Raw genomic sequence first — 56,545 nt, forward strand, 5'->3', positions numbered from 1 at the left:
CGAAGCCGACGCCAACCCGCCGGCGCAAAGCCCGGTCTTCGCCGGAGTCGCCGGCGAGGATCAGGATCGGATGATGCGCAGCAAGACCGACTATCGCGATTTCTACGCCAGGCTGAAGGACTTCGCCCTGCCGGTATCGCCCCAGGTAGGCGGCTTGCTCTACATGCTCGCGCGCGCCATCAACGCGCGCTCGATCGTCGAGTTCGGCACGTCGTTCGGCCTGTCGACGCTGCATCTGGCGGCCGCGCTGCGCGACAACGGCGGCGGCCGGCTTGTCACCAGTGAGTTCGAGCCGGCCAAGCTCGCCAGGGCAAGGGCCAATCTCGCCGAAGGCGGTCTCGCCGACCTCGTCGAGTTCCGCGAGGGCGATGCGCTCGAAACGCTGGCGGTGGACCTGCCGGAGACGATCGACCTGCTGCTCCTCGATGGCGCGAAGGCGCTCTACCCGGATATCCTTGACCGGGTGGAGGATCGCTTGCGGCCGGGCGCGATCCTGATCGCCGACAATGCCGATTATTGCCCGGAATATCTGGCGCGTGTCCGTAATGTTGCAGATGGCTATATGTCGATGCCCTTCACCGACGACGTGGAGCTGTCCATCCGCCTCGGCTGATCTTCCGGCTCGCACGAGGACGACCGGCCGCCCGGTTCCCCCATCGGGGGCCGGGCTTGCGGGCGGGGGATGCCGACGCGGACGGTGGCCGGACGGGTGTCCCAGACGCGGAAAAGGGCGAAAACCCGGTTGCCGATTCAACCGATTGGCGTATTATTGCGAATGACTTGCAAATAGTTGGGAGGTTGTATGAGTGCCGCCGATATTGCCGTTGGCGATCAAGCCGTTCTCATCGCGCTGAGATGCTGGTCGATGGCGCGATGCGGCGGCGAACCCGTACAGTCGGTCCTGTCCCGCGCGCTTGATCGCTTCGAGCTCGCGATCCTGTCGCCGGTGCTCGACAGCCTGCTCCGATTCTACGAGATCGCGCTCGGGCGACGGATCGTGGTGGGTCATGGGGCGGGGCCGAGCGACGACGAGCGCCTGCTTCAGGACCTGATCGCGGGACGCGCTCTCTCGAACGACTGTTTGAACTGCGAGAAGCGCGCGAGGAGCGATTTCCAATGCGCGCTCTGCTCGGCGCGCATCATGCTGCGGCTCGCCTGCGCGGATCGAACGGGGCTTGCGCGATGAGCGACGCCGCCATCACCACGCTTGAGGGTCTCGAGGCCGTGATCGGCAAGACGCCCGGCCCGGTCAACCTCAAGGTGATCGATCATCTCGACGATCACGCGTGCCGCTGGATCGCCAACTCGCCACTGTTGTTTGCCGGATTCGACAATGGATCGGGGCCTCGCCTGACGGTGGCGGGCGGCATCGCCGGTTTCGCGTCGGGCGATCGCGATCGCCTTGTCGTTCCGCTGTCCGGCCTGGATGATCCCGAACTCGCGGAGCCGGGAGCAGTTTTCGGCGGGCTTTTCCTCATCCCGACAATCGGCGAGACGTTGCGCGTGAACGGGCGCGTGGCGGCGATCGAGCGTGACGACGCGATCGTCCGTGTCGACGAATGCTATGGGCATTGTGCGAAGGCGCTCATCCGATCGAATTTCTGGTCGGCGGCGCGGCTTGAGCCATTTACCGTCGATCTCGCGGCCTGCGTCGCCGCCGCGCGGTTCGTGGCGCTGGCAACCTCGGATGGAAAGGGTCATGCCGATATCAGCCCCAAGGGCGATCCGGCGGGCGCCATGGCTATCCTTGAAGGCGACACGCTGCTGTTCGCCGACCGGCCGGGCAATCGCCGCACCGACAGTTTCCGCAACATCATCGACGCGCCCGATGTCGAACTCGCGCTCATCATGCCGGGCAGTCTTGATGTCGTGAACGTAAGGGGCCGCGCCGCGCTGTCGACCGCGCCGGTGTTGCGGGACCGGTTCGTCGTTCAGGACAAGATACCCGCGCTCGTCACGAGCGTCGCCATTTCATCGGCCGGCGTGAGATCGAGCCGGGCGCTGGCCGCCGCCGCCATTTGGCCGGCGCGCGAGCCAGCCACGAAGATCGACCCGGCACAGATGTTCGTCGATCACGTCAAATCCAATCGAGGCCGGAGCATCGAGGCCAGGCTGGTGAGCGCCGCGGTCTCGATCCCCGGTGCGCTTCGGCGTGGCCTCGAGAAGGATTACAAGACCAACCTCTACTAAATCGGTCGCGCGGGGGCTTCGGGGCGGAAGCGCCGGCGTCAAAACACCAATTGCACCTTCTTTCCATCTATCTCGGTGCGATATTCGCGGCGGCTGGGGAAAGCCGGGTCGATATTGGACCGGTTCCAGCGCTCGAAGAGATCCTGCAAGCGCGCAACGATTTCGGGATGTTGCGCGGCAACGTCATGATGCTCGCCGGGATCGCGATCGAGATTGAACAACATGTTCCATTGTCCCAGCGGCGAGACGCCACCCGGAAGGCCGGAAAGGATCGGCTTGCCGAGGACATCGGATAGACTCTCGGTCTTGTCGGTCTTGTTGACCGTCACCAGCTTCCACGGCCCTTCGCGCAGCCAGTGATTGGGGCCTTGGCGCCAGTAGAGCGGTCGCGCCGTCGCCGGCCGTGGCGCGAACAGGCTGTGCCCCTCGCTGCCGGCGGGGACGGGCTGGTGTGTCGCCGCCGCGATGGTCGGCATGAAGTCGAGCGTCGAAACCATCTCGTGACTGACCTGGCCGGCCTTGATGTGCCCCGGCCAGCTCATCATGAAGGGCACGCGGTCGCCACCTTCCAGCGGGAACGCCTTCCATCCGCTCAACGGCTTGTTCGAGCATGCGCCGCGATCGTAATTGGGGCATCCGTTGTCGCTGACGAACAGGATGAGCGTGTTCTTTTCCAGCCCCTGCCGGCGAACCTCGCTCACCACGCGCCCGACGCCCTTGTCGAGCGTCGTCACCATCGCCTTGTAGACCCGCGAATAGATCGACGGATCGGCGGCAAACGGCTTGACCTCCTCCGGCGTCGCTTCCAGCGGCATGTGCGGCGCATTATATGCTAGATAGAGGAAGAAGGGCCGGTCGCTTTTCTGGTCGATCACCTGGATCGCCTTGTCGGTGAAGACATCGGTGATATTGCCGGGCGGATCGACGATCGTGCGGCCGTCGAGAATCGGGAATTTCGTGCGTGTGACGAGCCGGTCAGGCCCGGTATCGGCGTAGATCAGGCCCTTGGTACTGTCGGGGAAATAATTGGTCGCCCCGCCCAGGAAACCGTAGAAACTGTCGAAACCCTGATCGAGCGGGGCCATGCCGGGCGCTTCGCCGACGTGCCATTTGCCGACCATCGCCGTGCGGTAATTGGCCTGTCTGGCGACCTTGGCGATCGTCGTCTCGTTCGCCGGCATCCCCGCCTGCCGGCCGACGAGCAGGTAATAGAAGCCGAACCGTCCCTGGAAACGTCCCGACAGCAGGCCGGCGCGCGAGGGCGAGCAGACCGGCGCGGTCGCATAGGCGGTATCGTAGCGGATGCCGGAGCGCGCCAGCGCGTCGATATTGGGGGTCGGAATCCTGCCGCCATAGGCGCTCAGGTCGCCGTAGCCGAGATCGTCGGCGACGATCACGATTATGTTGGGGCGATCAGCGGGCCGGCGCGGCGCATTCGCGGCCGATTGCGCCCCCGCCGCCGAACAGGAAGACAGCGCCGCAGCCGCGCCCATTACCGATACGCCCGTCAAGCATCGTCTGACAATTTTGCGAAATGTTCGGAAGCTTGGCGTCGGTGCGCCGTCGTTGCGCTCCGCAAAATCTCCCTGACCGTTCGGATTATGGATCGCAAGACTCACGTGCTTAACCTCCGCAGTCGATCGATCGAAAGCTAAGAGGGAAACAAAATATTGTCAAACGATTCTACAGTGGCCAGCGCGGTTCGATCGGATTCCGGTCCGGTTCGGGATGCAGCGCGTGGCGCGTGATGAGCATGATCGACCTCGCCGCATGGGCGGCAACGTCGCGCTGGCGGGATTTGATCGCCGCGGCCATCAGGCGATGCGCGAACAGCGATTCGGTTTCGGACTCGACCGTACCCGGCCGGTGAAGCCGCTGCTGCCACAGCGCGAGCCGGCCGACATGGTGCAGCATCCGCTGCACGATCGGGCTGCCCGAATGCTGACCGATGAACGCGCCGACGGTGAACGAGATGCGATACATCTGCCCCTTGTCGGCCGTGTCGGGAAGCAATGCCGCGTCCCTGGGGATCATGCTGTCGAGTTCGGCGAATGCTGTTTCGGGCATCCGCTCGGCCGCGAGCGCGGCGCAGCGCGCATAGATGTCCTCGAGCATCCCGAGAATGTCCAGGAACTGATCCATGTCGATATTGGCGACGCGCGCGCCGCGCCACGGCAGGATCTCGACGAAGCCGGCCTGCGCGGCAAGGCGCAGCGCCTCGCGCGCCGACGGACGGCTGACCTTGTAGCGGTCGGCGATCTCCTGCTCGCGCAGCGGCATCCCCGGTTGATGGCGCTGGACGATGATCTCGCGGATGATCGCCTCCGAAAGCCATGCATCGGTGGTCCGGTTGCCGGCGCTGCTTTTCGTCTTGCTGCTTTCCTTCGCCATTCTCGTCACCGTCGCGCCCGCCAGCGGGATGCGCGGACTCCGCCTGTTCGCGTTATCCGCCCTTCAATTCAACCCGATCGATTTCAGGAACGTATCGATCGTCACGGTATAGGCCCCGTCGGCGCCCGCCAGTTGGTTGATCTCGGCGTGCGTCATATCGACGGGCGCGACCGTCGCGCGGCCGTGGAGCGCCCGCACCCTGGCGGCGAACGCTTCGGCCGGCGGACACGAATCCGCGCGCCTGGTCGAGCACACCAGCAGCATCGGCGCGGGCGCGCTTTCGAGCCGCAGCATCGGCGATGCATCGTGCCACAATCGTGGGTCGCTGCCGAACGCGTCATCATAGAGCGAGAGATGCTGCCGTTGCATGATCGGGGGGATATCGTATGCCGCGCTGTCCAGCGCGATCGTGCCGATCCATGGCGCCGCGCCCTGGGCCTTGGCGATCCCCGGCGCCGCGGCGAGCAAGGCAACCAGATGCGCGCCTGCGGAATGCCCCATCAGGACAACGCGCCCGGCGTCTCCGCCCCATTCCCTGGCACGCGCCTGCACGAAGGCGAGGGCCTTCGCGACGTCGTTCGCCTGTTCGAGCGGGTTGGCCCCGGGAACCATCCGGTAGTTTATCGACACGAGGATGAAGCCCCTGGGAAGCCAGTGGTTCACCTTGTTGGCGACCACGCCGGGATTGGCCTTGTCGCCGCGCGACCAGCCGCCGCCGTGAACCATGACGAGGATCGGCGCGCCCTCGGCTTTCGCCGGCCGATAGAGATCGAGGCGTTGCGCCGGATCGGCGCCATAGGCGATGTCGCGTTCGATCCGCGCGCCGGGCGGCGGCACCGGCTTCATCGATGCCCGCCCCGCCCATTGCCCCCGGATGGCGCCAAACCCGCGCTGCTGCGCCGTCACGGTCGAGCCGGTCATGGCCAGAACGATGGCCGGGCCGGTGAGAAATGCCTTGATCGTTCCGGTCATTTGCCGATTCCCCCGACAGCCTCTAGCGAGTTGTTTCCTGATCCGCGGCGATGATCATGTCGCGCGCCGCGCGCAGATCCCCGACCACCTCGGGCAGGCGATATTTCAGGAAGAAGACGCCGTAGAGGCCGCTGCGCCGGTCGATCCACGGGAACGTTCCGAACGCGCCGGGGCTGGAGACCAGCCAGCAGCGGTCACTGCCGCTCTCCACCGCGTCGCACCAATTGCCCAGCGCGTATTTGTCGATATCGCCCGCGCCGGGTGGGAGATAGGCCATCCGCCGGCCCCGGGTCTGCCAGGTCTCCATCCGGTCTACCGCCTCGGCAGACAGGATGCGCTTGCCGCGATAGACGCCGCCCGCCGCCAGCATGGTGAGGAACTTCGCATAGTCTTCGGCGGTGGTATAGACGCCGGCCTGCAGATTGGGGTTGTGCACCGCCGCCGGCTTCAATTCCGGGTTCAGCGGATTGGCCCAATAAGTATGGGTCATGCCCAGCGGGCCAGCGATCCGTTCCTGGAACAATGTCGCCCAACTCTTGCCTGTCGCTTGCTCCACGAGGGCGCCGGCCACCTGCATCGAAGGCCCGCCATAGCGGAACGTCGTGCCCGGCTCATCGACCAGCGGCCGCGCCGCCACTTGCGCGGCGGCTTCGGCCAGGGAGATGCGCGGATCCTGGCGCAGGTCGAACATATCCGGCTTCAGCCCACCCTGACCGGCGGTGAACGACAACAATTCGCGCAGGGTGATCTGTCCCGCGCGGCCGGTGAATTGCGGCAGCAGCTTGCCGATCGGTTCGTCCAGCTTGAGCTTGCCCTCGTCGACCACGGTCATCACCAGGCTCGCGGTCATCCATTTGGAGGCGGATGCGACGGCCAACCGGGCGTCGGGTGCGATGGCGCCTTCGTCGAGACGGTAGAGCAGTCGCCCGTTCTTCAACACCAGGGCGGTGACGCCCGGCGCGCCGTCGCGGGACACGACCTGTCGCAGCTTGGCCGCCAGCCCCGGCGGCGGGCTTTCGGCCAGCGCGGCGGAGACCGTCAGGCCGGCCGCGATCGTCGCGGCGACAATCGATCTTGTCACGGATAACGCTCTGCGCATGATTTTCTCCGGCGCGGGCCGGCGCTGACGCCTCACCATTTGAAGGTCAATTGCAGGCCGTAGGTACGCGGCTGGCTCCAGCGTCGCACGCTGGTGGCCTCCATCGTGATGTAGGTGGTGTTGAACAGGTTGTTCGCCCAGGCGGACAGCTCCAGCGGCCCCTGCCGCGCGCCGAGCCGCGCATTGAAAATCTGGTAATCGTGGAGGTCTGGCGTCTGGGCGATCTCCTGCACCCCGCCGAAGCGGCCGCTATACACCAGATTGACGAACGCGGTCGTGTCCGGCGTCACGGGATGGCTGTAATTGAGGTTGGCCGAGGTCAGGTAGTGCGGCAATTGCGGAGGGGCGTCGCCGTCATATATCCCGGCGGTGATCTTGCCTTCCTGGAAAGAGCCTCCAAAAGTCCCGGCCAGCATCCCGCCGGCCAGCGCCAGCCTGACCGTCGCTTCCGCCTCCACGCCATAGAGTCGTGCCTTGCCGCCGTCGGTGGCAAAAGGGGTGGGCGCGCGCGGACAGACGGCGTTGGTGGGCCGGCAGCCGTTGTCCACCTGAATAATGAGGTTGGTCACGTCCGTGTAATAGGCCGCGAGCGTGACATAGAGCCCACGGCTCAGGTTGCCCTTGGCGCCCACTTCATAGGACAGCGTGTTCTCGTTGCCATAGCTTACCGGGATCGGGATCGGCTGCTGCGGCACGCCCAGATTGGAATTGAAGCCACCTGCGCGAAAGCCGGTGCCCGCCTTCAGATACCCCATCCATTCCGGGCTGAATTTATAGGATGCGGTTGCATCCCACGAGATGTTGGTCGGGTTGAAATGCGCGTCGATCAGCTTGCCCGGCACGGCGGTCGCGGTGGTCAGGTCGAACTGGTTCGTCTGGAAGGATTTGCTGTCGTTGGTGTAACGGACCTGTCCGGTGACGTCGAAGCCGTTCTGAAAGTCGTATTCAAGGCTGCCATAGGCCGCCCATGACCGCAGTTGCTGGGCGCTGATCGTGACGGTCCCGGCGCTTGGGCTGGCTTTGGTCGGCGTTCGCGTGGCGGTGATGTTGCTGTCGTCGTCGAGGTGCAGATATTCGGCACCCGCGAGCCACTTCCAATGTCCGCCGAAATCACCGGAGATGTAGAGTTCCTGATTGAAGCTCCTGGTGTGCCCGCGATTTTGCTGCGTGCCGTTGATCTCGCCCAGGCTCGCGCCCGGCGCCAGCAGGCCGGCGGCGGCGATCTCGGCCACGAAGGACGGAGTCAGCAGATCGCTATCGAATTGCTGCAGATCCCTCCGGTCACGCCACAGGCTGATCCACGTCAGCGTCCCGAAGCCGAATTTGTAGTGCGAGGTGAACTCGATGTCGTTCACCCTGTCGGTGTCGAGATTCTCGAAATTGGCGTGCCGTATGAACATCGGCTCGATATAGATGCCCTTCGGCGCCGAAGCGCTCGGGTCCACCCAATATTGCAGGTTCAGCGCCGGATATTTGTTGCTGGCGTGTTCCCCCATGAGGTTGGCGTCGAACGCGCCATTCTCGTATCGAAGCTGGGCGCGATAGGCATAGGTCGACTGGGAATCGACGTAATTGCCCAGTTCCGGATTGTAGAAGAAACCCTTCTGCTGATACATGATATTGGTGCTGAACCGCGCGGCCAGATGCTCGGTCAGCGGCTCGTTCACCACCCCTCCGAACTCGACGAACCCGTTGTTGCCGCCGGAGAAGGACATGTAGCCGGTCCGCTCCTGGGTGGGGCGCGCGGTGATGATGTTGATCGCGCCGCCCACCGCATCGCGGCCGTAAAGCGCGCCCTGCGTGCCGCGCAGCACCTCGATCTGGCTCACGTCGAACAGGTCGAAGCGGCTATAGGTGCGGCCGCCCTGCGCGCCGCCGCCGACGAACGCGCCGTCGCGATAGAGGCCGACGCCGCTGTCGGCGCTGGTCCCGCGACTGGTGCCCGAACCCCGGATCGAGATTTCGGAGGTGAGCGGCGTCGAGGTGTCGCCGAAGGCCACGCTGGGAACGGTGGTGACGAGATCCTTCACCCCCTGCAAGCCGCCGCGTCGCGCGATATCGCTCGCATCGACGACGCTGGCGGCGATCGGCACGTCGCGCAGGCGCTCGGCGCGCTTGCGCGCGGTGACGACGATGTCGCCGATCGCTCCTGCGCTGTCCGCTTGAGCCTGATCCGTCGCGCCGGCCGGCGCGGTATCCGCCTGCTGCTCGCCGGCGGAGGTCGTCTGGCCCCATGCCGGCATTGCGGCGATCAGCGCCAGGGTGGCGGTGGCGGCAAGATGCTCTCGCATACGGACATCCCTCCCAGGGCGCTCGTTTTGGTGTGGCCCGTCGCTGCATTCATCCGGCCACTACCACCCAATGTCAATAGGATTGTAAGACGATATAGGATGGTTCTGGCGATTTTCCTTGATAAATATCATCATCTGACCTAGATAATCGACATAATCGTTCGACAATTATCCGCTCCCGCCTTCCGCCATACGGGCGAGGAACGGACGTGGCACAACCGGCAATTCGAGGTGAGGATGGCTGCCCGATCGCCCGCCAGGATCCTGCTGTCGGCAATGCTCGCCATGCCGGGCATCACCGCCGTCGGCGCGGTGTCGCTCACGCCGGGTGCGATGGCCGCGACGCGGGTCAGTTCCGCCGCGATGACGCTGTTGATCGATTATGCGCGGAGCCAGAACACCACGGGATTTTTGGTCATCAAGGACGGAAAGGTCCTGATCGAGAAGAACTGGCCGGCGCCCGCTGGCGATCCGGCATTCGCCAGCTTCACTTATGGGCGCGCGGCTGACGGTGCGCTGCTGGAGGATGTGGCTTCCCAGCAGAAGAGCTTCGTCTCGATGCTCGTCGCCATCGCGATCGACAAGGGCCTGATCGACGTCGAAAAGCCGGTTTCGGATTATATCGGCGCGGGCTGGTCTCGCGCGACATCGGGGCAGGAAGCGAAGATCCGCGTCATCGACGTGCTGACGATGAGCTCGGGCCTCGACCGGAAATTCGGCTATGCGGCACCGCCCGGAACGCGCTTTCTCTACAACACGCCGGTATATGCGATCACCGGGCGGATCGTGACGGCGGCGGCGCGCGAGCCGCTCGACGCGATCACGCGTGATTGGCTGACCGGGCCGGTCGGCATGGCGGAGACGGCGTGGCGCAACCGGCCGATGGCGCTCGCAGACGTCGGCAACGACATCGGGCTGATCACCTCCCCGCGCGACATCGCGAAGTTCGGCCTCATGATCCTGCACGGCGGCGTGGCCGAAAACGGCAGGCGCGTCGTCTCGCGAAGAAGTCTCGCGGCGATGTTTGCGCGTTCGCCGACCAATCCGGCTTACGGCCGGCTGTGGTGGCTGAACGGGGGCGCCTATACGATCGGTGCGCACGCGGATCGCCGGGACGGTCCGTTGGTCGCAGCGGCGCCCGCCGACATGGTGGCCGCGCTCGGCGCCTTCGATCGCCAACTCTACATCGTTCCCAGCCGCCGGCTGGTGGTCGTCAGGACCGGCGCGGCGGCGCCGGACAGGGATTTCAGTCAGCAATTGTGGATACGGCTGATGAAGGTCGTCGACTGACCGATTGCCGGTGATGATCCTGAAGAAATCGATACGCTTGAAAGGCATAAGGCAATGGAGATGCTGGCATGATCGACCGGAGAGGGCTGATGACGGGCGGGGCGGCGATGATCGGCGGGTTGACGCTCGGCGGGCGCGCTTTCGCCGCGACGCCGTCGCTGCAAGGCGCCGCGCGCGAGGCGTGGCTTTATTCGGTCCCGCTCGTTGAAGTCGCCAACGTGCGGCGGCGCATCCTCGCCAGGGGGCAGGCCAACGTCTTCGTCCATAATCGCGATTTGACCAACGTCAGGACGCAGAAGGTGACCTCGCCGAACAACGATACGATGTATTCGCGCGCGATGCTCGACCTGCGCGCGGGGCCGGTCGAGGTGACGCTTCCCGCGACGGGGGAGCGCTACATCTCGCTGCAACTCGTCGACATGTACACCAACAACATTGCGGTGCTGGGCACGCGCACCACGGGCGGCAATGGCGGCCGCTTCCTTGTCGTCGGGCCGCGCGGCGACGCGCCGGCGGGTGCGATCCGGGCGCCGTCCGACTGGGTCTTCGCGCTCGTGCGGACGCTGGTCGATGGCCCGGTGGATGTCGCCGCGGTGCGCGCGGTGCAGGATGGACTCGCCATCCGGGGCGGTCTCGGCCCCGCGCTCGACATGCCGGTGCCAGCGCGCGATGCCACCTGGCAGGAATATTTCGGCGACGCGGGCGCGCTGATCGTCGAATCGCCCCCGCCGGTCACCGACGACGCGCTGTTCGAGCGGATCGCGCCGCTTGGCCTGTCGCGTGCGGGATTCCGGCCGCCCCGGTTTTCCGCCGCGGCTATCCGCGAGATCGAGGCCGGGATGGCCGAAGCGCGCGTCGTGGCGACCCAATCGCGGCTCGGCAAGCAAGTCGTCGGCGGCTGGGCCTATCCGTCGTGGGATCTGGGCCGGTTCGAGCAGGATTACGAGTTTCGCGCGCAGACGTCGGTCGCCGGCCTGTTCGCCCTGCCGCTCGACGAGGCGCTCTATACCCGCTCGGTCGGCGACGCGCCCGACGGGCTGTTCCACAAGGACAGATATCATCTGCGTTTCGCGGGCGATGCGCTGCCGCCGGTCGACGGATTCTGGTCGATCACGCTCTACGAGGCGACGCCCGACGGGCAATTCTTCTTCACCCCCAACGCGATCGATCGTTATTCGATCGGAAACCGGACGAAAGGGCTGACGCGCGGCGCGGACGGATCGCTCGACATCTGGATCGCGCGCGACGATCCGGGCGCGGCGCGGCGTGCCAACTGGCTGCCCGCGCCGAGGGACAAGCCGTTCGTCCTGAGCATGCGCGCGTTCATGCCGCGCGCGCCGTTGCTCAACGGCACTTATCGTTTCCCGCCGTTGCGCGCCTTCGCCTGAACCTCGATGGCGCGGGATGGCGGCGCTTGACGATGACGACGATGCGGCGCGAAATGCTCGCCGGTATCGGCCTGACCCTGGGGGTGGCGACGGCGGGGAGGGTAGGAGTCGCGATGCGCGATCATGACGACCAGGTCTCGGCCGATCTCGATCATTATCGCGGTCTGGGCAGCAAGGCATCGGGCGGCACGGGCGACATCGCCGTGGGCGATTGGCTCGCCACCGAGCTGGCGGCGCTCGGCTTCACGATCGAGCGACAGCCGATCTCCGTCCCGTTCTTCACGGTCGATAGGGCGGAGGTGGAGGCGAACGGCGCGCGCGCCGAGGTCGTTCCTCAGGCGATCGTGGTGCCGACCGCTCCGAACGGCGTCACCGGAACGCTCGTCCGGGTCGATCCCGCCACCGCGTCGGCAAACGCCGGCCGGCTCGACGGCGCGATAGCGCTGGTCGATCTGCCGTTCGCGCGCTGGTCTTCGGCCAGGCCGATCCGGGGCTTCGTCGACGGGCTGTTCGCCGCCGGCGCGAAGGCTGCGCTGCTCGTCACCAACGGCCCTGCCGGTGGCGCGATCGCGCTCAACGCCGATGGCGCGGGGCCGATGTTCGCCGGCCCGGTCGCGGTGCTCGCCCCCAGCGATGCCGCCCGTTTCCACGTCGCCGCCGCGCATGGCGGCACCGCGACTCTGCGGATCACCGGCGAGGGCGGACGCCGGCCCGCGTTCAACATCGCCGCGAGGCTCGATCGCGGGAGCGGCGCATGGCTCGCCGTCTCGACGCCCCGTTCCGGCTGGTTCACCTGTGCGGGGGAGCGCGGCCCCGGCGTCGCCGTCTGGCTCGGCCTTGCCCGCTGGGCGGTCGCCGCATTGCCGGCGCACGATCTCGCCTTCATCTGCACCAGCGGCCATGAATATGAAAACCTGGGCGCTGAGCAGGCGTTGGCGCAGGCGGCGCCCGCGCTGCGCGACACGGCGCTATGGCTTCATCTCGGCTCGAATGTCGCCGCGCGCGACTGGCATGATCTCACGCCGCGCCCGACGCCGCTGACGACCGCCGATCCGCAGCGTTATCTGGTCGTCAGCCCGGCGTTGATCGCATTGGCGCGCCGCGCCTTCGCTGGCCAGCCCGGACTGGCGGACCCGTATCCCTGCGACATCGCCGCCGAGGGCGAGCTGAGGAATGTGATCGCCGCCGGTTATCCCGTCGTCGCGGGCGTGTACGGCGCGCATCGCTTCCATCATGCGCGTGACGACACGGAGCAATGCCTGCTTCCCGAAGCGACCGTCGCGGCGCTCAAGGGCTTTCGCACCTTCGTGGCCGGGGCGCTCGGGCGATGATGATGGTTCACGATCGGGGCGGCTCGGCGGTCCAGGCCAGCACGCCGGCGCGATCGATCACCCCGATTCCAGCGCGAAATCCAGCGCGAACACCGCCCCGCCTTCCGCGCGGTCGCTCGCGCTGATCCGCACGTTCATCACCTCCGCGAAGCTGCGCGCGATGGCGAGGCCGAGGCCGCTGCCGCCACGGCTGTCGGAGCCGGTGCCGCGCGCGAACGCCTCGAACAGCGCCTCGGCGCCGCCCGGCGGCAGGCCCGGCCCCTGATCGGCGATCGACAGCCGCACGCCATGGGGCAGCCGCTCGCCGGCGATCGTCACGTTGCCCGCGCCGTGCGTCGCGGCATTGGTGAGCAGGTTGAGCAGGATGTGATGCAGCAATCGCGGATCGGCCGGCACCAGCGGCAGGTCCGGCGGCACGCGGAAATCGAGCCGCGCGTCGGGCAGCAGGTCGCGCACGTCATGCACCGCGCCGGCCACCGCGTCGGTCAGGTCGACCGGCTCGATCGCCGCCGCCAGCGTGCCGCTGTCGATCCGCACCATCTCGATCAGATTGGCGAGGAAGCGCCGCAGCCGCGCCAGCTCGCCGCGCGCGATCGGCAGCGCCGGCTCGCCCGGATGGTTGGCCGCGATCGCATCGAGCGCGCCGCCCACCGCCGTCAGCGGCGTGCGCAGGTCATGCCCGATCGAGGAGAGCAGCGCCGAGCGCAGCCGGTCGCGCTCCTCGATCACCCGCACCTCGCGAAGCTGGTCCTCCAGCCGCAGCCGCTCGTGCGCCAGCGCGGCTTGCCCCAGCAGGGTCGAGAGCAATGTCGCGCGCGTGGCGGGCACGGGTGTCCCGCCGTCGCCGCGCGCCAGCGCCACCACCGCGAGCGTGCCGAGCGTCGTGCGCAGCGGATGGAACTGCCAGTCCGCCGCGTTGAGCGTGCCGGTGTCGCGGCCGGTCACCTCGCCCCGGCTCCACGCCCATTCCGCCGCCGCGCGATCGACCGGGCTGAGGTCCGGCAGGTCGGGCGGGCAGGCGGCGACGATCGCCAGTTTGCCCTCCCGCTGGACGAGCAGCAGCACCGAGACGTCGAGCGTCCGCGCCAGCTCGTTGCACACCGTGTCGCTGGTCGATTGCCAGTCGGAGCAGCGCGCCAGCGCTTGGCCGAACGCCGCCACCGCCGCATTCTCCACCGCGCTGCGCGCGCCGATCGAGGCGCGGTTGCGCAGCCGGTCGGCGAGGCTGGCGACGAACACCGCGATGCCGAGCAGCACGATCACCGTCAGCACGCTCTGCGGATCGGCGATGGTGAAAGTGTAGAGCGGCGGCAGGAAGAAGAAATTGTACGCCAGCCCCGCCAGCGCCCCGGTCACGATCCCCGGCCAGCGGCCGAACATCAGCGAGATCAGGATGACGGGCAGCAGATAGACGAGGTCGATCGCTCCGGTGCCGATCACCGGCTCGATCAGGGTCGCGAGCGCGGTGGTGCCCGCGATCGCCAGCGTGCCGGCGCCGATGCCGCCCCAGTCGATCCGCCGCCGCACCCGCTCCGCGCGCGGGGCAGGGGGCGCGGTCTCGGAGGGGATGACGTGGACGGCCAGCCCCTCGCTCTCGCGCAGCAATTGCTCGACCACCGATCCGTGGCGCAGCTCGAACCACCAGCTTCGCCGCGAGCGGCCGAGCACGAGCTGGGTGGCGCGCATGCCGGCGATATGCGTGGTCAGCCCCTCGATCACCGTTTCCGCCGGCACGCTGGCGATCGTCGCGCCGAGGCTGGCGGCGAGTTGCAGCGTCTCGGCCACCCGCCGCCGCTCGTCCGGTCCGAAGCCGGCGGTGCGCGGCGTCTCGATATGCACCGCCTGCCACGGCGCGCGCAGGGCGTCCGACAGCCGCTTGCCGGCGCGGACCAGCGCGTCGCTGCCGGGCAATTCGCTCACCGCCACCAGCACGCGCTCGCCGCCCGCGAAGGTGCCGGAGACGGCATGGGCGTCGAGGAAATCGACCAGGCTGCGATCGACGCTCTGTGCGGCGCGGCGCAACGCCATCTCGCGCAGGGCGGAGAGGTTCTCCTTGGAGAAGAAATGGCCGAGCGCCCGCGTCGCCTCGGCGGGGACATAGACCTTGCCCGCCTTCAGCCGCTCGATCAGCTCGTCGGGCGGCAGGTCCACCACCTCGATCTCGGCGCCCTCCAGCACATGATCCGGCACCGTCTCGCGCACGCGGACGCGGGTGAAGCTCGCCACCACGTCGTTGAGGCTTTCGACATGCTGGATGTTGAGCGTGGTCAGCACGTCGATCCCGGCGTCGAGCAATTCCTCCACGTCCTGCCAGCGCTTCGCGTGGCGGCAGCCTTCGGCATTGCTGTGGGCAAGCTCGTCGACCAGCGCGAGTCGCGGGGCGCGGGCGAGCACCGCGTCGAGGTCCATCTCCTCCAGCGCATGGCCGCGATGCTCGATCCGGCGGCGCGGGATCGTCGGCAGCGGCGCGGCGAGGCGTTCGGTGTCCTGCCGTCCGTGCGTCTCGACCACCGCGATCACGACGTCCACCCCGGCGGCGAGCCGTTCCGCGCCCTCGCGCAGCATCTCGAAGGTCTTGCCGACGCCGGGCGCCGCGCCGAGGAAGATCTTCAGCCGCCCGCGCTTCTCCCGCGCGGCGGCGCGGAGCAGGGCTTCCGGCGATGGGCGGCGATCGGTCAAACGCTTCCTCCTTGCCGGGCCGTTCGACATAATGCCGACCGGCGCAAGCGTCAGCCCGCGATCTTTACGCGATCCTTATGCGAAACGCTTATGTTCGCCCGCGAAACCTTATGCCCATCCGGCCTAGCTGACCGTCGACAGCCGCATCCCGCGGCCCGCGAGGCATATCCATGTCCGATCTATTGTGGCTCGCCCTGCTCGGCGGCCTATTCGCGCTGACCCTGGCGTTCGTGCGCCTGTGTGACGGGGCCTGACGCCATGACGCTGCACCTCTGGCTCGCCGGGCTGACGGCGCTTGCCCTGCTCGCCTATCTCGTCGCCGTGCTCGTGCGGCCGGAGCGGTTCTGACATGACCGTGCAGGGCTGGGCGCTGATCGCCCTCTTCGTCGCCATCCTCGGCTTGGCCGCAAAGCCGGTCGGGCTGTGGCTGTTCGCGCTCTACGAGGGGCGCCGCACGCCGCTTCATGCCGTGCTCGGCCCGGTGGAGCGCGGTTTCTACCGCCTCTCCGGTGTCGATCCGGCGAAGGAGCAGGGCTGGCGCGCCTATGCGCTGCACATGCTGCTGTTCCAGCTCGCAACCGCGCTGCTCACCTATCTGCTGCTCCGCGCGCAGGGCTTGCTGCCGCTCAACCAGCGCGGCCTGCCCGGCATCGGGCCGGACGGGGCGATGAACGTCGCCATCTCGTTCGTCACCAACACCAACTGGCAATGGTACACCGGCGAGGCGAAGCTCTCGAACCTCAGCCAGATGCTCGCGCTGGCGATCCACAATTTCCTTTCCGCCGCGACCGGCATCGCCATCGCCTTCGCGCTGTTCCGCGGCTTCGCGCGGCGGGAGTGCGCGACGGTCGGCAATTTCTGGGCCGATATGACGCGGGTGACGCTCTACCTGCTGCTGCCGGTCTGCGTCGTCTATGCGCTTTATCTGGTGTGGGCGGGCGTGCCGCAGACCTTCGCCGCCTCCATCGACGCGCATACGCTGGAGGGCGCGAGGCAGACGATCGCGCTCGGCCCGGTCGCCAGCCAGGAGGCGATCAAGCTGCTCGGCACCAACGGCGGCGGCTTCTTCAACGCCAATTCGGCGCACCCGTTCGAGAATCCGACGGCGATGACCAACCTCGTCCAGATGCTGTCGATCTTCCTGATCGGCGTCGGCCTCACCTATACCTTCGGCAAGGCGGTGGGCGACACGCGGCAGGGCTGGGCGATCCTCGCCGCGATGACCATCCTGTTCCTCGCCGGCGTCGCGGTCGCTTATGGCATGGAGGCGCATTCCACGCCGCTGATGCACCGGCTCGGCCTCGCGGGAGGCAACATGGAGGGCAAGGAGGTGCGATTCGGCATCGTCGGCTCCGCCCTGTTCGCGGTGGTGACGACGGCGGCGTCGTGCGGCGCGGTCAATGCCATGCACGACAGCTTCACCGCGCTCGGCGGGCTGATCCCGCTGTTCAACATGGAACTGGGCGAGGTGGTGATCGGCGGCGTTGGCGCGGGCATCTACGGCTTCCTGCTGTTCGCGATCCTCGCCGTGTTCGTCGCCGGGCTGATGGTCGGCCGCACGCCGGAATATGTCGGCAAGAAGATCGAGGCGCGCGAGGTGAAGCTGGCGGTGCTGGCGATCGCCGTGCTGCCGCTGATGATCCTCGGCGGCAGCGCGATCGCCGCCGTCGCGCAAGCCGGGCTGGCCGGGCCGCTCAACAAGGGGCCGCACGGCTTCTCGGAGATCCTCTACGCCTTCTCCTCCGCCACCGCCAATAACGGCTCGGCCTTCGCCGGGCTGAGCGCGGGGACGCCGTTCTACAACGCGCTGCTCGGCATCGCGATGTGGATCGGGCGCTTCTTCATCATCGTGCCGGTGCTGGCGATCGCCGGCAGCCTCGCCGCGAAGAAGCACACGCCGGCCGGCGCCGGCTCCTTCCCCACCACCGGCGCGCTGTGGGTGGGGCTGCTCGTCGGGATCATCCTGATCGTCGGCGGCCTCACCTTCCTGCCGGGCCTCGCGCTCGGGCCGGTCGCCGATCACCTCACGGCCGCCGCCGGCCAGCTTTTCTGAAGGCTATTCGATCATGGACAAGGCAATTTCCATGTTTTCCCCGGCGCTCGTCGTGCCCGCCATCGGCGACGCCTTCCGCAAGCTCGATCCGCGCGCGCTGGTGAAGAACCCGGTGCTGTTCGTCACCGCCTGCGTCGCGCTGTTGCTCACATTGTTCCTCGCGATCGGCGGCGAGCAGGTGTCGGCCGGCTTCCTCGCGCAGCTCATCGCGTGGCTGTGGCTGACGGTGCTGTTCGGCACCTTCGCCGAGGCGCTGGCGGAGGGGCGCGGCCGCGCGCAGGCCGCCTCGCTGCGCGCCACCAAGTCTGAGCTGCGCGCGAAGCTGCTCACCGGCATCGGCGAGACATGGGAGATGGTCGCCGCCGCCCAGCTCGAAAAGGGCGAGCTGGTGCTGGTCGAGACCGGCGACCTGATCCCCGCCGACGGCGAGGTGGTGGAGGGTGTCGCCAGCGTCAACGAGGCGGCGATCACCGGCGAGAGCGCGCCGGTGATCCGCGAGGCGGGCGGCGACCGCTCCGCCGTCACCGCCGGCACGCGCGTCATCTCGGACCGGATCAAGGTGCGCGTCACCGCGGAGCCGGGGCACGGCTTCCTCGACCGCATGATCGCGCTGGTCGAGGGTGCGGAACGGCAGAAGACGCCGAACGAGGTGGCGCTCACCATCCTGCTCGTCGGTCTGACGATCATCTTCCTGATCGCGGTCGGCACGATCCCCAGCTTCGCGCATTATGCCGGCGGCGGCGTGCCGGTGGCGATCCTCGCGGCTCTGCTCATCACCCTGATCCCTACCACGATCGCCGCCCTGCTCTCCGCGATCGGCATCGCCGGGATGGACCGGCTGGTGCGCTTCAACGTGCTCGCCAAATCGGGCCGCGCGGTGGAGGCGGCGGGCGATTGCGACGTGTTGCTGCTCGACAAGACCGGCACGATCACGATCGGCGACCGTCAGGCGAGCGCCTTCCTGCCGCTCACCGGCATCGAGGAGCGCGCGCTGGCCGAGGCGGCGCTGCTCGCCAGCCTTGCCGACGAGACGCCGGAGGGGCGCTCGATCGTCGCCCTCGCGCGTGAGAAGCATGGCCTGTCGCAGACGCTGCCCGCCGATGCGGCGGCGATCCCCTTCACCGCGCAGACGCGGCTTTCCGGCCTCAGCTTCGGCGACAGCCTGATCCACAAGGGCGCGGTCGATTCGGTGCTGCGCGCGCATCCCGATCTCGACGCCACCGTGGCGGCGATCGAGCTGCGCCGCGCCACCGACGAGATCGCCCGCGCCGGGCAGACCCCGCTTGCGGTGGTGCGCGACGGGCGGCTGATGGGCGCGGTGGCGCTCAAGGACGTGGTGAAGGCCGGCGTGCGCGAGCGGTTCGCGGAGCTGCGCCGCATGGGCATCCGCACGGTGATGATTACCGGCGACAACCCGCTCACCGCCGCCGCCATCGCCGCCGAGGCCGGCGTGGACGATTTCCTCGCGGAGGCGACGCCGGAGGACAAGCTCGCGCTGATCCGCCGCGAGCAGCAGGGCGGCAAGCTCGTCGCGATGTGCGGCGACGGCACCAACGACGCCCCCGCGCTCGCCCAGGCCGATGTCGGCGTGGCGATGAACACCGGCACGCAGGCGGCGCGCGAGGCGGGCAACATGGTCGACCTCGACAGCGACCCGACGAAGCTGATCGAGATCGTCGGCCTCGGCAAGCAATTGCTGATGACGCGCGGCGCGCTCACCACCTTCTCGGTCGCCAACGATGTGGCCAAATATTTCGCGATCATCCCGGCGATGTTCGTCGTGCTTTATCCTGGCCTAGCCGCGCTCAACGTGATGCGCCTCGCCAGCCCGCAGAGCGCGATCCTGTCGGCGATCATCTTCAACGCGCTCATCATCCCGGCGCTGGTGCCGCTGGCGCTGCGCGGCGTGAGGTATCGGCCGATGGGCGCGGGGCCGCTGCTCGCGCGCAACCTCGCCGTCTACGGCGTCGGCGGGCTGGCCGCGCCGTTCGCCGGCATCAAGCTGATCGACCTCGCGGTCAGCGCGCTCCATCTCGCCTGAAAGGTTCGTCTCATGCTCAACGAGATCAGGTCCGGCCTCCGTCCGGCGCTCGTCCTCACCCTGCTGTTCGCGGCCTTGCTCGGCCTCGCCTATCCGGCGCTCATCACCGGGATCGGCCGGATCGCCTTTCCGTGGCAGGCCAGCGGCAGCCTCGTCCGGGATGCGCGTGGGGTCGCGATCGGCTCCGCGATCATCGGGCAGCAATTCGCGAGTCCTGGCTATTTCCACGGCCGCCCCTCCGCCGCCGGCAAGGGCTATGACGCGCTCGCCTCCTCCGGCTCGAACTACGGCCCGGCCGCGAAGCCGCTCGCCGACCGGATTTCCGCCACCCTCGCATCGCCAGACGCATTGGCTCCTCCTGCCGATCTGGTGACTGCCTCCGCCTCGGGGCTGGATCCCGATCTCAGCCCCGAGGCGGCCTTGTATCAGGCGCCGCGCGTCGCGGCCGCCCGGCATGTCGATCCGGCGAAGGTCCGCGCCCTGGTCGACCGGCACACCGCGCGCCCGCTGCTCGGCTTCATCGGCGAGCCGCGCGTCAACGTGCTGGCGCTGAACCGCGCGCTCGACGCCGCCGCGCCGCGCCCGTAACACGGTGCGGATGACGAATGCCGCCCGCGTCCTGCTGGTCGAGGATGACGCCGCGATCCGCCGCCTGCTCCACGCGGCGCTGACGCGGGCGGGCTATCGCGCCAGTCAGGCCGGGACGGCGCGCGAGGCGATGAGCCTCGTCGATATCGAGCGGCCCGACGCGGTGCTGCTCGATCTCGGCCTGCCGGACCGCGACGGGCTGGAACTGGTCCAGCTCATCAAGGCGCGGGGCGACGCGGTGCTGCTGGTCGTCTCCGCCCGCGACGAGACGGCGGACAAGGTCGCCGCGCTCGATCTCGGCGCCGACGATTATCTCACCAAGCCGTTCGACACCGAGGAGCTGCTGGCCCGCATCCGCACCGCGCTGCGCCACCGCCGCGCCGGCGCGGCGATCGACGAGGTGCTGGAGGCGGGGCCGGTCGCGATCGACCTCTCCCACCGCCGGGTCGTTCGCGACGGCGCGGACATCCACCTGACGCCGAAGGAATATGGCGTGCTGGCGGAGCTGGCGCGGCATCCCGACCGGGTGATCAGCCACGCGCAACTGCTGCGCGCGGCATGGGGGCCGGCGCAGGAGGATCACGTCGAATATCTCCGCATCGTGATCCGCGCGCTGCGGCACAAGCTGGAGGCCGATCCCGCGCAACCGCGCCTGATCGTCAACGAACTGGGGATCGGATATCGGTTGATCACGGCCGGCCCGGCGGCGAGGCGCGACCACCCCGGTCGATAGGAGAGCGATCGCGGGCGGCCGTGGCGGTTCTTACGTAGGGGTTATCTCGGCGCGATTGTGCGACGACGCAAAACAGGCCGCCGCGCGATCCGATATTCCTGTTGCCACCGCGATCGCGCGGACAACAGGAAAGGAATCTGGAAATGGGCAAATCGAAGCTCGTCGTTGGCGCGGCCGCGGCTGTCGCGCTCGGAGCGGCCATTCCCGCGCTCGCGCAAACCAGCTCGGGCGGTTCGACCTCCAGCGCCGGCGGTTCGAACGTGACCGGGGCAGCGGGCAATCACAGCGACACGTCGGTCAGCACCAGCAATTCGACCGACACCAACAGCACGACGCTCACCTTCTCCCCGAGCAAGACCAGCAACAACACCAAGAACCTGACGTGGAGCAGCAGCAGCAGCGACAGCTCGCAGCACACGAAGAATGTGACTGCGGACAGCAACAACAGCGACAGCTCCCAGAACACCAAGAACATCGGCAGCTACAACACCAAGAACGTGACGGCCGACAGCAACAACACCGATAATTCGCAGCGCACCAAGAATGTCGCGCTGGGCAGCTACAACACGAAGAACGTGACGGCTGACAGCAACAATACCGACAATTCCCAGCGCACCAAGACGGTGGCGGTCGGCAGCTACAACACCGATAACTCGCAACGCACCAAGACGCTGACGCTGGACAGCAACAATTCGGACAGCTCTCAGCACAACAAGGCGATCGCGATCGGCAGCTACAACACCGATAATTCCCAGCGGAACGGCAACATCCATCTCGTCGCCGATCAATCGCTGGACGCGTCGGTGAGCAGCCACGGCAAGCTGAACTTCAGCGGGCGCGGCGCGACCTACAACAGCGGCGCGAACACCATCGGCGGCAGCGCGTTCGCGGCCTATTCCGGCATCCTGAACCAAGGCTGGAACACCGGCAACAACAGCGCATCGCAGGCCGCGACCAATATCGCGGCGCAAGGCACCACCAGCTTCGCGACGCATTGATGCCCCGCCTGCCGGGCGGGATTTCCCGCCCGGCGGTTTTTTCGTCGCAAGCGCGGATGCAAGGAGACTCGTGATGTCGATCTCTTCCCTCCGGCGCGGTATCGCGACCGGCTCCGCCGTCGTTCTCGCGTCGCTAGTCGCCCATGCGGCAATCGCCCAGACGGCCGCGCCGCCGCCGGCCGCAAGACCGACGGTCGTCGCGCTCGACGATGCGCAACTCGGGCAGGAACGCGGCGGGCAGGCGATCGTCGTCGGCAACCAGACGCTCAACAGCAGCCTCACCGGCAACACGATCGCCGGCAACTACACCGCCGGGGCGATCACCCTGTCGGACAATGCCTTCGCCAATTTCAACGGCATGGGCAATGTCGTGATCAATTCCGGCGCGCAGGCCAATCTGCAGAGCGCGATGAACCTCACCGTCAACCTGGGGAATTGATCATGGGCAGCCGGGGTGCCGCCCCGCGTCACTGGCTCGCGGCGGCGATCGTGTTTTCGAGCATGGCCGCGATCGCCGCCGCGGCACAGACGCCGCCGCTCGCGCGGATGCCGGTCGACGCGCCGGGGCGCGCGCCGGGCTTCACCGTACGCGTGCGGAGCTGGGCCGAGATTCCGTTCCGCACGATCGTGCGCCAGCGTTACGATTACAGCTGCGGCTCGGCGGCGGTCGCCACGTTGCTCACCTATCAATATGGCACGCCGACCGACGAGACCCAGCCGTTCAGGGCGATGTACGACAAGGGCGATCAGCCGAAGATCCGCGAGAAGGGCTTCTCGCTGCTCGACATGAAGAATTACCTCGTCGCGCGCGGGTTCGGCGCGCAGGGCTACCGGCTCGGGATCGAGGACATGCGCGCGCTGGCCAGGCCGATGATCGCGCTGATAAACGTCCGCGGCTACACCCATTTCGTCGTCGTCAAGGGCGCGCGCGGCGGGCGCGTGCTGATCGGCGATCCGGCGCGCGGGCTGCTCAAGGTGCCCGATGCCGAATTCGCGAAGATGTGGAGCGGGATCGCGCTGATCGTCACCGATCCGCCGGCGGGGGTGAGCGGCGCGTTCAACCTCGCGCGGGACTGGGACCCGTGGTCGACCTCGCCGACGCGGATCTTCCAGGGCGAGCGCAGCATCACCGCCACCACCGACAACCTGCCGCCGATCTACCAGATCCAGCAGCAGGTCATGCCCAATATCCGCGTCGGAGGCGTGGGGGTGCCATGAGCCGTCCAGCCATATATCGCGCGCTGCGCATCGCGGCGCTCGCGCCGGCGGCGTGGATCGCCCCCGCCGCCGCCGACGAGCTTCCCGTCGCCGCGCAGGTCGCGCCGCACATGGTCGCCATGACCGACGCGGAAATGGCCGAAGCGCATGGCGGGTTCGACTGGGGCGGGATGAACATAACCTTCGGCGCCGACGTGCAGACCTATCTCAACGGCCAGCTCGCCTTGCAGACGGTGGTCAACTGGACCGCCAACGGCGCGACGACGCAGACGATCGTCGGCAGCCAGCTGATGCTCGCGGACGTCACGGCGGCGGGCGGGGCGGGGGGCGGCATCGCCGTTCCGGCGAACCTCTCGAACAGCGTCGTCTATCTCGCCAATGCCGGGCAGACCGCGCTGGTCCAGAATACCAGCGGCGCGTTGCAGAACGTGCTGGTCAACGCGATGGCCAATCTCAACGCGGTGCAGCAGACCAACGCCACCGTCACGCTCGGCAATTACGCCGCCTTCGCGGCGACGCTCTGCGCCGGGGCGCTCAACATGGGGCTGGGGCGCGAGATCGCGAGCTTCTCGCATTGACGGGATGCGCCGGTCAGAAGGTGAAGGGCAGGCGCAGCGTCATCGCCACGCCCGGCGCGTCCTGCGTCACCCCGAACTGGAACGCGAGCGTCACCGATTGCCGCTGGTTGACGCGATAGGACATGCCGAGATCGAGCGTGCCGGCCTGAAGCGTCGAGGAATCCTGGAAGCTGCCGTTCAGCTCGGTCCGCGTCGGCATGATATAGGTATGGCTGTAGCCGAGCGAGAAGGAGAAGCGCGGGTTGATCGCGAAGCCGAAGCCGATGTTCGCGGTGATCGCGCCGCCCGGCCGGACATGGCCGATCAGCGTGCCGTTGACGGTGCGGTCGATGTCGCGCGCGAACTGATAAAGATAGGATATTCCTCCATAGATCACCGCCGGATCCGACGGCAGCAGCACCGTCAGCCCCGGCTGCACGCCCCAGAATCCCGATCCGGTCGCCAGCCCGTGCGCGATACCGAATTCGTCATAGGCGATCGAGAACGGGCTGACCCCGGTATCGCTCTTCACGCGCAGCCCAGCGATGAAGATCGGCGCCTCGGGGTTGAGCGGGGCGTTGATCTGCCAGCGCAGCGCGCCTTCGATATCGCCGATCGCGCTTTCATGCAGGTCGAAGCCCTCGGTCACGGTGCCGTCGCGGACCTGCGACAGGTGGATGCTGTCGGTGCGGATCATCGCCGGGATCATCAATTCGCCTTCGAGCCGGCTGGTGAAGCCGTGCCAGATCGTCAGCGCGTCGATCGTCGTGTTGCGATCGGCGGTCGACGCCTGGATCGAGCCGATCTGCAATCCCGGCACCAGCTCTATCCCGGCGAACACCAGCCGGTCGTTGGCGGAGCGGATATAGGTCAGCGATGCCTGTACGGTGGTCTTGCCGGCGGGAGTCAGCACGCCTTGGCCCTGCGGCACCGCCTGCGTCTTGTCCGCGATATCGGGCTTGGCCGCCTGCGCGTCACCCACTGTTTCCTGCGGCGGGGCGGAACTGGTTTGCGTCGCCGGTACCGCGGCCTGCGTGCCGATGCCGGTGGCGCGCGCCGCGGCGAGATCCGTGGCGGTTTCGCGGCGCAGCACCGCGATCTCCTCGCGATCCGCCGTGATCTGCTTCTGCTGGGCGTCGATCTGCGCCTGTTGCGCCGCGACCCTGGCGGTGAGATCGGCGAGTTGCCGCTCGATCGAGGGGGCGGCTTGCGTCGCGGCGGCGGGGGGCGCCGAAGCGGGCGCCGCCTGCGTGGGCGCCGGATCGTCCGCCGCCCATGCCGCGCGGGGGAAAAGGATCAGGCAACCGGCGCAGAGCCAGCGGGTCGTTGCGTGGGACATCAGTGGGTTATCCCTGGAGAAAAAGACGGCAGGTGGTTTTCGGAAGCGAACAGCGGGCCTTCGTTGGCGATTTCGCGCAGCCGATCGGTCTGCGTGATCGTGAAGACCCGACCGCGCCCTTGCCGCAGCACGCCGCGCCGCCGGAATTCGGTGAGCGTGCGGCTGATGGTGTGGAGCGTCAGCCCGAGATGGTCCGCAAGGTCGGTGAGCGGCAGCGGCAGGCGAAACTCGGTGCCCAGCCGGCGCCCGGCGAGATCGAGCAGGAACGCCGCGACCCGTGCCCGCGCATGTCGCCGGGAGCGGATCGCGAGCACGAAATAGGTCTGGCGCAGCGCCAGCGAGAGCAGGCGGATCTTTCGCGGCGCGTCGTTCTCCTGCCCGTCCGACGACGATTCATGCACCATCACCGAAGTCGCGGCCTCCGCCGTCAGCATCTGGTGATCGTCGATCAGCCCGATGATGTCGCCGGGAAAGGCGAAGCCGACGATCACGCGCTGCCCGTCCGCGAGGTAGAGGCAGAGCCGCACGATGCCCTCCTCGATCCGGAGCAGGCCGTGAGCGAGATCGCCGGGGGCATAGACCACCGCATCCTTTGGAAGGATCCGGCGTCGGCCGGACGGATGCATCATCACCATATGCCGGTTCCACCAACAGGGTTCGCGCACGGTGGAACCCGGCCGTGGGAAAGGCCATTCGCGGAAACTCTTAGTAAAATTGCGCAGCGCGCGGGTCGAGTAATCTTGCTGTAAGCAAGTGGTGCTACTGTCCCTCGGTGAGTCGGGATACGGGATGAAGATTCGGGCGCGCGTATCTTGACCCGTTGCGGTTTGAATACCGAAACAGGAGGTGCCCGATGTCCCTGCTCAGCGATCAAGCGCTTGGCGTTTGCCTCACACCGCGCGAGCTTGAGGTGCTCGCGCTCGTCGCCGGGGGGCTTTCGGCGAAGGAGATCGCGTTGCGCATCGCGATCGCGCCACGCACGGTGGAGCGTCACATCGACAATGCCCGGCTGAAGATGCGCGCGCGCAACCGCACTCACCTTGTCACGCGCGCGATCGCCAGCGGCCTGCTCGATGCGCCGGCCCGCGACGATAAGGATGCCCCGCTGTCCGCGCCGTTCATCGGCCAGGCGCACGGCGGGGTGGAGTCGATCCTGCTGCTCTGATCGAACGGCGCGCCTAGCGGGCGACGAGCATGTAGCCGATCCCGCGCAACGTGCGGATCGACACGTCGCTCTGGGACTCTATCTTGCGCCGCAGGCGGTGCACATAGACTTCGAGCGCGTTCGAGGTGACGCCGTCCCCGGGGCCGAATAGCTGATCCTCCAGCAACCGGCGCGGGGTCGCCCGGTTGTTGCGGCGGATGAGGATTTCCGCGAGATCCGCCTCGCGCGAGGAAAGCTCGATCGCCGCGCCGTCGATCGACAATTGCCGCGACATGGTATCGAACGTGAGCGCGCCGGCGTGGATCGACGGGTCGGAAAAGCCGTCGCGCCGACGCACGATCGCATCGATGCGCGCGTGGAGCTCGTCGACGAAGAACGGCTTGAGCAGATAGTCGTCGGCGCCCGCGCGCAGCGCCGCGACACGCGCGACCACGCCGTCGCGCCCGCTCACCACCAGGATCGGCTCGCTATGCCCGCCCGCCCGCCAGCGCCGCACCAGCGCCGTGCCCTCGTCATCGGGCAGCCCCAGATCGAGGATGACGGCGGCGAACAGCGTGGTGGAGAGCAGCAGCTCCGCGTCAGCGGCGGTATGCGCAACATCGGCTGTTATGTCACGATGCGCCAAAGCCGCCCGCAACATGCCGGCGAAATCCGCGTCATCATCGACGAGTAGCAGCCGCATGATTCCCGCACGTTCATCAGGTTCGGCGTTCGCCCGGTTGCGGCCTTGTAATCCGGAAGATCGTCGGTCAATCGCGCGTGCCTCGTGCTGAGCTTTCCTGTGCAGAACGAAGTCGCCAGTTGTGTATAAGCTCAACTACAACCAAAGGAAAGCACGAAGCCAACCCCTCGTGCCTCGCTGCTGGAACCGGTCGCGCGGCGATTGATCGAGACCTAATCTCTCGGCTGGCGCGGAAGCATCGGCTCCAATTCGTCCTTGCCTTTTCGCGCGATCGCGCAATTCAAGGGCAATGAATCAGGAATCGGGACAGAAAAGTGAGGGGGAGAGCGGCACCGGGCAACTCGACCTGCGGATGTGGGTGCGCCTGCTCGGTTGCGCCAAGATCATCGAGAAGCAGCTTCGCCGCAATTTCCAGGATCAGTTCGACACCACCCTGCCGCGCTTCGACGTGATGGCGGCGCTGGATCGCGTGGCGGAGGGGTTGACGATGGGGGCGCTGTCACGCGCGCTGCTGGTGTCGAACGGCAACGTCACCGCGATCGTGCGGCAGTTGCAGGAACTGGGCATGGTCATATCCCGGCCCGATCCGGCGGACGGCCGCTCGGCGATCGTCGCGCTCACCCCGCGCGGCAAGGTGCATTTCGCCACGCTGGCGTCGGCGCATCACCAGTGGGTGCGAACGGCGCTGAAGGACTTTCCGCCCGACCGGCAGGAACAACTGCTGACGCTATTGACCGATCTGCGCCGTTCGCTGTCGAGAGGGGAGTGATCTGAGCTTTGAGGCGCGGGGTGAGCCGCGCGCATGACGATCCGGCAGGGCACGGTCGCCGGCCTCGGCCCGTGGCGATGGTTTTTAATTTTGTTTCTCAGTGGTTTATATTCTGCGACGCTGGTCCACGCGTAGAGATATTTTATGCTTGAAATAATTTTATGACTCCCTAAGCTGGATATGTTCCTGAAATGAGGATGCGCAGATGAAGGTGGCATGCGTCGGTGGCGGCCCGGCCGGGTTGTATTTCGCGATCTCGATGATGCTGCGCGATCCCTCGCACGACATCACCGTGTTCGAGCGCAACCGGCCCGGCGACACGTTCGGCTGGGGCGTGGTGTTCTCCGACCAGACAATGGAGCATCTTCAGGAGAACGATCCCGTCAGCGCGCAGGCGATGATCGATGAGTTGGCGCATTGGGACGACATCGAGGTCCATATCGAGGACGGCGAGCGCAACGTATCCAATCGATCGAGCGGCCACGGCTTCATCGGCATCGGGCGCAAGCGCCTGCTCAACATCCTTCAGGATCGCGCCCGCGAACTGGGCGTCAGGCTGGAGTTCGAGGCCGAGATCGAGCCGGACGACGCTTTCCTCGACCAATATGATCTGGTGATCGCCGCTGACGGCCTGAACAGCAAGCTGCGCAAAAGGTTCGAGACGGAATTCCAGCTCGATCTCGACGTGAAGCGCAACAAGTTCGTCTGGCTCGGCACGCACCAGAGGTTCGACGCGTTCAACTTCATCTTCAAGAACACGCGCTTCGGCTGGATCTGGGCGCACGCCTATCAGTTCGACAAGGACACCGCGACCTTCATCGTCGAATGCGAGCCGGAAACCTATGACCGAGCCGGCTTCGCGGAGATGACGCAGGAGGAATCCTGCCGTCTGTGCGAGGAGATATTCGCCGACCATCTCGGCGGGCACGAGCTGATGACCAACGCGAAGCATATTCGCGGCTCGGCGTGGATCAACTTCCCGCGCATCATCTGCCGCCAGTGGAGCCACCGCAACATCGTCCTGCTGGGCGACGCGGCGCATACCGCGCATTTCTCGATCGGCTCGGGCACCAAGCTCGCGCTGGAGGATGCGATCAAGCTGGCCGAGGTGATGAACCGGCCGGGGATCGGCAGCGGCGATGCCTTGCAGCAAGGCCTCGTCGAATATCAGGAGGAGCGGCAGCTCGAGGTCGTCAAGCTCCAGAACGCGGCACGCAACTCGACCGAATGGTTCGAGCATCTCGAGCGCTACCTGAAGATGGACCCGATGCAGTTCACCTATACGCTGCTGACGCGCAGCCAGCGGGTGAGCCACGAGAATCTTCGGCTGCGCGACCCGGCATGGCTGGCGGCGTTGGAGCGCAGCCTGACCGAAAGCGCGCTCGGCGAGACGGTGGAGCAGCCGCTGCCGCCGATGTTCCTGCCGTTCCGGCTGCGCGGGATGACGATGCGCAACCGCGTGGTCATGTCCCCGATGGCGATGTATTCGGCTGAGGATGGCATGCCCAACGATTTCCACCTCGTCCATTACGGCGCGCGCGCGCTGGGTGGGGCGGGGCTGATCGTCACCGAGATGACCTGCGTGTCGCCCGAAGGCCGCATCACCCCCGGCTGCACCGGCATGTGGAACGAGCAGCAGGCCGATGCTTGGCGGCGCATCACCGATTTCGTCCACACCCAGCCCGGCGCGCGCATCTGCATGCAGCTCGGCCACAGCGGCTCCAAGGGTTCGACCCGCGTGGCGTGGGAGGGGATGGACAGGCCGCTGGTGAGCGGCAACTGGCAGGTGGTGGCGCCGTCGGACGTGCCGTGGACGGCGGAAAACCAGGTGCCGGTGGCGCTCGACCGCGCGGGCATGGACCGCATCCGCGACGAGTTCGTCACCGCGACGCGGCTCGCGGACGCGGCCGGGTTCGACATGGTCGAGCTGCATTGCGGCCACGGCTATCTCCTGTCCGGCTTCATCAGCCCGACGCAGAACCGGCGCACCGACGAATATGGCGGCCCGCTCGCCAACCGGCTGCGTTATCCGCTGGAGGTTTTCCGGGCGATGCGCGCGGCGTGGCCCGAGGATAAGCCGATGTCGGTGCGCATTTCCGCGCACGATTGGGTGGGCGAGGATGGCGTGACCCCCGATGAGGCGGTCGAGATCGCGCGTGCCTTCAGCGCGGCGAGCGTCGACCTGATCGACGTGTCCTCGGGGCAGGTCACCAAGGCCGAGAAGCCGGTCTATGGCCGCATGTTCCAGACACCCTTCTCGGACCAGATCCGCAACGAGCTGGGCGTGGCGACGATGGCGGTCGGCAACATCTACGAGATCGATCACGTCAATTCGATCATCGCCGCCGGCCGCGCGGACCTCTGCGCGATGGGCCGCCCGCACCAGATGGACCCGAATTTCACCATCCACGCCTCGGCGACCTACCAGCTCGACGACACGCACATCCCGGTCCAGTATCGCAGCGGCTATTTCCAGCTCAAGCTCAACACCGCGCGCGCCAGCCAGTTGGTCACGATCAAGTGAGCGCGGCGACCCATGCCGTCGTGACCGGCGGGGGCAGCGGGATCGGGCTGGCGATCGCGCGCGCGCTGGCCGGGGCGGGGCATCGCGTCACCATCATGGGGCGCAACCCCGCGCGGCTCGATGGCGCGCTGGCGTCGCTGCCGGGCGCGGCGTCGATCCCGTGCGACGTGGCGGATGCGGCGTCGGTGGAGGCGGCATTCGGCGCGGCGGCGGAGCGGCAGGGCGCGGTCGGCATCCTCGTCAACGCCGCCGGCGTCGCGCGCACCGCGCCGTTCGAATCGTCGTCCGATGACCTGTGGAACGAATTGTGGCGCATCAACGTGATGGGCGCGGTCCACACCAGCCGCGCGGTGCTGCCGGCGATGCGCGGGCTGGAGAGCGGGCGCATCGTCAACGTCGCCAGCACAGCCTCGCTCAAGGGCTATGCCTATGTCAGCGCCTATAGCGCGACCAAGCACGCGCTGCTGGGCATGACGCGCGCGCTGGCGCTGGAGCTGGCCAGGACCGCGATCACCGTCAACGCGCTGTGCCCCGGCTATACCGATACCGATCTGATCCGCGATGCGGTCGCCAATATCGTCGCCAAAACCGGCCGCACGGAGGCGCAGGCGCTCGCCAGCTTCACCGCCACCAATCCGCAGGGCCGGCTGATCGAGCCGGAGGAAGTGGTCGGCGCGATCGCGTGGCTGATCTCGCCCGCCGCGCGATCGGTCACGGGGCAGGCAATCACCATCGCCGGCGGCGAGATCATGTAAGGAGAATGAGGATGGAGTTCGACGCCGCGGCCTATCGGCCAAGCCATTTCGCCTATGCGTTCGCCGATCGCGTCGCGACGATCACGCTCAACCGGCCGGAGCGCAAGAACCCGCTGACCTTCGAATCCTATGCCGAGCTGCGCGACCTGTTCCGCGCGCTCGTCTATGCGCCCGCCGTGAAGGCGGTGGTCGTCACCGGCGCGGGCGGCAATTTCTGCTCCGGCGGCGACGTGCACGAGATCATCGGGCCGCTGACCAGGATGGACATGCCCGAACTTCTCGCCTTCACGCGGATGACGGGCGATCTGGTCAAGGCGATGCGCAAATGCCCGCAGCCGATCGTCGCGGCGATCGACGGCGTGTGCGCGGGCGCGGGCGCGATCATGGCGATGGCGTCCGACATCCGCTTCGCCACCCCCGCCGCCAGGACGGCTTTCCTGTTCACCCGCGTCGGGCTGGCGGGCGCGGACATGGGGGCCTGCGCGATCCTGCCGCGCATCATCGGGCAGGGGAGGGCGGCGGACCTCCTGTTCAGCGGCCGCTCCTTCTCCGCCGAGGAGGGCGAGCGCTGGGGCTTCTTCAACCGCGTCGTCGCGGCGGATGCGCTCCAGGGCGAGGCCGCCGCTTATGCCGCGATGCTCGCGCAGGGGCCGACCTTCGCGCACGGCATGACCAAGAACCAGCTCGAGATGGAATGGGCGCTGCCGGTCGAAACCGCGATCGAGGCGGAGGCGCAGGCGCAGGCGATCTGCATGCAGACCAGGGATTTCGAGCGCGCCTATCACGCCTTCGTCGCGAAGCAGAAGCCGGTGTTCGAGGGGAACTGACATGGCCGACGACAGCTTCATCCACTGGCCGTTCTTCGACGACAGCCACCGCGCGCATCTCGCCGAACTGAACGCATGGTGCGCCGCCAACGCGCACGCGCTGCATGTCGAGACGGACGACGTGAACGCCGATTGCCGCAAGCTGGTGGCGCTGCTTGGCGCGGCGGGGGTGTTCCGCAACGCCGTGCCGGCCGCGCATGGCGGCACGCGCGATCGGGTCGACGTGCGTATGCTCTGCCTGACGCGGCAGACGCTCGCCTGGCATTCGGGGCTGGCCGATTTCGCCTTCGCGATGCAGGCGCTCGGCACCGGCGCGCTGGCGCTGGCCGGCGCGGAGACCGCCAAGGCACGCTATTTGCCGGGCGTCGCGGCGGGCGAACTGATCGCCGGTTTCGCGCTGTCCGAGAAGGAAGCCGGATCCGATGTCGCCGCGATGACGACGCGCGCCGAGAAGGTGCCGGGCGGTTGGCGGATCGATGGCGAGAAGACGTGGATATCGAACGGCCCGATCGCCGATGTGCTCACCGTCTTCGCCCGCACCGGGGGGGCAGGCGCGAAGGGCATCTCCGCCTTCTTCGTGCCGACCGCGACGCCGGGCTTCTCGGTGGTCGAGGAGATCGACGTGATCGCGCCGCATCCGCTGGCGACGATCCGCTTCGACGGCTGCATCGTCCCCGACGATCACCTGATCGGCGCGGAGGGCGAGGGCTTCAAGGTGGCGATGGCGACGCTCGACATGCTGCGCTCCACCGTCGGCGCGGCCGCGCTCGGCTTCGCGCGGCGGGCGACCGACGAGGCGCTGGCTCGCGTCACCACGCGCAAATTGTTCGGCGGCGTGCTCGCCGATCTGCAACTGACGCAGGCGTCGCTGGCGGACATGGCGCTGGGCAATGATGCGAGCGCGCTGCTGATTTATCGCGCGGCATGGGCCAAGGATCAGGGCCAGCCGCGCATCACGCGCGAGGCGGCGATGGCCAAGCTCTACGCCACCGACACCGCGCAGGCGACGATCGACAAGGCGGTGCAATTGTTCGGCGGCGCCGGCGTCGCGCGTGGCAACATGGTCGAGCGGCTCTATCGCGAGGTGCGCGCGCTGCGCATCTACGAGGGCGCGAGCGAGGTGCAGAAGGTAGTGATCGCCCGCGCGGCGATCGCCGATTTCCAGAAGGGAGCGAAGGCATGAGGGTGCTGCAACCGGCCGGCTGGCCGCGTCCCAAAGGTTATTCCAACGGGATCGAGGTGCGCGGACGGCAGATCTTCGTCGCCGGCCTGATCGGCTGGAACGCCGAGGAGAAGTTCGAGGCGAAGGACCTGCCTGGCCAGTTCGAGCAACTGCTGCACAACCTGATCGCCGTGCTCGCCGAGGCGGATGCCGGGCCGGAGCATGTCGTGCGGATGACGTGGTACATCACCGACAAGCAGGCCTATCTGCGCGACGCGAAGCGGATCGGCGAAATCTACCGCGCGATCATGGGCCGCGTCTTTCCGGTGATGGCGGTGGTGCAGGTCGTCGCGCTGATGGAAGACGAGGCGAAGATCGAGATCGAGGTGACGGCGGTCGTTCCCGACTGACCGGATTTTTTTGAGGATTTCAGGCATGACTCCTTTCGACTGGGCGGACCCTTTCTTTCTCGACGATCAGCTCTCCGATGACGAGCGGATGGTGCGGGACACGGCGCGCGCCTATGCGCGGGAGAGGCTGGCGCCGCGCGTGATCGACGCCTTCGCCAACGAGGTGACCGACCCGGCGATCTTCCGCGAGATGGGGGCGCTCGGCCTGCTCGGCCCGACGGTGCCGGAGGAATATGGCGGGGTCGGCGCGTCTTACGTCGCCTATGGCCTCGTCGCGCGCGAGGTGGAGCGGATCGACTCGGGCTATCGCTCGATGATGAGCGTGCAGTCGAGCCTCGTCATGTATCCGATCTACGCCTATGGCTCGGAGGAGCAGAAGCGCAAGTATCTGCCGAAGCTGGCGTCGGGCGAGTGGATCGGCTGCTTCGGCCTGACCGAGCCGGATGCGGGCTCCGACCCCGGCGGCATGAAGACCCGCGCGGTCAAGACCGACGGCGGCTATCGCATCTCGGGCAGCAAGACGTGGATATCGAACGCGCCGATCGCGGATGTGTTCGTGATCTGGGCGAAGTCCGACGCGCATGGCGGCGGCATCCGCGGCTTCGTGCTGGAGAAGGGCATGAAGGGCCTCTCCGCGCCGAAGATCGAGGGCAAGCTCAGCTTGCGTGCCTCGATCACCGGGATGGTGATGATGGACGAGGTGGAGGTCGGCGAGGACGCGCTGCTTCCCGAGGTGCAGGGGCTGAAGGGGCCGTTCGGCTGCCTCAACCGCGCGCGCTACGGCATCTCGTGGGGGGCGCTGGGCGCGGCGGAATTCTGCTTCCATGCCGCGCGGCAATATGGGCTGGACCGGCACCAGTTCGGCAGGCCGCTCGCCGCCAACCAGCTCTACCAGAAGAAGCTCGCCGACATGGAGACCGAGATCGCGCTCGGCTTGCAGGCGAGCCTGCGCGTCGGGCGGCTGATGGACGAGGGGAAGTTCGCGCCGGAGATGATCTCGATCGTCAAGCGCAACAATGTCGGCAAGGCGCTCGATATCGCGCGGATGAGCCGCGACATGCACGGCGGCAACGGTATCTCCGGCGAATATCAGGTGATGCGCCACCTCATCAACCTCGAGACCGTCAACACCTATGAGGGCGCCCATGACGTCCACGCCCTCATCCTCGGACGCGCCATCACCGGTATCGCCGCTTTCTGACGAACAGCGGCGATCAGCCCGCCGAACCGCGCGCGAATTGTCGTGTTGGCGCGAGCGGCTTGTGCGCGGAACAGCCTTGAGCGCGCTTCCGGATTGAACGATCAGGCGGCGCGGTCGGACGCGACAGCGCAGGCCAGCGCCTTGCCGTTCTCATCGGCGAGCGCCGCCTCGCGCAGCGTCCGGATACGTTCCGCCGCATCGGGGTGGCCCGCGAATGGCCGCGCCGCGTCCATGACCGTCCCGAAATTGGCGAGGCCGCGCTCGAACGTGTCGGAATAGCCTTTGATGAGCTGCTGGCAGGCGAGCAATTCGGTCGCCGCCGCGCGATCGCTCCGGGCGGTGTCACGGACGAAGGCCAGCCACTCCTCGATCCGCGCCTGCTCCTCGCGATAGCGCAAGGTCGAGCGGCGGATCGCGCGGAGCGATGCCAGCAGGCGCAATGTCAGGAACCAGCGCAGCCCCGTCGTCTCGACATGCCGGCCGCGTCGGAACAGCGGCTCCAGCCAGCGCGACAGGCGCGGGCTGCGCAGGATGAACGCGCCGATCCCGGCGGGCATCGTCTCGCACACCTCGCGCAGGCGCGGGTGCATATATTCGGTGACGGTCATCACCTGATCCGGCGCGAGCCGCACCTCCGCCGCGACGCGCGCGCTGCGGGTGGCGCGGACCTTGAGGTCGGCGACGCGGATCGTGTCCTCATAGGCCATCCAAAGCGCGAGGTAACGCGCCGCCTCGCCGGTCATGCGTCCATCGTCGTCCAGCGCCGCGATCGGCGCGAGGCGCGACAGATAAAGATCGGCATAGGCGCGGTCCTGATAATCCATCAGTCGCCGCACGCCCTCGATCGCGATCGGGCGCGCCGCCTCGGGCAGTTCCGCCTCGATCCGGGCGAGCAGGGCGCGGCCCGCCTCGGTGGTCGGCGCGGGCGGACTGGCCGGGACCGCCGCCGCCGGATCGCCGTCACGCGCGCGATCGAACCCCAGCCCGAAGCCCTTGAGGTTGCTTTCGATCGCCTTGCCGCCGTGGCGGATCGCTTCCTCGAACGCGTCGCGCGGGAAGGGGAGGCTTTCGCTCGCCGCCAGCGCGCCGAACATCACCGAACTGATGACGCTCCCTGAGGCCGAGGCGGCGGCCGCCATGTCGAAGCCGATGAAGCGATGTGACCGCCGCTCGGCCGCGTCGAGAATGCGGGCGCCCGCGCCGATGCCGTCGCCCAGCGCCGCTTTCTCGGAAATGGCATAGACGCGGTGGGTCGATCCGATCAGCGTCGTGCGGTCCTCGCTGACGAAGCCGCGCAGGATCGCGCGGCCCGCCTCCATCAATTCGGAGGCGATCACGATATCCACGTCGCCCGGCACCGGCATCATCGCCAGCACCGGATCGGGGCGGTTAGCGCCGCCCGCGCCGCGCCGGATCATCTCGATATAATAGACGGTCGATCCGGTGCGCTGCGCCACGCCGGGGACGGAGGTGCCCTGCGTGATATAGCCGTTGCGGCTGGCGACCTCCTGAATCCATTCGGCCAGCACGCCGCCGCCCTCGCCGCCGAGCGCGAGGATGGCGATGGTGATGCGATCGCGGTCGAGCGAAAAGGGAAGGTCCATCAGAAAGCCCTCGCGGCGATGCTGCGCGCCTGCCGCCGTTGCAGCCAGCCGATCACCGCCCCGCGCAGCCGCGCCTTGAAACGGTCCCGGCCGGTCGGGTTGGTGACGATGCTCGCCTTGTAGAAGGAGGGGCAGAGGATTGCGGCATGCGCGACCTCGCCGCAATTGCCGCAGCCCACGCAGCTATTGTCGATATGCGTCACCGGGTGCTGCCGCAGCGGATCGGGATTGGGCTGGATGCTCAGCGACGGGCAGCCGGAAAGGCGGATGCAGGCATGGTCCCCGGTGCAGGTGTCGGGATCGACGCCGAACCGCTCGCGCACCACGCGCTTGCCCTCCTTCGCCGCTTTGGCGAGCAGCGGCTTGATCCGGCGCTGCTTGTTCAGCATGCACTCGGATTGCGCGACGATCAGCTTCGGGCCTTTGTCCTTCGTGGTCAGCGCCTCGCGCAACGTGTCGCGCATCCGCGCCACGTCATAGGTGCGCGGCAGCGTGCGCGCCCATTTCACGCCGATACCGCGCGCCGCCTGCTCGATCGGATGGTTGGTCGCGCGCGTATCGTTCCGCGCGCGGGAGGAGAGGATGTCCTGCCCCCCGGTCGCGGCCGAATAGCCGTTGTCGACGACGATCGTCACCGTCTCGTCCTGGTTGAACACCGCGTTGCCGAGGCCGGAGGTGAGGCCGTTGTGCCAGAAGCCGCCGTCGCCCATCATCGCCACCGCGCGCTTGCCCTCCGGCTTGAACGCGGAGGCCGCCGCCGTGCCGAGGCCATAGCCCATCGTGGTGTTGCCGATGTGAAACGGCGGCAGGATCGAGAACAGGTGGCAGCCGATATCGGCCGAGACATGCAGCTCGCCCAGCTCGCGCTGCACCAGCTTCATCGCGGAGAAGATCGGCCGCTCCGGGCAGCCGGTGCAGAACCCCGCCGGGCGTGGGGGGACGTTGCCGGCAAGCTCCGGCTCGGGCGGGGCGGGGGGGAGCGGCGCCGTCGGAGCGCGATCGGGAGCCCAGGCTTGCAGGAAGGCGATCACGCCATCGCGGATCACCTGCCCTGAATATTCGCCCGCGCGCGGCATGACATCCTTGCCGACGATGCGCGTCTGGAGATCGGCCTTGCGGATCAGCGTGTTCAGTTCGTGCTCGATGAACTCGGGCTGCCCTTCCTCCAGCACCAGCACCGCCTTCTTGCCGGCGCAGAAGGCGCGCACCTCATCCGGGATCAGCGGATAGACGACGTTGAGGCAATAGATCGGCAGCTTCGAGGCGGCATAGGCGTCGGACAGGCCCGCCAGCTCCAGCGCGCGGTTGAGCGTGTTGAACAGCCCGCCCTGCACGATGATGCCGATCTCGTCGCGCTCGGGGCCGAACCATTCGTTGAGGCGGCGTTCGGCGATGAACTTCAGCGCGGCGGGCCAGCGCCGCTCGATCTTCTCGATCTCGTGGAGGAAGTTCGCGGGCGGCAGCACGATGCGCTCCAGGTCGCGGCGCGGATTGGCGGCGGCCTGCCCCACCGTCAGCGGCGGACGCCTGTTGTCCTTCGCAACGAAGCTGCCGGTCATGTGGCAGCTCCGCACGCGCATCTCGATCATGACCGGCGTGTTCGACGCTTCGGACAGCTCGAAACCGGTTTCCACCATTTCGACGATCGTCGGCAGGTTGGGGCGCGGATCGAGCAGCCACATCTGCGACTTCATCGCGAAGGCGTGGGTGCGCTCCTGCATGATCGAGGAGCCTTCGCCATAATCCTCGCCGATGATGACGAGCGCGCCGCCGGTCACGCCGCCCGAGGCGAGATTCGACAATGCGTCCGAGGCGACGTTGGTGCCGACCACCGATTTCCACGCCACCGCGCCGCGCAGCGGATAATTGACCGATGCGGCGAGCATCGCGCCCGCCGCCGCCTCGTTGGCATTGGATTCGAAATGGACGTCAAGCTCACGCAGCAAAGGATCGGCGTCCGAGAACACGTCCATCAGGTGGCTGATCGGCGATCCCTGATAGCCGCCGACATAGGCCACCCCCGCTTGCAACAACGCCTTGGTGACGGCGAGGATGCCCTCGCCCTCGAACGTCTCGCCCGCGCCGAGACGGAGCTTTTCGACCTCTTTCTTGAACGAGCGTTCGGCCATTTCCGTTACTCCGCGACCAGCGCGAGCACGCGCAAGGGACTACCCGAGCCGCCCGCGATTTTGAGCGGGGCTGAGACGATCACCGCGCCGGTCGGCGGAAGCTGGTCGAGGTTCTGGAGGCACTGCAGGCCATAGCGGCCCGCGCCGTGGAACAGGGTGTGCGCGGGATAGGGCGGGTCCATCAGATGTGCCTGACCGGCATCGGTGCCGATCGTCTCCACGCCGAAGCCGTGCGCGTCACGTTCCTCGATCAGGAAGCGGCACGCCTCCGGGTCCGGCCCCGGCGTGTGTGCGCCGTCCTCACGGCGGTTGGTGTAGGCGTCCACGTCGCGCTTCGACCAGTCGGTGCGGAACAGCACCCAGCTACGCGGCGGGATGCGGCCATGCTTCGCCTCCCACGCCTCGATCACTTCGCGGGTCAGGACGAAATCGGCGTCCGCCGCGCATTCGGCCGAACAGTCGATCACCACGGCGGGCGCGATGAAATTCTCCGGCGCGATCGCATCGACGGTGTTGGCCGGCAGGTCCTTGCCCGTCACCCAATGGATCGGCGCGTCGAAATGCGTGCCGGTATGCTCGCCGACAGTGAAGTTGTTCCAATACCAGGCGACGCCGCGCTCGTCATAGCGCGAAATCTCCTCGCGGCTGAACGCGGCGGTCTGGCCGAACGGCTCTGGCAGGACGAGGAGCGGCGTGTCCTCCGACAGCATCTGCGTCAGGTCGACGGTGCGGATCGAGCCGTTGGCGACGGCCTGCGCGAACTGGGTGAGCGTGGCGAGCGACATGGTTCCTCTCCTGTCGGCTGTTTCGAGTCGAACATTGCCCGAAAAAACGTGCATGTGCAACTAAATTGACAGCGTTGCGGCGGGTGGGTCACGGCGATATGCGCAGCGCATGAAAAAGCAGCCTGCCGACAGCCGGGGTCTGGGCGATCCGGGCACCACCGCATTCCGCGTCGGCAAATATCCTTTCTTCCTGCTCAACCGGCTGGTGAGCCGCTATAACGGCGTGATCGAGCCGCGATTGCGCGCGATCGGGCTGGATATCCCTTACTGGCGCGTGCTGATGATCCTCGGCGAGGCTTCCCCGCGCGGCGTGCGCGATCTCGCCGATGCGGCGGTGATCCCGCTCTCCACCATGACCCGCATCGTCCAGCGCATGGCGACCGCCGGGCTGGTCGAGGCCGGCCCCAGCGCGGAGGATGCACGGGTGACGATGGTGAAGCTCACCGCGACGGGCGAGGAGAAGCTGGCCGAGGCGCGTTCCGCGACTTCGCCGGTCTATGCCCGGACGATCGACGGCCTGTCCGCGCGCGATTTCGACCGATTGGTCGACCTGCTGGAGCGGCTTCACGCCAATCTGGGGGATCAGGCGATGTCGTAGCAGATCAATTCCGTCGCCCGTGGCTTTTCACGTGAGAGGGCCATCGCCGCGCCGAGTTCGCCGGGCAGCACGGCTCCGGCTTCGGCGCGCGCTTCGGGCGAGGTCCATTTCTCGACGAAATAGCAGGCGTCGTGCTCGCGATCGACGAGGATCTGGACGCCGATCAGCCCTGGCCGTCCGATCATCTCCGCGCCCAGTGCGTGCAGCGCCTCGACCAGCGCGTCCATCTGTCCGGGCAGCGGCAGGAAGCGGTAATCGAAGGCGTGGAGCGGCCCCTTCATGCAACCCCCGATGATGCGTGGTCGATCGCGGAGAAGATATCATGGACCGGCAATCGCACCGCATCGGCGATGGTGTCGCGATAGGGCGACAGGTTGGTGCATTCGAGGATGATCGCCTCCATCGAAGGAGAGCGCGCGACGAAATCCGTAATCGCGCGGAGGATTTCCACCCGCGCGATATCGGGCGAGAAAGCGTCGCACGGGACCGCGCCGGTGAGTGCCCGATAGAGATAATGGTCGCCCCCCAGTCCGTGGAAGGCGACCCCCTCGATCCGCTCGCCGAACGTGCGCCGCCATAGGGGCAGGAAGCCCAGCTCGACGCTGACGACGCCCACGCCGCCGGGGTATTGCGCCCGCAGGTGGTCGAGCAGGCATAGGGCGGAACTGACGAACGGCACCGGGCTGTCGGCCTCCAGCCTTGCCTGCCACGGCCAGAGCATCCCGCAGGACGTGGCGATGCATCGCGCCCCACACGCCACCAAAATGTCGCGGGCGCGTAGCAACGCGTCGAGCGACGAGGGGAGGAGGCCCTCGCGCATCTCGCGCAGGAAATCCTGGAAGGCGATCGCCTCGTAGAGCGTGCCTTCGGGCATCGACGCCGCATCGCCGATTTCGCCCGGCACACGCGGGACGCTCGAATTGGCGACGATGACGCCGAGGTCAGCCATGATCGGGCCAATGCCGCGAGATATGATCGGCGACCCGCGCGCCGCTCAGCGCCGCCCCGCCGAGTAGGGGCTGGTAGAGATAGTCGCCGGCGTAGAACACCCGCCGCTTCGACGCCTCCTGCAACGCGCGGAACCGCAACGCTTCCTGCCCGTAGCCCGGCATGAACAGCGGCGTCTTGCTGGCGATCTTCTGCACGAACCAACGCTTAGGTGCGGCGTGCAGCGCGGGGAACAGGCCGCGCATGTCAGCGAGGCAATAGTCCAGCACTTCGTCGTCGGCGATATCCACGCCCGAACGCTGCACGATCTCCGGCGCGACCGTCAGGGTGACGTGCGTCGCTGGCTGGCCATCGTCCGTCACCGCCGACACCTTGGCGGCGGAAATCCAAGGGAAGCGCGGGCCGGACAGGAACCATTGCCCGCCGGGATGCGCGCCAGCGAACAGGCAATGGCAGTAGATGGTGGCGTTATAGGTCACCCTGTCGAGGAACGCCCGTTCCTGCGCCGGCAAGGTCGAGACAAGGCCGGCGGCGCGATTACCCTCCACCGCGACGATCGCGAGGTCGAACCCGCGCGACTCGCCATCAGCCAGCGTCACCGTGCAGCCGCCTGCCTGTTCGGCGACGTCGAGCACCCTTACGCCGATCGTGACGCCCGCGTCCTCGCCCAGCTTCGCGGTGATCGCGCCGATGCCGCCGTCGATCGCCATCACCGACCGGTCGAACGCGAGCGCGCGCATCATGCTGATGAAGGTGGAAGGGGAGATGTCGTCCAGCGCCATGCCGCGCGCCGAGCGATAGACGATCCCGACCATCTTCTCCGTCAGCACGCGCCCCATGCGCGGCTCGCAGAAGGCGCGTAACGTCTCGCCGTCATGGGCAAGCGTGGAGCAGGCGTCGTCGCCGTCCGATCCGCGCGCGCCGAGCACGATTCCCGCCATGAACCGGCCGAGCCGGAATTTGTCCGCGACCGAGAAGTCCCGGCTGGTCAGGAATTGCGGCGTCGGGGTCATGTCGACCGACCATTGCCCGCTTTCGGCGATGCAGCGCGCCTGCAATCGCGGCAGGCGGCGCGTGATGTGGCTCAGCCCGTTGTCGGCGAGCAGCGTCCGCATCGCCGGGCTGAAGCCGTAGAAGATGTTGGCGCCGCTGGTGAAGCGCATCCCCTCGCGTTCGCAATTCGCCGCGCGGCCGCCGACCGTCGCCTGCGCTTCGTACACGGTCACGTCATATCCGGCGCGCTTCAGGCGGGTCGCGGCCGACAGCCCGGCGATGCCCGCGCCGATCACGCAGACCGTGGTCATCGGGCGAAGCAGCGCCCGTCGTTGTCCACCGGCACCTCGATCACGAACGGCCCCGGCGTGGCGGCGGAATGGCGCAGCGTCTCCATGAAATCCTCCAGCGATTCCACCCGGCGCGCAGGCACGCTCATGCTGGCGGCGAACGCGGCGAAGTCGATCGGCGCGAGATCGGTGCCGACCGTCCGGCCGAAATGGCGCCGCTGGTTGGCGGCGATCGCGGTGAAGCGCGAATCGTTGAAGACGATGCAGGTGACGTTCGCGTCATAGAGCCGCGCGGTCGCCAGCTCGAACCCCGACATGGCGAAGCAGCCGTCGCCCGCGAAGCACAGGACGCGCGCGCTCCGGTCGGTCATCGCCGCGCCGATCGCGGCGGGGAGGCCATAGCCCATCGCCCCGCTCTTGGGACCGAAATAGCGTTGCGGCCGGGCGGTCGTGAGATAGCGTTGCGGCAGATGCGCATAACGCCCCGCGCCGACGGTGAACGCCGCAGCAGCGGGGACGAGGGCGTTCACCACCTCAGCGATCGCGCGGGGATCGCCCGGCTCCAGCGGGCCGGGGATGGCGGTATAATCCTTGCGCAATCGCCGTAGCCGGGCCTGCCATGCGCCCCATCCGGCGCGCGCTTCTACCCGGTTCAGCAGCGCGACCACCGATGCCGGTCGGCCGCCCGTCGCGCGGTCCACCGGATAGGCGCTGAACGCGTCCGCCGGATCGGTCGAGACGGCGGCGATGAAGCGCTCGCCCGCATTGAATAGCCGAAAACCCTGGAAGCTGCCGGGCGCGAAGGTATTGATCTCGGACAGCCGCGCGCCTGCAAGCAAGACGAAATCCGCCTCGTCGAGCGCGGCCATCAATTGCGGGTCCGCGCCGATGCCGATCTCGCCGGCAGATGCTGCGCTGTCGTCGGCGAGGATATCGTTGAAGCGATAGGCGGAAACCGCCGGCACGCCCAGCCGCTCCAGCGCGGCGCGCAGGCCCGACGCATCGGCATCGCTCCACGCGCCGCCGCCGACGATCAACACCGGCTTCGCCGCGCGTTGCATCCGCGCGATCAGCCGCTCGGCATCGGCGGCGGGTATCTCGGGCGCGGCGATCAGCGGCCAGCCTTCGGCGCGGGCAGGGCGCGGTGTGACGGCTTCGTGCCACGCATTGTCGGACACGACCATTACGCCGACGCCCATGCGCGGCAGCATCGCGGCGTTGAGCGCGGCGGCGAACGTCTCCTCGATCCGGTCGGCCGCGGGGCAATAAACCGCGTGGCCGGTGATCGCGCGCAGCGTGCCGGCCAATTCGTCGCCCAGCATCACGTCCCGCCCGGTGTCATGCGCGATGCAGTCGCCGACGACCAGCAGCACCGGCGTCTCGTCGGTGCGGCAGCTATGCAGCGCGAGCGCGGCGTTGAGCGCGCCCGGCGCGCGTCCGACGAGGCACACGCCCGGCGCGCCGCGCATCGCGCCCGACACGCCCGCCATCGTCACCGCCGCATTCTCGTGCCGGCAGGTGACGAGGCGGCTCGCCTCGCCATCGCCCTCTACCGCGTCGATCAGCTCCAGCACGCCCTCGCCCGGTACATGGAAGATCGGCCCGGCAGTCGCGCGGCGGATCAGGTCCGCGAGCAGCTTCGCGCCGGTCAATTCCTGTCCCTCATGCTGCATAAGCCACTCCCGCCACCGGATGCTCGCGCCGCAGGCAGGCGCGCCACACGAGCAAGGGGCCGAATATGCCGCACAGGCCGATCACGACCGCCTCGCCCCACAAGATTCCGCCATGATCGGCGAAGACATGCTGCGCAAGATAGCCGACCAGGAACGAGCTGATCGACAGGCCGATCACGTTGTTGACGAACAGCAGCCCGGCGGAGAACTGGCCGCGCAGCTCCGGCTCCACCGCCATTTGCAGCGAGCTGTTCTCCGACGGCATCGACATGGCGGCGAAGAAGGTGCCGAAGAACAGCAGCACCATCGACTGCCCATAGCTCGGCGCGAACAGCGACCCCAGCACCAGCCCCGCCGCCAGCAGCCCGGACACCGCACCGACGATATAAGGCGCGGCGGTGCGGAAGCGCGGATAGAGCCGGTTGGCGATCGCGCCGCTCAACAGCGCGCCGCACCCGCCGCCCAGCGCGAAGCAGATGCCGACGTCGCGGCCGACCACCTCCGCCGGCATCTGGAAGCGCGAGAAATAAAGCGCCGCGCTCCATCCGAGCAGGGTGTAGAGAACGCAGGCGAGCATCGTATAGCCGCCCATCATCATGCAGAAGAATTGCCAGCGATCGCGGAACACGCGGATCGCCGATACGCGCGGCGCCGCTATCTTGCGCGCGGCCGCCATCGCGCGCGTCTCGGCGCTGCGCTTGGGATCGCGCAGGAACAGGGCGATCAGCACCGCGATGACATAGCCGGGCAGCCCCGCCGCGATGAAGGCGACGCGCCACACCTCATATCCGTCAAGCGGCGATCCGCCCGGCAGGCTGAGGAGATAGCCGCCCAGCAGATAGGAGAAGCCCGCGCCGAGGAACGACCCGAAGGAAAATGCCCCGATCGCGCCCGCGAGGCGGCGTTCCTCGATATAGTCGGCGAGATAGGAGAGCATCGCCGGGGCCAGCGCCGCTTCGCCGGCGCCGACCAATGCGCGCATCACGAACAGCTCCGCGAAGGAATTGGCGAAGCCGCAGCCGACCGTCGCGCTGCTCCACACGATGATCGAGACCAGGATGATCGGCAGGCGATTGCGCTTGTCGGTCTGCGTCGCCATCGGGAAGGCGATCAGCCCGAAGATGCACGAGAAGGCGAAGCCGGTGAGCAGCGCGAACTGCGTCGTGTCGATGTTCAGGTCGTGCTTGATCGGGTTGATGAGGATCGACAGGATCTGCCGGTCGATGAACGACATCAGATAGGCGAACATGAACAGCACCGTCGCCACCAGCCAGTTCGGCCGCTTGCCGGCATAGTCCTGCGCGGTGCTGGAAACTGGAATCATGGCGCGGGCCGCTTTCCTGATGAGGTGACCGGAGCCGGCGCCGCGGCCAACCGCCGTGCCCGCCGGCCTGTCTGCGCCGATAGCGCGTTTGACGGGGAACAGGCGACGGCAAACGCCTCCCGCGTCATGCCCCGCGCCGGTCGGGCCGGGGCATATCGTGAGAGGCGCCGCCGCAATGCGTCAGAAGCTCGCGCCGAGCCGGATCCCGTAGCGGGCCGGGCTTGCCGGATAGATCTTCGGCCCGTCGAGGCTGTTGTAGACGCCCATGTACGCCACCTTGTTCGTGACGTTCTCGGCATAGACCGAAACGTCCAGCCGCCCGGCGCGCACGCCGGCCTTCAGGTCCACCAGGACATAGGACGGCAGTACCGTGTAGAAATTGTCGTGGCTGTTGAACGTGCTCTGCGTGCGGTCGCGATAGGTCAGCCCGCCCTGGAGATAGGGAACGAGCTCCTTGCCCTGGTCGAACTCATATCGCGCCGTGAGCGATCCGGTCCAGCGCGGGGTGAAGGGGATCGGATCGCCCTTGTATCCCGGATTGCCGGTGCGCGCGATGTCGTCGGGCAATTGCATGGCCAGACGCGCATTCACGTAATTCACCGCGCCGGTGAGGCTGAAGCCCTTGGCCGGGTCGATCTGCGCCGTCACCTCGACGCCGTCGGTCCGGGTCTTGCCCGCGTTGAGCGTGTAGGTGAACGCCGTAGCGGTCTGGGCCTGCAACTGCTGGTTGGTCCAGTCGATATGGTAATAAGAGGCGGTGAGATAGATCTTGCGATCGAGCAGATAGGCCTTCACGCCGCCTTCGTAGTTCCACAGCGAGTCCGGGTTGTAGAGCAGCGGGATGCTGTCGTCGCCATAGGCCAGCGCGGAGAAATGCGAGGTATTGACCCCACCGAGGCGGAAGCCGGACGCCGCGCGGGCATAGAGGCTGATGTCCGGCGTCGGCTTGTAGAGAACCGCGAAGTTATAGGTCTTCTGCGATTGCCTGCCGCCGCCGTTGAAGGTCTGGCGCGGCGTGGTGACGCAGCCCTGCACCCAGCCGCACGCGCCGGAGATGTCCTGCACGGCATAGGAAACGTCGTTCAGCTTCGCGCTCATGTAGCGCATGCCGGCGGTGAGGGTGAGGTTCGGCAGCAGCTTCAGATCGGCCTGGCCGTAGATGCCATATTGCTTCGTCCGGATATCGACGGTGTTCGAATAGAGGACGACGTTGTGGAGCGTGCCGGACAGGTTCGAGCCGGGATTGACGAGGCCCTTCGCCTTGCATTCGGTATCCGTGTAGCAAGGGGCGTTGCCGTCCGCCCCGGTCAGGATCGTATTGCCGTCGGCGAAATTGTCGTCGTTCTGGTAATAGCCGCCCGCCACCATCTGGAACGGCCCCGAGAAGTGGGAGACGTAGCGCAATTCCCCGGTGGTCGCGGTATAGTCGATATTGCCCACATAGGAGGCGGGATAATTGATGCCTTTTCCCCTGGCGGTCGGCGTCGTGTCGTGGGGGGAGACGGTGTGCTTGTCGGTGCGCGTGAACACGCCGATGAAATCGCCGATCGCGCTCTTGTACGTGCCCGTCACGTTATAGGTGTTGTAGAGATCCTCGTAGATCTCGTTGGTGGCGAAAGGCGCGTTATAGGCGCCGGCGCTTTCGAGGAAGCCCTGCGTCCCGTCGACTCTGGTCTTCTGATGATTGACCGAGGCGGTGATGTCGAAATCATCCGTCACCTTCAGCGTGGCGATGATGCGCCCGCCGAACATGTGGGTGTCGTTGACGTTCCGGTGATTGGCTTGCAGCCCCTGCCAGTCGATGAAGCCGCCGCCCTGCTCGGTCCAGCCGACCACGCGGATGCCCAGCCGGTCCTTGATGATCGGCAGGTTGACGGCGGCATCGCCCGCAAGGAACGCATTGCCGCCCCTGACCCCGGCCACCTCGAGATTCTCGGTGGCGCCGAATTCTTCCAGGTCGGGCTTGCGGGTGATGACGCGCAGCGTGCCCGCCATCGACATCGCGCCGAACAGCGTGCCCTGCGGACCCTTCAGCACCTCGATCCGCTCGATATCGTGCAGTCGCAGGCCCGGCGTGCCGTCGCCGCGCACGTTCGAGTTGTAGCCGCCGAGCAGCGGGGTCTCGTCCAGATAGATGCCGGTGGTCTGGCCGACCGTGGAGGCGACGCCGCGGATGATGAGATTCTGCTGCGCCGCGCCATAGGTCTGGAGCGCGAGCGAGGGGTCGATCTTGCCGACGTCGCTCAGGGTGGTGACGGCGAAATCCTGAAGCTTCTGGCTGCTCAGGACGTCGACGGCGGACGGGATGTTGTTGACCGCTTCGCTGCGGCGATTGGCGGTTACCAGGATGTCCTGCGGCACGGCGGCGGTCTGACCGGTGCCGGCCGCCGTCGCGCTGGCCGCCTGCGTCTCGTCCGCATAGGCTGGCGAACAGGCCAGCACCGCCACGGCGTTGAAGGCGGAGAATCCAAGCAGCGTGAACTTCAGTTTCTTACGGATGTCGCGATCGTGCATCGCCCAATCCTCCCATGAGTTAGGTTTCTATGATATTGATTATATTTATTTATTCCGGGCCTTGCGGGCCGGGGCGGGTTCATCCCGGGGAAACACATGCGACCACTTCGATCTCGCAAACTCCGTCGGGGTTCGCGAGCGACCCGGCGCCGATCACGGACCAGGCCGGATAGGGCTTGCGGCAGAACTCGTCCTTGACGGCGGCCATGACGCGGATGTCCGCGCCGATATCGAGATGGAAGGAGGTCAGCTTGACGACATCGTCCCAGCCCGCGCCGCTCGCTTCGAGCACCTCGCCGATCTGCCGGAAAGCGTTGCGAAATCCTTCGGCGCGGTCGTCGCCCTGGCGGCAGACGGCGATCACGCCGGTCAGATAGACGGTCGAGCCGGCGACGAATGCGGAAGGAACATGGAACGCCAGATGCGCCGCCGCGAGCGAGGGGTGCACCACCTCGCGGCCACGCCCTCGCGCGCTGTGCGGGGCGGCGGATTCGAGCGCGACCGAGGTCGATTGTTCCGTCATCTCAGAACGCATCCCCGGCGCGCGACCGGGTGCGCCGGCGATCGGTCAGGGGCAACGGTTCGGTCTGGCTTCGCGCCATCGCGATCTTCCTCTCGGCTCTGTGGGGCGTTTTGCTCGTGAGGATCGAGCCTACACGCAAAGCGAATGAGCGGAAGGTCGCGGGGTTTGGCTGTCGGAAGTCCCGCTTAAGCAATCGGCAGAATGGCGCGCGATCGCTTCGCGGGCGGCGGCGGAACGGCCCGACGCGGCGTTGTCGCGCCCGTCCTTACGCCGATTCCGTTACATCTGAAACCAGCCGGCGTCACGCCGGTTTTGTCCTGGCGGTGGCGGCTTATTCCATCCCGCCGGCCGGATCGGCTGCGGCCTCGCGCGCCGCTCCCTTCCATACGAAGGAAGGGGTGAAACCGAAGAAATTGTGGAACGCCGTGGCGAAGCTCGCCTGATGGCGATAGCCGACCGCGACCGCCACCGATTTGACCGACAGCCCCCGCGCCAGCAACTGCTGGGCCTCGGTCATCCGGCAATGCAGGCTGTATTCGAACACCGTCATGCCGAACAGCAGCTTGAAGCCGCGCTTCAGCTTGTCGGTGTTGGTGCCCACCGCGCGCGCCAGGCTGGCGATGGTTGGCGGATTCTCGATGTCGCGCTTCAGGATTTCGCGAGCGCGTTCGAGCATATCGATCTCGGACGCGGTCAGCGTCAGCGCGAAAGGGGCGGAATCGATCGTCCTCAGCTCGTCAACGACGTCGCAGAGGATTTCGAGCGACTTGGCGCGGATCATCTGCAAACGGTGGCGGTCGAACGGCCGGTGCTCGGTCAGCGACTTGACCGCGCCGAGCAGCGGCAGCCGCGCGGGCACCGCGACGACCGACGATTCCGCCCGGATCGGTTGCAGGAGCTGGCGGGCCAGCGGGCCGAGCTGCTCGATCGGCAGCCCGAACAGGTCGGTCAGCACGCGCGGCTCTATATACAGGCTCACCAGCTTGCGCGGCCCGGCGGAGCACAGCACCTGATAGCCGGCCTGCGCGCCAGCCTGGCACAGGATCAGCGCGGGCTGATCGAACAACCGCTCCGGCGCGCCGTCGCCCGACGCGGCGGTGTCGAGCGCGGTCGGGCCTTCGATCTGAAGGTGGATCTCGAACAGGCCCTCCGGCACGACCGCTTCCTCGCGCACCGTGGCGTAATCGGCGCGCGTGACCACCGTGAAAAGGTCGGGCGCATCCACCGGACCGTCCGCACACAAGTCCCAATAGCCTTCGCGCGCATCGTGGGAGACGGGCACCCGCGCGCCCATGATCCGGTGCGGCGGATCGATGACCTGTTCGCCCGTCCATCGCGCCGACCGGATCACGCGGAAGGCGTCGCGCAGGCCCGAATTCTCGCCGGTGAGCGCCGTCCGGAATAGAGGTTCGGTCATGGCTGGCCCGGTCAAGACATCCTCTGGCTCTGGTGGAGGCTTGTCCCTTCCCGTCCGGGGGACGGCTCCAGTGGTGGCAAGGGCAATGGCCGATTGCCGGCAGGCTAGGCGATCCGCTTCGCGCTGTCAGTAACTTTGTGCGCGGCTGGCGGCGAGCGATGGCGCCGGGGCGGTCGATTGTCGCGCGTTCTGCCGATCGCTTAAACGGGACTTCCGACTGCCAAAATCCGCGAGCTTCATCCCTCCCACCTTGGCTGTAGCCTGTCGCGATCGGCGCGCGCGGCGTGCCGTCGTCAATATTGCGGGAGGTATCAGCCGAATGAAACTCGTTCCACGCCGGTCGGGCATCGCTCTTGCGCTGACAGCCGCGCTGCTCGCCGGCACGGCGCAGGCGCGTGCCACCGCCGCATCCGCCGCCGCTACGCAGGAGCGTGGGCCCGGCGCTGTGGCGGTGTCGGCGGGAGCCGTCACGATCGGCGGCAAGCGCATCGACTTCCATGCCCATACCGGGACGATCGACGTCTATCCGCGTCCGCCGCACGATTATTCAGCCGAACAGAACGGCCCCGACGCGACCAGGGCGTCGATGTTCTACATCGCCTATTTCAGGGACGGCGCGCCGTCCGCCGACCGCCCGATCACCTTCCTCTACAATGGCGGGCCGGGGTCGGCGACCTTCTGGCTGCAAATGGGCGCGTTCGGTCCGAAGCGCATCCTGCTGCCGCGCACGCCGGGCAATCCGTCCGACAGCCCGGTGACGGTGAACAACCAGTATAGCCTGCTCGACGCCTCCGATCTCGTGTTCATCGACGCGCCGGGCACCGGGTTCAGCCGGGTGTCGGGGAAAGACCCGATGGCCTTCTACGGCGTCGATCCCGACGTGTTCGCGTTCAGCGATTTCATCCGCGCCTTCCTGACGACCTACGATCGCTGGGCGTCGCCGAAATACATCTTCGGGGAAAGCTATGGCACGACCCGCTCGGGCGCGCTGGCCAACGATCTTCAGGCCGTCAACCAGATCAAGGTCGATGGCATGATCCAGCTATCGCAGATCCTGAATTTCGATCTCGAGATCGAGACGCCCGCCGTCAATCCGGGCGCGGATCAGGCCTATGTCGTTGCGCTGCCCAGCTTCGCGGCGACGGCTTATCATCATCATCGCGCGCGGGCGGGAGCGGGCATGGACCTCGACGCGCTCCTCCGGAAGGCCGAGGATTTCGCCAATACCGACTATCTGCTGGCGCTTCAGCGGGGCAACGCGCTCGATCCGGCGGCGCGGCGGGCGATGGCGGAGAAGCTGTCGGACTTCATCGGCTTGCCCGCCGATTACATCCTGAAATCGGACCTTCGCATCGAGGGCGGGCAGTTCGCGCAGCAGTTGCTGGCCGACAAGGGGCAATCGGTCAGCCGATTGGACGGACGCGTGGCCGGGCCGCAGATCGACAGTCTCGCCAAGGCGGCGGGCTACGACCCGTTCGACGTCACCGTCTCGCCGCAATATGTCGCGGTCTATAACGATTATGTCCGCCGCGAGCTGAAATATGAGACGGCGGTGTCGTTCAAGCCCAAGTTCAACGGCTTCGCGATCTGGGACATGAACCACCGCGTCGCGCGCTCGCCCGCGATCAGGGGCGCGACCAATGTGATGACCGACCTCGCGCGGGCGATGACGTTCAACCCGAAGCTGCGGGTGATGGTCAGCGGCGGCTATTTCGATCTGGTGACGCCCTTCTATCAGGGCTGGTTCGAGATGAACCACCTGCCGATCCCGGCCGATCTCCAGAAGAATATAGAATATCGTTATTTCGCTTCGGGGCACATATCCTATTCGGACGAGGATGTGCTGAAGCAGTTTTCCGCCGATGTCCGGGCGTTCGTCACCAAGCGCCCGGAATGAACGATCCCGGCGCCCGCTCGGAACGGCGGGCGCCGGAACCGGATCAGGCGTCCTCTTCGGACAGCACGGCGAGCGGCTTCACCTCGCCGTGGTTGCGGATGAGGGCCTTCTTGCGGACGTAGCGCATCATGGTGGAGGCGCCGTAGCGCGAGCCGCCGATGCCCGACATGCCGAACGCCATCTTCTCGCCGTCGAGCGTGATCGCGCGCGGCAGGTCGGTGTCGTTGATGCTGACCGCCCCGGCGTTGACACGGGCGGCGACGCGGGTCGCTTCCTCCGGCGTCGGGCCGAACACCGCCGCCGTCAGGCCGTAGCGGGTGTCGTTGGCGAGGCGCACCGCCTCGTCCACGGTATCGAACGCCATCACCGGCACGACCGGGCCGAACGTCTCCTCGGTCATCAGCTCCATGTCGTGGGTCGCGCCGTCCACCACCGTGGCGCGCATGTAGAGGCCGCCGTCATGCTCCTCGACCGTGCCGCCGGTGACGATCCGCGCGCCCTTCGCCTCGGCGTCGCGAAGCTGGCCGGCGACGATGCCGGCCTGTCGCTCGAAGATGAACGGGCCGATCTCGCCGCGGCCCATGTCGGGATAGTTGAGCGCCAGCGCCGCCGCCTTCTCCGCCAGCAGGCGCACGAATTCCGCATGCACCTTCTCGGCGACATAGACGCGCTCGATCGCGTAGCAGACCTGCCCGGTGTTATAGACCGCGCTGCGCAGGATCGAGGTGGCGGCGCGATCGAGGTCCGCGCCCGCGAGCACGATCGCCGGGTCCTTGCCGCCAAGTTCGAGGAAGCAGGGGATCAGCCGTTGCGCCGCGGCCTGCGCCACCTTCAGCCCGGTCGGGATCGAGCCGGTGAACACGATCAGGTCCACCGCCGCGATCAGCGCTTGCCCCGTCGCGCCGTCGCCGCGCACCACCTGGATCACGCCGTCCAGTTCCGGCACCGCGCGGATCGATTCCACCAGCGGCTCGACGAAGCGCGGCGTCACCTCGCTCGGCTTCACCACCACGGTGCAGCCCGCCATCAGCGCCGGCAGCGCGTCGAAGAAGGACAGCACCATCGGGAAGTTCCACGGGCTGATGACGCCGACCACCGGATAGGGCACATATTGCTGCTCGAAATCGATATCCGGCGCGCCCGACGCGCGCGACACCGGCGCGAACACCTTCTCCGCATGCTCGGCATAGCCGTGGATCATATGGCCGATCGCATCGACCTCTTCATGGGAGATGCGCGCGCGGCCGGTGTCGATCGAGAGCGCGGTGGCGATCTTCTCCATGTCGCGCTGGAGCTGCGCCGCCCATTTGTGCAGCACCTCGGCGCGGTGGGCGATGCCGCTCTGCGCCCAGCCGACCTGTGCCGCCCGCGCCTTGCCCACGGCGGCATTGACGGCGGCGGCGTCGTCCGCCTCGAAACGATAGTCGATCTGGCCGGTGCGCGGATTGCGCGCCTGAAGTTCACTCATCACTCGGACTCCGGTTCTTCTGCTTGTGCGATTGGTCGGGTGGTTTCCCGCCAGCGGCTCGCCCAGCCGACGTCGATGTCGAACAGGTCGAGCACGCGGCCGACATTGTGGCGGACGATGTCGTCCACCGTGCCGGGCCGGGCGTAGAAAGCGGGGACGGGCGGGGCGATGATCGCGCCCGCTTCCGAAAGGGCGGTGAGCATCCGGAGATGCCCGGTATGGAGCGGCGTCTCGCGCACCATCAGCACCAGCCGGCGGCGTTCCTTCAGCGTCACGTCGGCGGCGCGGCTGAGCAGCGAGGCGGTGATGCCGGTCGATATCTCCGCCGCCGTGCGGATCGAGCAGGGGGCGATCACCATGCCGATCGTGCGGAACGACCCGCTCGCCAGCGCCGCGCCGATATCGCCGTGCGGATAGAGGCAGGTGGCGAGCGCGCGGACATGCTCGATGGTGGCGTCCGCCTCCTCCTGAAGCGTGCGGCGGCCGGCGGGGGAGACGATCACATGCGTCTCCACCTCGCTGCCCTTCAGCGCCTCCAGCAGGCGCAGGCCGAGCACGGCACCCGACGCACCGCTGATCCCGACCACCAGACGTTTCGGCGCGGCGCTCATCGACGGGGCGTGCGCAGCCAGGCGGCGAGGTCGATCGTGTCGGCGCCCGGCACGCTCTTGCGCACGAACTCCGCCTCGCGGCCCCACGGCGCGGTGGCGTCGATGATGAGGCGGCCCCAATGGTCCTTGTGCGGATCGCGATAGAAGCCGGGGATGTCGTTGAGGATCATCGCGCGCGTATCGGCCCGCCCGCGTGTCAGATAGGCCCACATCACGTCGTCGAGGTCGTAGATGTCGACGTCCTCGTCCACCGCGATGCACACCTTGTTGTAATCGAGGTGCGAGCCGAGCGCGGCGAGCAGCGCGTGCTTGCCATGACCCTCATACTGCTTCTTCAGGCGGATGATCGTGATCATCACGTTCGGCCGGCAGCTCACGTCGATCACGCCGGGCACCTGCTTCGAGACATGCTCGTAGATGCGCGCGGCGGTCGCCGCCTCCAGCGGGCGCAGGTCCTCGGTCGATCCGCAGACCAGCCCGTGCATCGTCGCGCCGGGGCGACAGGTGACGGCCGTCACCTCGAACACATGGTTCGGGCCGACCTCGACATAATAGCCCATGAACTCGCCGAACGGCCCCTCGTCGCGGCGCTCGCGGGGAAGGAAGCGGCCCTCCACGACGATATCGGCTTCGGCGGGCACCTCCATGTCGATCGTGCGGCACTTGCGCATCGGCACCGGCCCGCCGCGCAGATTGGCGGCCAGCCCCAGCTCGCTCTCGCCGTAAGGCAGCGAGGTGCAGGCGGCGAGGAAGATCTCCGGCGGCGCGCTCAGGATCAGCGCGGCCTCCAGCGGCTGCCCGCGCTCCTCCGCCTTCGCCTGATAGCGGGTGAGGTCGTGCGTGCCGCCGAGCCGCACGCGCAGCTCCTCGTCGCTGATGAACATCGAGCGGTGGAACGAAAGGTTGATCGCGCCGGTATCCGGCTCCTTCGCGGCATAGATGGCGGAGGTGAAATACGGCCCGCCGTCGCGCGCGTGATAGGTGATGAGCGGCAGGTCGCTCAGCCGGCACTCGCGGAACTCGTCGCTTTCCACCGTCCTGGTCATCGGCGCCATCGCCTGGCGTTGCAGCTCCAGCCAGCGCGGCGCGAAGCTCAGCCCCTCGGCGCCGATCAGGCGGCACAGCCGCGCGTGGCTGCCGTAGAGGTTGATCGCCACCGGAAAATCGGAGCCGGCGACGGAATGGAACAGCAGCGCCTCCTCGCCCTCGCGTTGCGCCGCGACCGCGATCGCCGCAAGCTCGTGGCGCGGCTCGACGGTGCGGTCGACATGGAGAAGCTCGCCCCGCGCATCCAGATCGGCCAGGAATTCCCGCAACATCCGCTCCTTGAAAATTCATCGGCTTTCGATCGCGGGTTTAAAGCAGAGGGGATCACCGCACGCCATAATCCCGCCGCCCGCCGGACCGTATTCTGCGCATCCCCAAAGCGGGACTTCCGACAGCCAAAGCGTGCCGCCTTTTCTCGGTGCCGAGGCCGTGTAGTTTTGCTACTCGCGATGGCGGGCCGCATGATCGAGGCCCGTCGGACACACGAATATCGGCGCGAGCCGCAGGGGGTTGGGGAGATGAAGTCGCGTTTCTGCGTTCCGGCGGAAGGCCCGTATCTGCTGGCGCACAGCGCGGGGTGCCAGCCGGTCGGGCTGGAGGCGCGGCTGGTCGACGATTATGTCCGGCCGTGGCGCGAGCATCCGGCGCGGATCTGGGACGCATGGCTCGGCAGCATCGCCGAGTTCCGCGAGGCGGTGGCCGCCCTGCTGGGCGGCAAGGCGGATGACTGGTGCCCGCAGCCGAGCATCTCCGGCGCGGTGTCGCGCTTCCTGAGCGGCATCACCTTTCCCGCCGGGCGCGACGTGGTGCTGGTGTCGGCCGAGGCGTTCCCCTCGGTCGGTTTCGCGCTCGCCGGGCTGGAGCGGCTGGGCCTGCGGTTCGAGGTGGTGCGCGGCGCGCCTGACGCCCTCGAAAGCTGGGCGCGGCTCGACGATCGCGACGTGGCGGCGGTGGTGCTCACCCACGTCCATTCCAATAGCGGACGGATCACCCCCGTCGCCGAGGTCGCCGCAAGGGCGCGGGCCAACGGCGTGGTCTCCGTCGTCGATATCGCGCAATCCGCCGGCATCCTGCCGCTCGACGTGACCGCGTGGCCGGTCGATGCGGTCGCGGGCACCTCGCTCAAATGGCTGTGCGGCGGCGCGGGCGGCTGCTTCCTGTGGGTCTCCCCGGAAAGGGTCATGGAGGTCGAGCCGGTCGAGCGCGGCTGGTTCTCGCACCTCGACCCCTTCGAGATGGATATCGAACATTTCCTGTTCGCTCCCGACGCGCGCCGCTTCTGGGGCGGTACGCCGGTGATCGCGCCTTACGTGTCGGCTCTGGAAGGGCTGCGGGTGGTGCGCGAGATCGGGGTGGAGACGATCCGGGAACACAATATCCGCCTCCAGCGCGGGTTCCTCGATGCGCTTGGCCGTAGCGGCGTTGCCGCCCCGGTTCCGGGCGAGCGCGGCGGGACCCTGTGCCTGGAACTCGGGGAAACGGTCGAGGCGGCGCTGGTCGCCGCCGGGGTGCAATGCGATCGGCGCGGCAGGATATTGCGGCTGTCGTTCGGCATCTGGAACGACGACGCGGACATCGCGATCGTCGCGCAGGCCATCGCCCGAGGCATGACGACCTGAAGATTCTGGAACGATAAAATGGACAATGCTGAAAAGTTCGAGGGCTGGATTCGCGGCCCCTTCGTGGAGATGAACACCGAGCTGGAGGACCTTTATTTCGCCCAGCCGGACCGGATGGAGATCGAAAGCGTCGGCACGTCGATCAAGGAGACGCTGCGCGACGAGGGCCGCGCGCTGATCGTCCCGCTGCTGGAGGAGGGCAAGACCGGCGACGGCTTCGTCAACGCGTTCGGCGTGCTGGGCAATGTCGGCCTCTATCTCGGCGCGCTACGTCGGCACGAGATGACCAATCCCGACCGCGAGGAGCGTTCGCCGTTCGTCGAGGCGTCGGCGCTGGCGCTGCACATCGGCGTGTCGATCGGCATGGTGCCGCGCTTCGCCACCTCGCATCTCGCGACGCACAACCTCGCGGTGAACGGGATACGCAAGAGCTTCACCTCGCTGCGCGACGA

Annotated in this window: 50 protein-coding genes (2 of these 50 cut by a window edge); 27 read left to right on the top strand and 23 right to left on the bottom strand. The window is 67.4% G+C overall.

The genetic code is table 11. From position 1 onward, the window contains the following. The 3 genes from F9288_RS13290 to F9288_RS13300 all read left to right on the top strand — a co-directional run. Positions 1-613: the 3' portion of an O-methyltransferase gene (locus F9288_RS13290; protein WP_254620879.1), read on the top strand. 29 nt of this gene lie to the left of the window's left edge; 613 of the gene's 642 nt are visible here — the last part of the coding sequence; the start codon falls outside the window, past its left edge; it ends in the stop codon at positions 611-613. 252 nt (positions 614-865) lie between these two features. Beyond that, positions 866-1,186 carry a hypothetical protein gene (locus tag F9288_RS13295; RefSeq protein ID WP_174837227.1) on the top strand — a complete coding sequence of 107 codons (321 nt, stop codon included), beginning with the start codon at positions 866-868 and terminating at the stop codon, positions 1,184-1,186. Then, complete coding sequence (locus F9288_RS13300) at positions 1,183-2,190, top strand: pyridoxamine 5'-phosphate oxidase family protein (protein WP_174837228.1); 1,008 nt, start codon at positions 1,183-1,185, stop codon at positions 2,188-2,190. Before F9288_RS13295 ends, F9288_RS13300 begins: the two co-directional genes overlap by 4 nt. Positions 2,191-2,228: 38 nt before the next feature. On the opposite strand, the gene F9288_RS13305 is transcribed toward F9288_RS13300, so the two are convergent. The 5 genes from F9288_RS13305 to F9288_RS13325 all read right to left on the bottom strand — a co-directional run bounded on the left by F9288_RS13305 (position 2,229) and on the right by F9288_RS13325 (position 8,943). Next, positions 2,229-3,683, bottom strand: coding sequence for a sulfatase (locus F9288_RS13305; RefSeq protein ID WP_174837229.1), 1,455 nt, complete (start codon positions 3,681-3,683; stop codon positions 2,229-2,231). A 190-nt stretch (positions 3,684-3,873) separates the two neighbouring features. Continuing rightward, positions 3,874-4,581, bottom strand: coding sequence for a GntR family transcriptional regulator (locus F9288_RS13310; RefSeq protein ID WP_174837230.1), 708 nt, complete (start codon positions 4,579-4,581; stop codon positions 3,874-3,876). 63 nt (positions 4,582-4,644) lie between these two features. Then, complete coding sequence (locus F9288_RS13315) at positions 4,645-5,553, bottom strand: alpha/beta hydrolase (protein ID WP_174837231.1); 909 nt, start codon at positions 5,551-5,553, stop codon at positions 4,645-4,647. 22 nt (positions 5,554-5,575) lie between these two features. Next, the gene (locus F9288_RS13320) at positions 5,576-6,634 is read right to left on the bottom strand and encodes a serine hydrolase (protein ID WP_174837232.1); all 1,059 of its coding nucleotides are present in this window, start codon (positions 6,632-6,634) and stop codon (positions 5,576-5,578) included. A gap of 50 nt (positions 6,635-6,684) precedes the next feature. Beyond that, entirely contained in the window at positions 6,685-8,943 is a 2,259-nt protein-coding gene (locus tag F9288_RS13325) for a TonB-dependent receptor (RefSeq protein WP_174837233.1), read from the bottom strand. 237 nt (positions 8,944-9,180) lie between these two features. Between F9288_RS13325 and F9288_RS13330 the strand changes: the two genes are divergently transcribed. The 3 genes from F9288_RS13330 to F9288_RS13340 all read left to right on the top strand — a co-directional run bounded on the left by F9288_RS13330 (position 9,181) and on the right by F9288_RS13340 (position 12,952). Then, positions 9,181-10,233 carry a serine hydrolase gene (locus tag F9288_RS13330; protein WP_217482520.1) on the top strand — a complete coding sequence of 351 codons (1,053 nt, stop codon included), beginning with the start codon at positions 9,181-9,183 and terminating at the stop codon, positions 10,231-10,233. 68 nt (positions 10,234-10,301) lie between these two features. Further along, the gene (locus tag F9288_RS13335) at positions 10,302-11,621 is read left to right on the top strand and encodes a DUF1254 domain-containing protein (RefSeq protein WP_174837234.1); all 1,320 of its coding nucleotides are present in this window, start codon (positions 10,302-10,304) and stop codon (positions 11,619-11,621) included. Between the two features lie 32 nt (positions 11,622-11,653). Next, a complete protein-coding gene (locus F9288_RS13340) occupies positions 11,654-12,952 on the top strand; it encodes a hypothetical protein (protein ID WP_174837235.1) in 1,299 nt (432 codons plus the stop codon). A 57-nt stretch (positions 12,953-13,009) separates the two neighbouring features. On the opposite strand, the gene F9288_RS13345 is transcribed toward F9288_RS13340, so the two are convergent. After that, positions 13,010-15,631, bottom strand: coding sequence for a sensor histidine kinase KdpD (locus F9288_RS13345; RefSeq protein WP_254620880.1), 2,622 nt, complete (start codon positions 15,629-15,631; stop codon positions 13,010-13,012). Positions 15,632-15,889: 258 nt separating this feature from the next. On the opposite strand from F9288_RS13345, the gene kdpF reads away from it, so the two are divergent. The 9 genes from kdpF (at position 15,890) to F9288_RS13390 (ending at position 23,840) form a co-directional block, all read left to right on the top strand. Then, positions 15,890-15,979, top strand: coding sequence for a K(+)-transporting ATPase subunit F (gene kdpF, locus F9288_RS13350; protein ID WP_174837237.1), 90 nt, complete (start codon positions 15,890-15,892; stop codon positions 15,977-15,979). A gap of 1 nt (position 15,980) precedes the next feature. Then, positions 15,981-17,684, top strand: a complete 1,704-nt coding sequence (gene kdpA, locus F9288_RS13355; RefSeq protein ID WP_174837238.1) for a potassium-transporting ATPase subunit KdpA — start codon at positions 15,981-15,983, stop codon at positions 17,682-17,684. Between the two features lie 13 nt (positions 17,685-17,697). After that, complete coding sequence (kdpB, locus tag F9288_RS13360) at positions 17,698-19,725, top strand: potassium-transporting ATPase subunit KdpB (RefSeq protein WP_254620881.1); 2,028 nt, start codon at positions 17,698-17,700, stop codon at positions 19,723-19,725. Positions 19,726-19,737: 12 nt separating this feature from the next. Further along, positions 19,738-20,313 carry a potassium-transporting ATPase subunit KdpC gene (kdpC, locus tag F9288_RS13365; protein WP_174837239.1) on the top strand — a complete coding sequence of 192 codons (576 nt, stop codon included), beginning with the start codon at positions 19,738-19,740 and terminating at the stop codon, positions 20,311-20,313. A gap of 10 nt (positions 20,314-20,323) precedes the next feature. Further along, a complete protein-coding gene (locus F9288_RS13370) occupies positions 20,324-21,046 on the top strand; it encodes a response regulator (RefSeq protein WP_174837240.1) in 723 nt (240 codons plus the stop codon). A gap of 143 nt (positions 21,047-21,189) precedes the next feature. After that, on the top strand, positions 21,190-22,044 hold the full coding sequence (locus F9288_RS13375; RefSeq protein ID WP_174837241.1) for a hypothetical protein: 855 nt from the start codon (positions 21,190-21,192) through the stop codon (positions 22,042-22,044). 73 nt (positions 22,045-22,117) lie between these two features. Continuing rightward, positions 22,118-22,483 (top strand): hypothetical protein, encoded by a 366-nt coding sequence (locus tag F9288_RS13380; protein WP_174837242.1) that lies wholly within the window; start codon positions 22,118-22,120, stop codon positions 22,481-22,483. Between the two features lie 2 nt (positions 22,484-22,485). After that, positions 22,486-23,262 carry a C39 family peptidase gene (locus tag F9288_RS13385; protein ID WP_174837243.1) on the top strand — a complete coding sequence of 259 codons (777 nt, stop codon included), beginning with the start codon at positions 22,486-22,488 and terminating at the stop codon, positions 23,260-23,262. After that, entirely contained in the window at positions 23,259-23,840 is a 582-nt protein-coding gene (locus F9288_RS13390; protein ID WP_174837244.1) for a hypothetical protein, read from the top strand. Before F9288_RS13385 ends, F9288_RS13390 begins: the two co-directional genes overlap by 4 nt. 13 nt (positions 23,841-23,853) lie before the next feature. Here the strand turns inward: F9288_RS13390 and F9288_RS13395 are convergent, their stop codons facing one another. Together F9288_RS13395 and F9288_RS13400 are read right to left on the bottom strand one after the other, a co-directional pair. Further along, a complete protein-coding gene (locus tag F9288_RS13395) occupies positions 23,854-25,158 on the bottom strand; it encodes a transporter (RefSeq protein ID WP_174837245.1) in 1,305 nt (434 codons plus the stop codon). After that, the gene (locus tag F9288_RS13400; protein ID WP_174837246.1) at positions 25,158-25,793 is read right to left on the bottom strand and encodes a Crp/Fnr family transcriptional regulator; all 636 of its coding nucleotides are present in this window, start codon (positions 25,791-25,793) and stop codon (positions 25,158-25,160) included. Before F9288_RS13400 ends, F9288_RS13395 begins: the two co-directional genes overlap by 1 nt. 218 nt (positions 25,794-26,011) lie before the next feature. Between F9288_RS13400 and F9288_RS13405 the strand changes: the two genes are divergently transcribed. Further along, complete coding sequence (locus tag F9288_RS13405; RefSeq protein ID WP_174837247.1) at positions 26,012-26,323, top strand: helix-turn-helix transcriptional regulator; 312 nt, start codon at positions 26,012-26,014, stop codon at positions 26,321-26,323. A 13-nt stretch (positions 26,324-26,336) separates the two neighbouring features. Here F9288_RS13405 and F9288_RS13410 read toward each other — a convergent pair whose 3' ends face one another. Next, on the bottom strand, positions 26,337-27,005 hold the full coding sequence (locus F9288_RS13410; RefSeq protein ID WP_174837248.1) for a response regulator: 669 nt from the start codon (positions 27,003-27,005) through the stop codon (positions 26,337-26,339). Positions 27,006-27,294: 289 nt separating this feature from the next. On the opposite strand from F9288_RS13410, the gene F9288_RS13415 reads away from it, so the two are divergent. From F9288_RS13415 to F9288_RS13445, 7 genes are all read left to right on the top strand, one after another. After that, a complete protein-coding gene (locus tag F9288_RS13415) occupies positions 27,295-27,774 on the top strand; it encodes a MarR family winged helix-turn-helix transcriptional regulator (RefSeq protein WP_217482521.1) in 480 nt (159 codons plus the stop codon). 205 nt (positions 27,775-27,979) lie between these two features. Beyond that, entirely contained in the window at positions 27,980-30,298 is a 2,319-nt protein-coding gene (locus tag F9288_RS13420) for a bifunctional salicylyl-CoA 5-hydroxylase/oxidoreductase (RefSeq protein WP_174837249.1), read from the top strand. Beyond that, entirely contained in the window at positions 30,295-31,053 is a 759-nt protein-coding gene (locus tag F9288_RS13425; protein WP_174837250.1) for an SDR family NAD(P)-dependent oxidoreductase, read from the top strand. The genes F9288_RS13420 and F9288_RS13425 overlap by 4 nt, the downstream gene beginning before the upstream one ends. Positions 31,054-31,064: 11 nt before the next feature. Beyond that, positions 31,065-31,880 carry an enoyl-CoA hydratase family protein gene (locus tag F9288_RS13430; RefSeq protein ID WP_217482522.1) on the top strand — a complete coding sequence of 272 codons (816 nt, stop codon included), beginning with the start codon at positions 31,065-31,067 and terminating at the stop codon, positions 31,878-31,880. A 1-nt stretch (position 31,881) separates the two neighbouring features. Continuing rightward, positions 31,882-33,063: an acyl-CoA dehydrogenase family protein gene (locus F9288_RS13435; RefSeq protein WP_174837252.1), complete on the top strand. Its 1,182-nt coding sequence runs from the start codon at positions 31,882-31,884 to the stop codon at positions 33,061-33,063. Continuing rightward, positions 33,060-33,452, top strand: a complete 393-nt coding sequence (locus F9288_RS13440) for a RidA family protein (protein WP_174837253.1) — start codon at positions 33,060-33,062, stop codon at positions 33,450-33,452. The genes F9288_RS13435 and F9288_RS13440 overlap by 4 nt, the downstream gene beginning before the upstream one ends. 16 nt (positions 33,453-33,468) lie before the next feature. Beyond that, positions 33,469-34,653 carry an acyl-CoA dehydrogenase gene (locus F9288_RS13445; protein ID WP_174839084.1) on the top strand — a complete coding sequence of 395 codons (1,185 nt, stop codon included), beginning with the start codon at positions 33,469-33,471 and terminating at the stop codon, positions 34,651-34,653. Between the two features lie 101 nt (positions 34,654-34,754). Here the strand turns inward: F9288_RS13445 and F9288_RS13450 are convergent, their stop codons facing one another. The 3 genes from F9288_RS13450 to F9288_RS13460 are packed head-to-tail and all read right to left on the bottom strand — an operon-like array spanning position 34,755 to position 39,171. Then, positions 34,755-36,257: an indolepyruvate oxidoreductase subunit beta family protein gene (locus F9288_RS13450; protein ID WP_174837254.1), complete on the bottom strand. Its 1,503-nt coding sequence runs from the start codon at positions 36,255-36,257 to the stop codon at positions 34,755-34,757. Continuing rightward, positions 36,257-38,386 carry an indolepyruvate ferredoxin oxidoreductase subunit alpha gene (locus F9288_RS13455; RefSeq protein WP_174837255.1) on the bottom strand — a complete coding sequence of 710 codons (2,130 nt, stop codon included), beginning with the start codon at positions 38,384-38,386 and terminating at the stop codon, positions 36,257-36,259. The genes F9288_RS13450 and F9288_RS13455 overlap by 1 nt, the downstream gene beginning before the upstream one ends. A 5-nt stretch (positions 38,387-38,391) precedes the next feature. After that, positions 38,392-39,171, bottom strand: coding sequence for a cyclase family protein (locus F9288_RS13460; protein WP_174837256.1), 780 nt, complete (start codon positions 39,169-39,171; stop codon positions 38,392-38,394). Between the two features lie 109 nt (positions 39,172-39,280). Here F9288_RS13460 and F9288_RS13465 point away from each other — a divergent pair, with 109 nt between their 5' ends. Then, positions 39,281-39,769 (top strand): MarR family winged helix-turn-helix transcriptional regulator, encoded by a 489-nt coding sequence (locus F9288_RS13465; RefSeq protein WP_174837257.1) that lies wholly within the window; start codon positions 39,281-39,283, stop codon positions 39,767-39,769. Here F9288_RS13465 and F9288_RS13470 read toward each other — a convergent pair. From F9288_RS13470 to F9288_RS13505, 8 genes are all read right to left on the bottom strand, one after another. Further along, complete coding sequence (locus F9288_RS13470; protein ID WP_174837258.1) at positions 39,754-40,050, bottom strand: putative quinol monooxygenase; 297 nt, start codon at positions 40,048-40,050, stop codon at positions 39,754-39,756. The genes F9288_RS13465 and F9288_RS13470 overlap by 16 nt on opposite strands. Next, positions 40,047-40,718 (bottom strand): aspartate/glutamate racemase family protein, encoded by a 672-nt coding sequence (locus tag F9288_RS13475; protein ID WP_174837259.1) that lies wholly within the window; start codon positions 40,716-40,718, stop codon positions 40,047-40,049. Before F9288_RS13475 ends, F9288_RS13470 begins: the two co-directional genes overlap by 4 nt. After that, positions 40,711-42,021 carry an NAD(P)/FAD-dependent oxidoreductase gene (locus tag F9288_RS13480; protein ID WP_174837260.1) on the bottom strand — a complete coding sequence of 437 codons (1,311 nt, stop codon included), beginning with the start codon at positions 42,019-42,021 and terminating at the stop codon, positions 40,711-40,713. The genes F9288_RS13475 and F9288_RS13480 overlap by 8 nt, the downstream gene beginning before the upstream one ends. After that, positions 42,018-43,673, bottom strand: a complete 1,656-nt coding sequence (locus F9288_RS13485) for a thiamine pyrophosphate-binding protein (RefSeq protein WP_174837261.1) — start codon at positions 43,671-43,673, stop codon at positions 42,018-42,020. The genes F9288_RS13480 and F9288_RS13485 overlap by 4 nt, the downstream gene beginning before the upstream one ends. Further along, complete coding sequence (locus F9288_RS13490; protein ID WP_174837262.1) at positions 43,663-44,997, bottom strand: MFS transporter; 1,335 nt, start codon at positions 44,995-44,997, stop codon at positions 43,663-43,665. The genes F9288_RS13485 and F9288_RS13490 overlap by 11 nt, the downstream gene beginning before the upstream one ends. A gap of 180 nt (positions 44,998-45,177) precedes the next feature. Then, positions 45,178-47,511, bottom strand: a complete 2,334-nt coding sequence (locus tag F9288_RS13495) for a TonB-dependent receptor (protein ID WP_174837263.1) — start codon at positions 47,509-47,511, stop codon at positions 45,178-45,180. Between the two features lie 79 nt (positions 47,512-47,590). Then, positions 47,591-48,034 (bottom strand): Rid family hydrolase, encoded by a 444-nt coding sequence (locus F9288_RS13500; RefSeq protein ID WP_174837264.1) that lies wholly within the window; start codon positions 48,032-48,034, stop codon positions 47,591-47,593. A gap of 331 nt (positions 48,035-48,365) precedes the next feature. Next, positions 48,366-49,451 carry an AraC family transcriptional regulator gene (locus F9288_RS13505; protein WP_174837265.1) on the bottom strand — a complete coding sequence of 362 codons (1,086 nt, stop codon included), beginning with the start codon at positions 49,449-49,451 and terminating at the stop codon, positions 48,366-48,368. 319 nt (positions 49,452-49,770) lie between these two features. Here F9288_RS13505 and F9288_RS13510 point away from each other — a divergent pair, with 319 nt between their 5' ends. Further along, positions 49,771-51,348: a S10 family peptidase gene (locus F9288_RS13510; protein WP_174837266.1), complete on the top strand. Its 1,578-nt coding sequence runs from the start codon at positions 49,771-49,773 to the stop codon at positions 51,346-51,348. A gap of 43 nt (positions 51,349-51,391) precedes the next feature. On the opposite strand, the gene F9288_RS13515 is transcribed toward F9288_RS13510, so the two are convergent. The 3 genes from F9288_RS13515 to F9288_RS13525 are packed head-to-tail and all read right to left on the bottom strand — an operon-like array spanning position 51,392 to position 54,746. Beyond that, complete coding sequence (locus F9288_RS13515) at positions 51,392-52,816, bottom strand: aldehyde dehydrogenase family protein (RefSeq protein ID WP_174837267.1); 1,425 nt, start codon at positions 52,814-52,816, stop codon at positions 51,392-51,394. After that, positions 52,816-53,427: a UbiX family flavin prenyltransferase gene (locus F9288_RS13520; RefSeq protein ID WP_174837268.1), complete on the bottom strand. Its 612-nt coding sequence runs from the start codon at positions 53,425-53,427 to the stop codon at positions 52,816-52,818. Before F9288_RS13520 ends, F9288_RS13515 begins: the two co-directional genes overlap by 1 nt. Next, positions 53,424-54,746 (bottom strand): UbiD family decarboxylase, encoded by a 1,323-nt coding sequence (locus F9288_RS13525; protein WP_217482523.1) that lies wholly within the window; start codon positions 54,744-54,746, stop codon positions 53,424-53,426. Before F9288_RS13525 ends, F9288_RS13520 begins: the two co-directional genes overlap by 4 nt. Before the next feature lie 189 nt (positions 54,747-54,935). Between F9288_RS13525 and F9288_RS13530 the strand changes: the two genes are divergently transcribed. Then, positions 54,936-56,093, top strand: coding sequence for an aminotransferase class V-fold PLP-dependent enzyme (locus F9288_RS13530; protein WP_174837269.1), 1,158 nt, complete (start codon positions 54,936-54,938; stop codon positions 56,091-56,093). A gap of 18 nt (positions 56,094-56,111) precedes the next feature. After that, positions 56,112-56,545, top strand: partial view of a monodechloroaminopyrrolnitrin synthase PrnB family protein gene (locus F9288_RS13535; RefSeq protein WP_174837270.1) — the beginning only. Its footprint extends 748 nt past the window's final position; only the first 434 of its 1,182 coding nucleotides appear in the window; it begins with the start codon at positions 56,112-56,114; its stop codon lies off the right edge, out of view.

The sequence above is a fragment of the Sphingomonas sp. CL5.1 genome, assembly GCF_013344685.1.
Classification (GTDB): Bacteria; Pseudomonadota; Alphaproteobacteria; order Sphingomonadales; family Sphingomonadaceae; genus Sphingomonas.

What these genes read in the sequence shown, in the direction of transcription:
- F9288_RS13455 (WP_174837255.1), bottom strand. Translation starts at nt 38,386, where the DNA reads ATGGCCGAACGCTCGTTCAAGAAAGAGGTCGAAAAGCTCCGTCTCGGC.
- F9288_RS13430 (WP_217482522.1), top strand. Translation starts at nt 31,065, where the DNA reads ATGGAGTTCGACGCCGCGGCCTATCGGCCAAGCCATTTCGCCTATGCG.
- F9288_RS13325 (WP_174837233.1), bottom strand. Translation starts at nt 8,943, where the DNA reads ATGCGAGAGCATCTTGCCGCCACCGCCACCCTGGCGCTGATCGCCGCA.
- F9288_RS13395 (WP_174837245.1), bottom strand. Translation starts at nt 25,158, where the DNA reads ATGTCCCACGCAACGACCCGCTGGCTCTGCGCCGGTTGCCTGATCCTT.
- F9288_RS13335 (WP_174837234.1), top strand. Translation starts at nt 10,302, where the DNA reads ATGATCGACCGGAGAGGGCTGATGACGGGCGGGGCGGCGATGATCGGC.
- F9288_RS13500 (WP_174837264.1), bottom strand. Translation starts at nt 48,034, where the DNA reads ATGACGGAACAATCGACCTCGGTCGCGCTCGAATCCGCCGCCCCGCAC.
- F9288_RS13305 (WP_174837229.1), bottom strand. Translation starts at nt 3,683, where the DNA reads ATGGGCGCGGCTGCGGCGCTGTCTTCCTGTTCGGCGGCGGGGGCGCAA.
- F9288_RS13470 (WP_174837258.1), bottom strand. Translation starts at nt 40,050, where the DNA reads ATGAAGGGGCCGCTCCACGCCTTCGATTACCGCTTCCTGCCGCTGCCC.
- F9288_RS13480 (WP_174837260.1), bottom strand. Translation starts at nt 42,021, where the DNA reads ATGACCACGGTCTGCGTGATCGGCGCGGGCATCGCCGGGCTGTCGGCC.
- F9288_RS13440 (WP_174837253.1), top strand. Translation starts at nt 33,060, where the DNA reads ATGAGGGTGCTGCAACCGGCCGGCTGGCCGCGTCCCAAAGGTTATTCC.
- F9288_RS13420 (WP_174837249.1), top strand. Translation starts at nt 27,980, where the DNA reads ATGAAGGTGGCATGCGTCGGTGGCGGCCCGGCCGGGTTGTATTTCGCG.
- F9288_RS13400 (WP_174837246.1), bottom strand. Translation starts at nt 25,793, where the DNA reads ATGGTGATGATGCATCCGTCCGGCCGACGCCGGATCCTTCCAAAGGAT.
- F9288_RS13415 (WP_217482521.1), top strand. Translation starts at nt 27,295, where the DNA reads ATGAATCAGGAATCGGGACAGAAAAGTGAGGGGGAGAGCGGCACCGGG.
- F9288_RS13380 (WP_174837242.1), top strand. Translation starts at nt 22,118, where the DNA reads ATGTCGATCTCTTCCCTCCGGCGCGGTATCGCGACCGGCTCCGCCGTC.
- F9288_RS13475 (WP_174837259.1), bottom strand. Translation starts at nt 40,718, where the DNA reads ATGGCTGACCTCGGCGTCATCGTCGCCAATTCGAGCGTCCCGCGTGTG.
- F9288_RS13490 (WP_174837262.1), bottom strand. Translation starts at nt 44,997, where the DNA reads ATGATTCCAGTTTCCAGCACCGCGCAGGACTATGCCGGCAAGCGGCCG.
- F9288_RS13450 (WP_174837254.1), bottom strand. Translation starts at nt 36,257, where the DNA reads ATGGACCTTCCCTTTTCGCTCGACCGCGATCGCATCACCATCGCCATC.
- kdpB (WP_254620881.1), top strand. Translation starts at nt 17,698, where the DNA reads ATGGACAAGGCAATTTCCATGTTTTCCCCGGCGCTCGTCGTGCCCGCC.
- kdpA (WP_174837238.1), top strand. Translation starts at nt 15,981, where the DNA reads ATGACCGTGCAGGGCTGGGCGCTGATCGCCCTCTTCGTCGCCATCCTC.
- F9288_RS13525 (WP_217482523.1), bottom strand. Translation starts at nt 54,746, where the DNA reads ATGTTGCGGGAATTCCTGGCCGATCTGGATGCGCGGGGCGAGCTTCTC.
- F9288_RS13520 (WP_174837268.1), bottom strand. Translation starts at nt 53,427, where the DNA reads ATGAGCGCCGCGCCGAAACGTCTGGTGGTCGGGATCAGCGGTGCGTCG.
- F9288_RS13370 (WP_174837240.1), top strand. Translation starts at nt 20,324, where the DNA reads ATGACGAATGCCGCCCGCGTCCTGCTGGTCGAGGATGACGCCGCGATC.
- F9288_RS13390 (WP_174837244.1), top strand. Translation starts at nt 23,259, where the DNA reads ATGAGCCGTCCAGCCATATATCGCGCGCTGCGCATCGCGGCGCTCGCG.
- F9288_RS13435 (WP_174837252.1), top strand. Translation starts at nt 31,882, where the DNA reads ATGGCCGACGACAGCTTCATCCACTGGCCGTTCTTCGACGACAGCCAC.
- kdpC (WP_174837239.1), top strand. Translation starts at nt 19,738, where the DNA reads ATGCTCAACGAGATCAGGTCCGGCCTCCGTCCGGCGCTCGTCCTCACC.
- kdpF (WP_174837237.1), top strand. Translation starts at nt 15,890, where the DNA reads ATGACGCTGCACCTCTGGCTCGCCGGGCTGACGGCGCTTGCCCTGCTC.
- F9288_RS13375 (WP_174837241.1), top strand. Translation starts at nt 21,190, where the DNA reads ATGGGCAAATCGAAGCTCGTCGTTGGCGCGGCCGCGGCTGTCGCGCTC.
- F9288_RS13510 (WP_174837266.1), top strand. Translation starts at nt 49,771, where the DNA reads ATGAAACTCGTTCCACGCCGGTCGGGCATCGCTCTTGCGCTGACAGCC.
- F9288_RS13310 (WP_174837230.1), bottom strand. Translation starts at nt 4,581, where the DNA reads ATGGCGAAGGAAAGCAGCAAGACGAAAAGCAGCGCCGGCAACCGGACC.
- F9288_RS13405 (WP_174837247.1), top strand. Translation starts at nt 26,012, where the DNA reads ATGTCCCTGCTCAGCGATCAAGCGCTTGGCGTTTGCCTCACACCGCGC.
- F9288_RS13530 (WP_174837269.1), top strand. Translation starts at nt 54,936, where the DNA reads ATGATCGAGGCCCGTCGGACACACGAATATCGGCGCGAGCCGCAGGGG.
- F9288_RS13485 (WP_174837261.1), bottom strand. Translation starts at nt 43,673, where the DNA reads ATGCAGCATGAGGGACAGGAATTGACCGGCGCGAAGCTGCTCGCGGAC.
- F9288_RS13460 (WP_174837256.1), bottom strand. Translation starts at nt 39,171, where the DNA reads ATGTCGCTCGCCACGCTCACCCAGTTCGCGCAGGCCGTCGCCAACGGC.
- F9288_RS13340 (WP_174837235.1), top strand. Translation starts at nt 11,654, where the DNA reads ATGACGACGATGCGGCGCGAAATGCTCGCCGGTATCGGCCTGACCCTG.
- F9288_RS13315 (WP_174837231.1), bottom strand. Translation starts at nt 5,553, where the DNA reads ATGACCGGAACGATCAAGGCATTTCTCACCGGCCCGGCCATCGTTCTG.
- F9288_RS13515 (WP_174837267.1), bottom strand. Translation starts at nt 52,816, where the DNA reads ATGAGTGAACTTCAGGCGCGCAATCCGCGCACCGGCCAGATCGACTAT.
- F9288_RS13330 (WP_217482520.1), top strand. Translation starts at nt 9,181, where the DNA reads ATGGCTGCCCGATCGCCCGCCAGGATCCTGCTGTCGGCAATGCTCGCC.
- F9288_RS13295 (WP_174837227.1), top strand. Translation starts at nt 866, where the DNA reads ATGGCGCGATGCGGCGGCGAACCCGTACAGTCGGTCCTGTCCCGCGCG.
- F9288_RS13410 (WP_174837248.1), bottom strand. Translation starts at nt 27,005, where the DNA reads ATGCGGCTGCTACTCGTCGATGATGACGCGGATTTCGCCGGCATGTTG.
- F9288_RS13495 (WP_174837263.1), bottom strand. Translation starts at nt 47,511, where the DNA reads ATGCACGATCGCGACATCCGTAAGAAACTGAAGTTCACGCTGCTTGGA.
- F9288_RS13385 (WP_174837243.1), top strand. Translation starts at nt 22,486, where the DNA reads ATGGGCAGCCGGGGTGCCGCCCCGCGTCACTGGCTCGCGGCGGCGATC.
- F9288_RS13300 (WP_174837228.1), top strand. Translation starts at nt 1,183, where the DNA reads ATGAGCGACGCCGCCATCACCACGCTTGAGGGTCTCGAGGCCGTGATC.
- F9288_RS13465 (WP_174837257.1), top strand. Translation starts at nt 39,281, where the DNA reads ATGAAAAAGCAGCCTGCCGACAGCCGGGGTCTGGGCGATCCGGGCACC.
- F9288_RS13505 (WP_174837265.1), bottom strand. Translation starts at nt 49,451, where the DNA reads ATGACCGAACCTCTATTCCGGACGGCGCTCACCGGCGAGAATTCGGGC.